Here is a 57,671-nt window from a genome sequence, read left to right as displayed (position 1 = left end):
TCCGCGCAGGCCTGTCGCTTCGATCGGCGGCGGCGCTGCGGGCTGCGGCGGCTGGGCTGCGACCGGCTGGGCGGGACGCGGGGCCGGCTGCACCTGGGCAAGCGTGCGGGCAACGGGCTCGGAGATCTCGAGCTGCTGGCTGGAGCGGCCGACGAGCTGGGAGATATCCTGTAGCGCCTTGATCTGCTCGGCGACGGCCCGGCGCATGGCCGAGGCGCTTTCCTTGGCTTCCTCGGGAAGATCGAAGGCGCCGCGCTTCAATTCGGCGCGGGTGGCGTCGAGCTCGCTGCGGATGTCGGCGGCGGAGCGGCGGATATCCTCGGTGGCGCCGGAGAAGCGGCCGACGGCATCATCGATTGCCTCGCGCAGCGCTTCCCGCATGTTCTGGGCGGCACCGTCGGAGGCGCGGCCGGCTTCGCCGAGCATGCGCTCGACTTCCGACAGCGAGGCGGTGAGCCCGCCGCGAATGCGATTGGAGAGATCGCCAGAGCGGCGCTCGACATTGGCGAAGGTGCCGTCGATCGTCGTGTTGGCCTCGTCGCCGGCGCGGGTGATCGCCTCGCGCATCGTCTCTGCCGCTTCCTGGGCGCGCTTCTCGGTTTCGGTGAGAATGCGGCCGATATCGGCGAAGGAGGATTGCACGCCCTGGCGCAAATTGCCGGTGACCTGGTTGGAGCGCTGCTCTGCCCGCTCGAACACGGTCTCGATCATGCTGCCGAGGCCTTGCATGGTCTTTTCGATCTCTGCGGAGCGCGAGACGAGGCCGACCGAGAGCGTCTGCAGAGCGCTCTCGCGCTCTTCGAGCGTCGAGGCGAGGTTGGACTGGGCGGCGCCGAGAAGCTGCGAGGCCTGGGTCAGAACCTTGGAGTGTTCGTCGAAGCGGCCGATGATGCCGCCGACCTGTGCCAGAGTCTGGCCCGAAATGTCGGAGAGGCGGTCGACCTTGCCTTCGAGAAGCCTGGTCGAGGCGGAGACCATTTCAGCGGCCTTGGTGGCGGAGTCGGCAAAGCGCGTGGTGGTATCGCCGAGACGGCCGTCGACGCTGGCCAGTTGCTCGGCGGCGCGGTTCATCATCATCGCCATCGCGGCGCTGCTTTCCGACATGCGCTCGACGAGGCCATTGACGTTGCCAACCAGGCTGTTCTCGATGGCGCTGACGGCATTGGCGACATTCTCGGTGCGGGCGGCAACGGCGCTGGCGAGCGCTTCGTTTTCGGCGCGCAGGCGGTCGGCGCTGAGGTTGGCCGCGGCGGTGATGCGGGCGGCGGCCTGCTCACCGGCATCGGTGTAGCGGTCGATGATCGGGCGGGCCGTTTCGTCGAGGATGCGCGTCAATTCGACCGAACGGCCTGATAGCATCAAGTTGAGGTCGCGGGTGCGCTCCTCGAGCGTCGAGCGGATCGAGTTGCCGCGCGCTTCGAGCGCCCGGTCGATTTCCGAGAACGTCGTATCGATCTCGCGGGCGCGCTCCTCGAGATTGGAGCGGATGGCGCTGCTGCGGGCTTCGAGTGCCCGGTCGACATCCGCCATGGTGGCGGAAATCTCGCTGCCGGCGCCCGACAGCGTCGAACGGATGGCATTGCCGCGTGTTTCCAGAGACTGACCGGCATCCGACAGCGCCTTGGAGATGGCATTGACCTGCGTGCCGACGATGGTCTCGGCCTCGGCGACCTTGTTGACGATGGCGTTGCCGGCTTCCGAGAAGGTCTGGGCGACGGCAGCGGCCTGGCTAGCCAGCCGGTTCTGCGCTTCGGCGACCCGGGTGACGATCTGCGACGAGCGCTCATCCATGGTACGGGTGAATTCGTCGCTTTTCGAATTGAGATCCTCGGCGAATTGCTGACCGGTCTTGCCAAGCAGTTCGGTGGTTCTCGTCGCTTCGCCTTCCATTCCCTGAGCCGCGTCGGCAACCGCGCTGCGCAGCGTCGAGGCAAGACCGGCGGCCTTGCCTTCGATGGTGCGGTTGACGGCATCGAGGCCGACAGTCAACGCACGGTCCATGGTGGAGAGGCGTTCCTCGATGCGTTCACTGCCGCGGTCGAGGGTTTCGCCGAGGCTCGCGGTGCGGCCGTCGATGGCGCCCGTCAGACTGGTGGCGCGGCTGTCCAGCGTCTCGGCCAGATTGGCGGTGCGGCTGTCGATCGCCTGAGTGAGATTTGCGGCACTGCCTTCGAGCGTCGCAGAGATGCGATGCGTGGCGTCGTCGCTGAGCGCGCCGATACGGGAGACGCCGTCGGCAAGCACGCCGGACAACTGACCGCTGGCCGCTTCGACCCTTTCGGCAACGCCACCGACGCCGTCGCGGATGCGGGTCTCGATCGCCGCAAGACCGGCTTCCACACGCGATCCGGTTTCTTCAAAACGGCCCGTCAGGCTTTCGACCGACCGATCGAGATTAGCGGAGAAATCCTGGGTGGAACTTGAAATCGCGTTTGCCGCCTCCTGGAAGCGGCCGGCGATCTGGCCGGCGCCGGCATGCATGCGATCTTCCAATGTCTGGGCGCCGGCATCGATCGCCTGGCGGATCGCGGCTTCACGGTGCTCCAGCGACAATTCGAGCATGCCGACGCTCGTCGCCACCGAGGTGCCGATGCTGGTCGCCTGTTCGGCCAGCGTATCGCTGATCAGCGCATGGGCCTGGTTCAGCGATAGGTCGATGGCGTTGGCGCGATCTTCGAGCGTCGTGCGGATGCGCTCATGGGCAGAGGCGAGCCCGCCCTCGATGCGCGCCGCGGCCTCGTCGGCGAGGCCTCCGAGCCGTGTATGTGCATCGGTCAGACGGCCTTCGATGCGGCCGGTCAAGCCGCCGACGAGATCCTCGAAGCGGTTGCCGCCGGCATCGAGAACGCCCGAGAGGGCGGCGCTATGTTCGGAAAGCGCATTTTCGAGCCGCTGCTGATTGTCGGTATAAGCGGTGCGGATCGCATCGGTCTTGTCGGAGAAGGCGCCGGCGACTCGTGCCTCGGCACCGGAGACGGCCTCCATGATGGCGTTGCTGCGGGCTTCGAGCACACTGTCGAAGCGGCTCTGGTTATCGTCGAGCGAAATGGCGAGCGCCATGGTCTTTTCGTCGAGCGTATCGGTGAGCCGGTCGTGGGTTGCCGTCACGGCGCCGATGATCGCGGCGGTGCGATGGCCCAAGGCTTCCTCGAGGCGGGCCTGGCCTTCGCTCAGCGAGGCGGCGAGGGTGGCGGCCTTCTGGTCGAGTACACCGTTCAGGCCGTCATGCGTTCCGGAGACCGCACTGGTGATCGCATCGGCGCCGCTCGTCAACGTCTCTTCGAGACGGCTCTGGCTCTCGTTCAGCGAGATGGCAAGCGCCATCGCACGATCGTCGAGTGTCTCGGACAGGCGGTCGTGGGTGGCGGAGACCGCATTCAGGAAGGATTCCGAGCGGCTCTCCAACGTATCCTGCAGGCGGCTCTGACCCTCGTTCAGGGAGGCGGCGATCGCCGTCGCCTTTTCGTCGAGCGTCTCCGAGAGACGGTCGTGCGTGCCGGACACGGCCTTGAGGAAGGCTTCGGAGCGTGCTTCCAGCGTGTCTTCGATCCGCGACTGGCTCTCATTGAGCGAGATGGCGAGCGTCATCGCTTTCTCGTCAAGCGTCTCGGACAGACGGTCATGGGTACCGGAGACGGCATTCAGCAGGGCGGCCGAGCGGGTTTCCAGCGTGTCCTCGATACGCGTCTGGGTTTCGTTGAGCGAGATGGCGAGTGCCATCGCCTTTTCGTCCAGCGTCTCGGAGAGGCGATCATGGGTGCCGGAGACGGCGTTCAGCAGGGCGGCGGAGCGGGTTTCGAGCGTATTCTCGATACGGGCCTGGCCTTCGCTCAGCGAGGTGGCAAAAGCTGCCGCCTTGCCGTCCAGGGTCTCTGACAGACGATCATGGGTGCCGGAGACCGCGTTCAGCAGGGCGGCGGAACGGGTTTCCAGCGTATCCTCGATGCGGGCCTGGCTCTCGTTCAAGGAAATGGCGAGCGCCATCGCCTTTTCGTCGAGCGTCTCGGCAAGACGGTCGCGCGTGCCGGCTACGGTGTTCAGCAGTGCCTCGGCGCGCGTTCCAAGCGCATCCTCGATGCGGGCATGGCGCTCGTCGAGCGAGGTCGTAAGGGCCGTCGCCTTGCTGTCCAGCGTTTCCGACAGGCGATCATGCGTGCCAGACACGGCGTTGAGGAAGGCTTCGGAGCGCGTCTCGAGCGTGTCCTCGATGCGGGCCTGGCTCTCGTTCAGAGAGATGGCAAGCGCCATCGCCTTTTCGTCGAGCGTCTCGGCAAGACGGTCATGAGTGCCGGAGACGGCATTGATGATGGCATCGGAGCGGGTCGTCAGCGCTTCCTCGAAGCGGCCGTGATGGCTGGTCAGCGCCTCGAGCAATGCGCCGCCGCGCTCTGCCATGACGCTGTCGATACGGCCGTGGGCCGTGCCGAGCGCCTCGCTGATTTCGGCCGCACGGGCGGTAAGCACGCCGCTCAGCTCCTCGGCGCGACCGCCGAAGGCAGAGGTGACCTGCTCGGTGCCGGCGGCAACGGCGGTGGTCAGATCGGTGGTGGTGGTGCGCAGCGTATCGCGGAATTCGGCCGAGCGTGTCTGAAGGTTGTTCTGCAGCTCGGAAGTGCCGGTCGCAAGCGTCAGCGCGATTTCCGAGGTAGCGCTCTGCAGCGCCGAGGTCAGCTCGCCGGTGCGGCTGGTGAGTGCTGTGGTGATTTCGTCCGCCCGGCTGCCGAGCGTGCTTTCCAGCACTTCGTGGCCGGTGGCGAGCGCGGTGGCAAGCGCCAGCGACTGGTCGGTCATCGACGAACCAAGGCGGTCGATGCCAGAACTCAGGATGCCGTCGATCGAATCCGAGCCGCCGGTCAGCGTCTCGTTGATGCGGGCGAGGCTCTCCATCAGCTTGGTGTCGAGCGAGCCGGTGCGTTTGTCGAAGGCGCTGGTGAATTCGGAGACGCGTTCGTCGAAGGCGGTCGACAGCTGGGCGACGGTCGTCTGCAGCCGCTCCTCGAAGAAGCCGGAGCGCACGTCGAGATCCATGACGGCGTCGTCGGCGGTGGTCTGCAGGCTCTGGCGGAAGCTTGCGCCCTTTTCGTCGAGCGCGCTGTTCAGCTTCGACAACACGTCGTCGAGCGTGCCGCCGATGGTGCGTTCGCCTGACGTCAGGCTCTCATTGATCTCGCGGGTGCGGGCGATCAGGATCTCGTTGAGCTGGTGCGTACGCTCATTCAGCGCCGCATTCAGCTTTTCGGTGCTGCTGTCCATGGTGGAGGCGCGCGTCTCGAACTGGCTGAGCAGCCTTTCGCCATGATCGTTGAGATTGACGGAGAGGGCTTCGAGGCGGTTGTCGAATTCGGTGGCCAGCGCAAAGCCCGACGCGTTCAGGGTCTGCAGCAGGGTATCGGTCTTGGCTGCGAGCAGGCTGCCCATCGACTGCAGGGCGCTGTCCGATTTTTCCAGGATCGTCGCGGCGCGCGTATCGATCAGCGAGGCGAAAGCTTCGCCCGATGTGGCAAGCCGCACCGCGATCTCTTCGGTCGCAAGCGACAGCTCTTCCTTCAACTGGTCGTGGACGCTGCCGATCGAGGTGCGGATACGGTCGGCATGGTTGACGATCGCCTCGCGCTCGGAGCCGAGTTCGTGGACGAGGCCGCGAACGCGCAACTCGTTGTCGGCATAAGAACGTTCAAGCGCATTGACTTCGGAATGGACGAGCGTTTCCAGCTCGGAGGCGCGCGCGATGGTGCGCTCGATGCCTTCATTCATGGCCGAGACCTCACGGCGCACGGCCTGGCCGACGGTCATGATGCGCTCGGAGGCGATGGTTTCCGGCTCTGCCAGGCGCAATGCCACCTCTGCCATGGAGCGGGCGGCGTTGCGCATGTCCTGGGCGCGGGAGATCATGATGGCGAAGGCATAGAACATCATCACGGGAATGATGATGCCGACGAGGCCGGCGATGACGCCAGGCAGGGCGACGAGATCGGCGAGCGAACGGATCTGCCAGATCTGCGGAGCATAAAGCAGCGACATCAGGCCGAGGCCGGCCATGACCCAAAGCACGGAAAACAGAGTGGCGGTGCGCACTGCCGAGCGGCTGGAGGCGCCGTCAAAGGATTTCAGGATCGAGGCGGGCGTATTGCGGCTGGCATCATTGGCGGGCGCGAAGGCCGGACCCCTGGAAGTCTGCTCGCCAGCGGCACCGCGGCGGCTGCGGCGCTGCGCTTCTTCCTGGGCCTGCTGATTACGCGCATTTACTGGATCAGACACATTAGCCTCCGGGGCCTGGGGCGCGTCGCCGCGGCGAGACGGTACGTTATCCTTGCTGAAGTCGATCTGGAGCGCCTCGTCCAATGCCTTGAACGCCTTGTCCTCAATTGACTCGTTATATTTGTTGTTCGCCATTCGGTTATGCCTCGTTACTGTCAGCCAGTCCGACAGCGCATCCTGGGCTTCCGCCTCACCCGGGAACAACTTTGCCGTTCCAGCCTTCCATCCCAACGAAGGACGGATAAGCATGTCATTTCAGAGTAGATAGCCGCTTTTTCAAACGGAAGGTATCAAAACACTACCATTATCCACTCGCTCGGCAAAGGCGCGTACCATAAACCCGCTCCACCAGTATCGTAGTGACACATCTGGGCTCTTCACACAATTAATGAAGGCTTGAGATTCATGGCACGTTAACCCGTTGTTAACACCTTTGAATCCCAGGCGCGGCTTAAAAGCCAATAGTTTAGGGATATTTAACGGATGTTAACCATATGGCGAGATTTCCGCCCTGACTGTGCCGGAATTTAACGTGATGGCCACCCTCCTGTCGCAGAACTGTTGCAACTGCGGACGACAGAGACGGGAGAATTGGCAATGGCAGCCCAGATGGCAGCATTGAACATCGTATTCGAGGCGCCTGATAATGCAAAGGGACCGTGTCCCTCAAAGGTCCGGCCGATCGATCTGGTCCATCTCGCAAAGCAGACGATGGGCGACAAGACGCTGGAACTCGAAGTCCTTCAGATGTTTGCGCGCCAGGCCCGCGCATGCCTTCAGGATATTGCCAGCGGCGAAACCATCCGGATCGGCGCAGCCGCGCATCGGCTGAAGGGTGCGGCAAGCTCGGTCGGCGCGTTCCGCGTGTCGCAGACGGCGGAAGCCGTCGAGGAAAACGGTGGCGATGCCGGCGCGACGGCAGCGCTCGGTGCCGCCGTCATCGACGCCGAGAATTTCATCCTGAAGCTCTGCCGCGGCTGATCTCCACGTTTTTTCGTTGTCCCAAAACCGCTGCGTACTTTTGGGCGAAGTGCATAAGATACCGTTCGAACGAGGCCCGTTGTTCCATTGCGGAACCGCGGGTCTTTTTGCGACGTCCCTGATGACGCTTTGAAGACGGCGGGCTAAGTCCCGATCTGCGAGGCTACGGCGGATTTCCCCAATATTGACTGATGCGTCGAATTGTCGGAAGAAAATCCGCCCACCCACTTGAAGACCGGAAATAGTCCTGATGCCCAAACTTACCATCGTCGCCTTCGACGGCACGCGCTTCGACCTCGACGTCGACCAAGGCTCCACCGTAATGGAGAATGCCGTGCGCAATTCGGTGCCCGGCATCGAGGCCGAATGCGGCGGCGCCTGCGCCTGCGCGACCTGTCATGTCTATGTCGACGAGGAGTGGACGGAGAAGGTCGGCCAGCCGGAAGCGATGGAAGAGGACATGCTCGACTTCGCCTTCGATGTGCGCCCGACCTCGCGGCTGTCCTGTCAGATCCGGATGAAGGCTGTCTATGACGGGCTCGTGGTGCACGTGCCGGAACGGCAAGCCTGAAGCACACTGCTTCAACCGTCGTCGAAAAATTCGATACAAAAAAAGACGCCTCGCGCGCTAGAGCGAGCGAGGCGAGGCGGGCGCATTACCTACGGATGAGGGAGGAACATCCGCGGCTTCGGAACGCGCCAGGAGAACCCAGCGATGAAAGTGCAGATGCCGTACCTGAACTTTCGAATGTGTTCATATTAACGCGTTCCGGTTGAGTCTGCCAGGATGAAAAATGACCATTCAATCGCTGGGGAGGGTGCAAGTTTCGCACAAGTTTCGTTATGCAGCTAAGGTTTTCCGCTCGCAACCAGACTGAAAAAGCCCTATTTTGCGCCGGCTCGACCATTGATTCGATTGTTCAGCAATCTCAGCATGCGCTTCTGGAAATTGACCGCCTCGACCCGGTCGAATCGCGCCTGCTGCCGGTCGTGCTCCTCTATACCGCGAGCTGATTCGTTGGAGACGAGTTCCTGCATGGCTTCGCAGCTGCGCTGCTGCGGCAGCGCCCGGATGGCGCGCTCCATGGCGCGAGCCTGGTCGCGGGCGATCTCGGCATGGCGCTCCTCGTGGCGCTTGATATCGCTCGACAGCGCGTCCCAGATCATCGACAGCTCCTTGCTGGCGCCCTTGCGGCTGCTCCAGCGCGGCAGGATGATCTGGGTGTGGACCGTGACCTTGACGTTGCCGACGCGGCAGCGCCCGCTGTTCTGAATATAGGTTGCCTCGCCGCCGAAGCGGATCTTCGTAGCGCCGGGATGGCGTGCCGAGGAACCGCTCGCTGTCGGGCCGCGCCGGCTGAGTTCGCGGTCGAGCTCATCCGCGGTTTTGCCGCGAATGTCGAAATAGGAATAGCTCTTCGATGCGATCACTTCGGCTGCCGACGGGCTGCAGAGGGAAAGAGCAATGGAAAAGGCGATAGGAACGACCATATAACGCACTGCAAGCGGCATTCTGAACGCAACCCGTGTTGAAATCGACAGGAGCTTGGGGCATAGCCACCCCAAGCGCAATATCAGATGGCGCTTTTTTCGTCATCAATGGGATAAGTCTGGTGACAGGGCTCGAAGGCAGCATATGGCGTGTCGGCCATGGCCGGGAGATCGAACTCGGCCGTCGTTCGGTGATCATGGCGATCATCAACGTGACGCCGGACTCCTTTTCCGACGGCGGACGCTTTGAAACTGTCGATGCGGCGGTCGAACAGGCGTTGCGGGCCGTCAGCGAGGGGGCTGGCATTATCGATATCGGCGGCGAATCCACCCGGCCGAACGCAGCAACCGTAAGCCCTTCCGAGGAGCAGGCGCGCGTGCTGCCCGTCATCGAGGCGCTGCGCGGCCGCACCCAGGCGCTGATCTCGATCGACACTTATCGCGCCGAGACGGCGCGGCTTGCGATCAGTGCCGGCGCCCATATCGTCAACGACGTCTTCGGGCTGCAGAAGGAGCCCGATATCGCTGATATTTCTGCGGTGACCGGAGCCGGACTCTGCATCATGCATACCGGCCGCGACAGAGTAAAACTTGTCGATGTGATTGCCGACCAGGTGCATTTCCTCGAACGGTCGCTTGATATCGCCGCTGCATCAGGCGTCAATCGCGACCGCATCGTGCTCGATCCGGGCTTCGGCTTCGCCAAGGAGACGGCGGAGGAGAACCTGGAGCTGATGGCGCGGTTTTCCGAACTTTCCCGCTTCGGCCTGCCGCTGCTTGCCGGCACCTCGCGCAAACGCTTCCTCGGCACGGTAACGGGGCGTGAGGCGCAGGGGCGGGATGCGGCGACGGCTGCGACCAGCGCGCTGCTCAGACTTCAAGGGGCTGCGGTTTTCCGGGTGCACAATGTCGCAATCAACAGGGATGCGCTCGATATCGCCGATGCTATGCTCAATGCGCGCCAGGAATTCGAGAGGAAGCGGCCGACATGACCACCTACACGATCACGCTGCAGAACTGCGCCTTCTTCGCGCGCCATGGCGTGCATGACGAGGAGGAATTCCTCGGCCAGCGCTTCTTCGTCGATGCCGAGCTCGATGTCGTCGCCGGCGAGGCGCTGGAAAGCGATTCGATCAACGATACCGTCAATTACGGCATCGCCTTCACCGTGATCGAGCAGATCGTCACCGGCAAGCGGCGCTACCTGATCGAGTCCCTGGCGCTCGATATCGCCAAGGGGCTCTGCGAGACATTCCCGCAGATTCTGCGGGCGAAGATCACGGTGCGCAAGCCGAACGCGCCGGTGCCCGGCGTGCTCGATTTCGTGCAGGTGAGCGTTGAACACTTTGCCTGAGGCCGCACTGCAATCCGCCACACTCGGCCTCGGCGGCAATATCGGCGACCCCGTGAAGGCGATGGCTGCGGCACTGCACAGGCTCAACGGACGGGACGACTGCCGGGTTACGGCGGTCTCGCGGCTCTATCGCACGCCGCCCTGGGGCAAGACCGACCAATCGTTCTTCTTCAATGCCTGCGCTGCTGTTGAAACCAAGCTGGAGCCCGAGGCTTTGCTCGATGTCTGCCTGTCGATCGAACGGGAGATGAAACGCGAGCGCATCGAGCGCTGGGGTCCGCGCACGCTCGATATCGACGTGCTGACTTATGGCGACGTGATCCAGGACGCGCCGCGGCTGGAACTGCCGCATCCGCGCATGACCGATCGCGGTTTCGTGCTGATGCCGCTTGCCGATATCGCGCCGGGTCTTCTGGTCAGGGGCAGGGCGGTCAGTGACTGGCTTGATGATGCCGAGGTGGCCGGTATCGAGGTTGCCGACGACAGCCACGACTGGTGGCTGAGCGCCTGAAGCACGGAAGCTGAAACGGAAAACGGCGGGAAACCCGCCGCTTCAGGAAAATCCGCTATGCGACTTGTCTACTGGATGGAACCGACGGCCATCTCGTCGACCTGGCGGGTCAGCGTCAGGCCGATGACCGGGATCATCTGGCTTTCGACCTTGACCGAAACGGTGACGTTCATCGTCTTGTCGTCGCGCACGCGGGCGATCATCGCGCCGTTCAGCTTGGCGCGGTTGATGCCGACGACGACGGTATCCTCGCTGACGGCGCCGGAGACGACGTCAAGGCCCTTGCCGGCGGCGCCGTCGAGGAATTTGCCCTTATAGCTCGAGCCCGACTGAGAAATGACGGCGGTCATCGGCTGCTTGAAGACACCGACGCGGCAGGTGCCGTCGAGCTTGATGCCGGCGCTGCTATCGCCGGTGGGCTCACCGATCAGGTTGCAGGTGAATTTCGTGCCCTTGTACTTGCCGGCGACGATTTCACCGGGGCCCTTCCAGGAGCCGGCGACGGAATCGAAGAAGGCCTTGTCACGGGTTGCAGCGGTGGCTGCCGGTGCGACATCTGCGACGGGAGACAATGCCGCGGCGGCCAAGCCGCATACGATGAGAAACTTGCGCGAATACATGGATTTTCCTTGGCAAACACCACTCACGAACTGGCTGCAAGTTTTGCCGAAGAATGGTTAATCCTTCCTTTCGATTGTGCCGAAATGCAAGGCAATACACGGCTTTTGCGCGGCATAGATTTTAGATCATCGTCGCTAGAGCCTTGAATCTGCTGAAATTTTGTCAGTATTACGCTAGGGCAGGCGAAATCTGCTTATTCGCTGCTTCGTTCAAGGATTGTTGCCGCGCGGCGACATGGAGGGGGTGAGATCGCCGATGAAATCACCGATTCCCGGCCGCTTCAGGGCGCGGAAGGCGAGCGGGCGGCAGAGATCCATCGCCGCGATTCCAATGCGGGCGGTCATCAGGCCGTTGATGACGCCTTCGCCCAGTCGCGCCGAGAGCTTCGAGGCCAGCCCGTGGCCGAGCACCTGCTGGACCAGGCTGTCGCCGACGGCGATCGAGCCCGTGACGGCCAGATGCGCCAGCACGTCCCGCAACAGACGGAGCATGCCGAGCGTGCCGGGACGGCCGCCGTAAAGCTCGGCCATGGCGCGGATGAGGCGCACGGCCTCGTAGAGCACGTAGAGCAGGTCGACCACGGCGCGAGGGCTGACGGCAGTAACGATCGAGACACGCTTCGAGGCGTTGACGATCAGGGCGCGGGCCTTGCGGTCGAGCGGAGCGAGCAGTTCCCGTTCGGCGAGCGCGATCAGATGCGGGGGATCGATGACCTCGCCCTCGGTCGCCTTCAGCGTCGCGCGGCCCTTCGCCGTCTCCGGATTGGCGGAAAGGAGCGTGGTAAGGCGTGCGACCACAGCGCGCGCCTTGACTGGTCGGGTTTCGAGCATCGCCGCGTCTGCCTCGGCCTTGATCGTCTGGACGGCGGCAAGGCGCATCATGCCTGATGTTTCGCGGATGACGAGGGCAAGCACGGCAAGGATGCCGACCGCCAGCACGGCAAGGGCTGCATAACCCAGCCAGTCGGCGCGGGTGAAGAGATCGCGGATCAGGCTATCGGTCCAGAGGCCAATGGCGAGCGACAGCAGGATTCCGAAGGCGCCGGCGGCGATCTTGCCGAAAGAGGTCCGCCGCCTGCGCGGCGCTGCAACGGGGACCGCGCTCAGATCCTTGTCGGGATTGAGGAAGGGATCGTCCTCATCAGGAGTCACGACGATATTCGCGGAGAAGCTTTCCGGCTTGCGCCGCTCACCTCCTTGCCGGCCGTTGTCACGCCGCTCGGTCGCTTCGTCCTCATAGATGAAAGCGGCGGGCGTGCGGCGCGGCGGATCGGACGGGGGCTTGCTCATGCGAGGCGGTCTCCGAACAGGAACTGCATGGCGCGGTCGAGGCGGATATGCGGCACCGACAGCTTGATGCCGCCACCGGTTTCCTCGAGATGCGGCGGGCGGAACCTGACGACGTTGACATCGGGCAGATGCAGGCCGGTCTCGCCCGCGGCGATGCGGTCGAACAGGCTTTCCGGATCCTCCGGCAGGTCACCGGGGAAAATTGCGGTCTTTCTCTCACCGTCGAAACGCTCGCCGGCGATGGTTTCGCCCTCCATCGGCGTGCCGACGATGACCGGCAATTCATGGCCGTTCTGCTTGACTGTCGCCTCGCGGGTGGCGCGCACGGATGCAAGCGCCATGACGTCGATTCCGGCGCCGGCCATGCCGATGCGGTCGATGGCGCGATCCACCAGGCGGCGGGTCAGCGCATCGAGCCGGTCGTGGCTTTCATGATGGAGATGATCGGCCTTGGTGGCGGCGACCAGCACGCGGTCGATGCGGCGCCCGAGCAGGGAGGAGAGCAGCGAATTGGTGCCGGGGCGGAAACAGGCGAGCACGTCGGTCAGCGCGCGTTCCAGATCCTGCACGGCTTCGGGGCCGCGGTTCATTGCCTGCAGCGCATCGACCAGGACGATCTGGCGGTCGAGCCGGGCGAAATGCTCGCGGAAGAAAGGTTTGACGACGACCGATTTGTAAGCCTCGTAGCGCCGCTCCATCATCGTCCAGAGCGAGCCGCGGCCGGGACGTCCGTCCGGCGGCAGAGCCAGCGGCGCGAAGGTCAATGCCGGCGAGCCGTCGAGATCGCCGGGCAGGAGCAGACGGCCGGGCGGCAGGGTGGAAAGCGAGCGTTCGTCGGCTTTGCAGGCTTTGAGATAATCGGCAAAAGCGGTGGCGAGGTCGCGGGCGACCATCTCGTCGGCGCCGGCATGGATATCGGCGGCGCGCGTCAGCGCCAACCATTGGCGCGACAGCTCGGCGCGGACGCCGGTTTCGGCAAGCGCGATCGTCTCCTCGCTGAACGTGCGATAGTCCTTGCCGAGCAGCGGCAGGTCGAGCAGCCATTCGCCGGGATAATCGACGATATCGATCGACAGGCGGCCGGGCGAAAACAACCGGTTCCAGCCGCTGGCGCTCTGATAATCCAGCGTGATGCGCAGTTCTGATATGGCGCGGGTCGAATCCGGCCAGATACGGTCCTTCACCAGCGCGCGGATATGGTCCTCGTACTGGAAGCGCGGCACGGCATCATCCGGCTGCGGTTCCAGCCGCACCGCCGAGACGCGGCCGGATTGGACCGGCTCGAACAGCGGCAGCCGGCCGCCATGTAGCAGATTGTGGACCAGCGAGGAGATGAAGACCGTCTTGCCGGAGCGGGAGAGGCCGGTGACGCCGAGCCGCACGGTCGGATTGACGAGGCCGCTCGCCCGGTCGGCGAGATTGTCGAAGGCGATGCGGGCGTCATCGGCAAAAGATGTCAGGCGTGGCGGCAAGGCGCGATTCCGGTTGGTGACTGCCCCGCAATATAGGGAGGGCGCGCCGCCCGCAAAAGAAGCGGCGTTAGAGCATTTCCGTTTTTCTTCGAATCACGGAAATGCTCTATTTCCTTGCTTTCACGCAATTCCCGGCAAAAGCGCTTCGCGCTTTGCCTGGCAAACCGCGGCACACTTTTGCTGGAATTGCTCTGAAGCCTTCAGACGACCACGAAATCGGTGAGGCGCCAGGCGGTGGCGGAAGCATCGTAATCGACAACGGCAAGGCCTGCCGTCGGGAAACCGCCGGGAAGGGCACTTACCATCGCCTCATGGCCGATCAGCGCCTCCAGTGCCTGCTCCATGGTCGGATTATGACCGACCAGCATGACAGCGGCCTCGTCCTGCGCATCGATGATCTCAAGATAGGTATCGACCGTGGCGTTGTAGAGTGCGTCGACATAACGAACCTCGAGCGTGAGGCCCATCGCCCGGTAGACCGCATCGGCGGTATCGCGGCAGCGCAGTGCAGTCGAACTGATCAGAAGATCGGGACGGTAGCCCTTGTCGGCGGCCTTGTCGGCGATGATTTCGGCATCGCCAAAGCCCTTTTCGTTCAGCGGACGGTCGAAATCGCGCTGTCCGGGTTCGGCCCAGGCGGCCTCGGCGTGGCGCAGGAGATAGATGCGGTTGGGCGGAGGCAGGGGTACGGTCATGGGCAAATCCAGGATCCAGCGGGCCTTTTCAGTAGCGGTTGCAATCGGCCGGCGTCAACCGTCCGCGTGGCTCCAGCTGCCCAAAACGCGGCTGACAACACGGCCTTTTGAAGGCCAAGCAAAAAACGCAGGCCGGAATAATGATGAGAAAATAGTCTGTTAGCCGAAAACTGTAACAGATTTAAAAATCTGTTTACCTGTCGTATTTGGCTTGAATCGCGGCTAGCGCTTGGGATATACACCCGGCCAGATGAGATGTTCTTCAGGAGAATCGCGTTGAGTGAGAAGATCGATCTTAGCAATTACGTTCCCTCGGAAGAGGAAGAATTCATGAACGTAAACCAGCGTGCGTACTTCAGGGCGAAGCTGGTTGCATGGAGAAATGATATCCTTAGAGAAGCGCGTGAGACGCTCGACCATCTGGCCGAGGAAAGCGCAAACCATCCCGACCTCGCCGACCGGGCGTCGTCGGAAACAGACCGGGCGATCGAACTTCGCGCCCGTGACAGACAGCGAAAGCTGATTTCGAAGATCGACGCGGCACTGCAGCGCATCGAAGACGGCACCTACGGCTATTGCGAGGAAACCGGCGAACCGATCGGCCTCAAGCGTCTCGACGCCCGCCCGATCGCGACATTGTCGATCGAGGCGCAGGAGCGTCACGAACGCCGCGAAAAGGTCTATCGCGACGAATGAGAGTTTTCATGCAGGCATGAGAGCAGAACGGGCGCCGCGATCCGAACGTGGCGCCTTTTATAATTACGGTGAGCTTCCGGTCGCCACAGACCTCCACCATTGCTCCCGGCCGGTCTCGGCGGTGACGTCGACTGCAACCTTGGTGCCGTTCTTAATTCGCCGCCGCAAAACGTCGGCTCGATTCGAATCCGTCCGCAGCATGCCACCATCGTGAAGAGCCTGCAGCCGGGTGCGTGAAACTTGCAACTCGGACGCCAGCAGGCGGTCGAGGCGCGTGCTTGATGGAAACGGGACCATCAGTTCGATTTCCAGTCTCGTCCAATTGGCAATTTCCTGCTGCATCTCTTTTGCGATTTCAAATTCGGCAAACTCGTCGACACGCTGCGACTTGCGCCTGAGAGCCTCGAGGTTGAACGCTTCTGCCCGGATCCAATTCGGATCGTTGGACTGCAACGCCTCGAGGACTGCGGGATCGATGTCGCGAACATTACGGCGCTCGAAGATCGGACGGTTCCACGTCTTTTCGCAGGTCGAACATTTGTAGATAAGCCAGGCATCGAGCTTGCGGCCATTGGCGTTGAGCCGGATCTTGTCACTGCATCGGAAAGCTCTGAGGCCCCCGCAGCCGCTGCATACAATCCAGGGCTGGGGCGCTGTTTTCGGCAGAATGGTCCATCGGACCCGAAGGGTATTGCACATATCGTGTTGGTCTTCCGTTCGGAAGTCCACCAGGATGATGCGTGAGAAAGCCCTTGCGGGCGCGGTGTGGCGATGTTCTGGGCGGCGGAAGAGCTGAGACAGCGGAGCTGCACATGGCACATGTCAACAATGCCAAACCGGTCTCTCGCCACCACCCGATGAACATGTTCATACGCCGTCAGCGCGTCGCTGTCCGGCAGTACGGGTGAAACTGGAGTGAGACCGGTATTTACTTAGGCAAAGTATGACCTCGATGCGCCAACGCTCTTCAACCGGAGCGATAACAAATTATTAGCACAAGATGGAGTCCCCTGACGCGTCGGGAACTGAAAGTCGCCGCATTGCGGCTTTTATGCAACTTGGTGATGAAGGAAGGTCGGACGTGCGTTTCCGCTCACTTGTCGCGCCCGGTCACTTGTCGCGCCCGATCACTTGTCGCGGTTGACGCTCATCTCGCCAAAGATGCGGGCGACTTCCTTTTGCAGATCGGTATCGGCGCCGGTGATCGGGGCCATTTCCGGATCGCGGCGCGGCAGGTTTCCGGGTTGCGGCGCTCCGGGCCGGGGCGCCTGGTTTGCCGGCGCCGGCACGATGCGTTCGGCCGTCAGATTGTTCGACATTTCCTGTTCCAGCACCCGCTGGAAATCAAGACGGCTCGCTGCAGCTGAATCGTCTTCGGCGCTACCTGGTGCGGCGCGTGCGACCGCCGGCATGTCCTTGACAGGCAGGGCGGGGACCTCCGGTTCGATGCGCTGCTGCTGCGGCAGCACGCGCTGGCGGGCGGCATCGAGGATCTCGGCGGCACTTGAGGTATCGTGGAACGGTGCGGGTTGCGCGACCGGGGGAGCGACGGGACGCTCCAGCGGACGCGGCGGGGGTGGGACGGCACGCAGAGAATTGTCGCGTTCGGCCGACAGGGGAGCTGTCACGGGCTCTGCCGGAAGAGGGCTCGTGACCACCGGCGGTGCCACGGCCGGCGGGGCCGGCGGTTGGGCCGACGGTTCTGGGCGCGGCCGCGGCGGCTCCGGCGAAACCGGCGCAGAGAAAGCGGGCTCGGCGGCCGGCTCGACACGGGCTGCGACCGGCGGGCGCGGTGGCGAGACCGGCGGTGTTTCCGGCCGCGCGATGGATGCCGGACGCTGATCGACGGATATCGGACGCTGCTCGACGGGCTGCGGGCGGATGGCGCTGTCCGGCTGCTCGGCCGCTGTGGGCAGGATACGGCTTTCGATGACGATATCGCTCGGGCCGCCGATCATGATCAGGTGCTCGATATCGTCGCGGCGCACCAGCACCAGCCGGCGACGGGCATCGACGGCTGCGGCATCCAGCACTTGCAGGCGGGGCTGGCGGTTGCGGCCGCCGCGCACGAAGGGCGAGGGCGCCCGGCTGCGGATCACCCAGAGCACGATGATGAGCAGGAGAAGCGCCAGACCGACGCCACCGGCGGCAAGCAGGAAACGGCTGCCATAAGCTCCGACAACATCATCCAACATAGTCACTCACTCCATTTCGCATTCGGCACATATTGACGACTTTTCCGTTCCTTAGGCAAGGGCCGCCGGTGCTGTCCAGTCACGGGAGAACGCGATTTCGTGTTCCGCTGCTTGGCACCCGGCGACCTTGCGCACGGGTAGCAGCGTTGGGCTTCTGGGGCAGATGGCGCTGTTGCCTGTGAATTCAAGCAGTCTTGCCGACTAGCGGTGTTTTTGCCGACGCGGCAAATTGCTAAGAAGGATAGAGTGCCTGATTCCTGCTTCGTGTTCGTGCTACGAAGCGGGAGGGCTTATGTGAGGAATACATGACGAAACCGCGTCAGGCCGACGACTATAACGCACCGCTTGTGGATCGTGGGGGGCGTTCTGGCACGGTCTTGCGCATTCTTCTGCTGGCGCTCGTGCTGATCGCAGCTGCCGGCGCCTTCGTCTTCTTCAAAAAGTCGCTCGACAACGAGGTGGTGCTTGGCGGTCTCGGCGTGCTCGCCATGGTCGGCATCTTCTTCCTGGTGTCTTCGGTCATCGGCTTCATCGAGGTGATGCCGCAGCACCAGTCCGACAGCTTGGCGCGCGCCTTCCTCAACAGCCATCCCGACGGTACGCTGATCACCGACGAAAAAGGCCGGATCATCTATGCCAATGCCGCCTATGGCGCGCTGACCGGCGCACGTAAGGCGACCGAGGTGCAGACGCTGGAAACGCTGCTGTCGCGCCATCGCGAGTCCAACGAGGCGCTCTACAGGCTGGTGAACGGCCTGCGGGAGGGCAAGGAAGGCCGCGAGGAATTCCGCTTGCTGCGCGCCGTTGGCCCCGGCAGCAACAGCTCCGGCGCGCACTGGTATCGGCTGAAGGCGCGGCTGCTGCAGCCGGAAGAAAACGGCGGCAAGCCGCTGCAGATCTGGCAGATCACCGATATCACCACCGAGCGCGACGACCAGGAGCGCTTCTTCAAGGAATTGCAGAACGCGATCGACTATCTCGACCATGCGCCTGCCGGCTTCTTTTCCGCCGGCAGGAAGGGCGAGATCTTCTATCTGAATGCGACGCTTGCCGAATGGCTGGGCCTTGATCTCACCAAGTTCGTGCCGGGCTCGATGACCATCGGCGACGTCGTGGCGGGCGAGGGACTGGCGCTGATCCAATCGGTGCAGGCCGAACCGGGCCTGAAGAAGACCGTGACGCTCGATCTCGACCTGCGCAAGAGCAACGGCCAGAGCCTGCCGGTGCAGATCATCCATAGCGTCACCTCGATGCGCGACGGCGCACCCGGCGAAAGCCGAACGATCGTGCTGGCGCGTGAAAAGAGCGATGCCGGCGGCCAGTCCGCTTCGGCCGCCGCCATGCGCTTCACACGCTTCTTCAACAATACGCCGATGGCGATCGCCTCGGTCGACGGCAACGGGCGCATCCTGCGCACCAACGCGCCGTTCCTGAAGATGTTCTCCGGCGTCGTCTCGCGCGACGATCTCGAAAAGGCGCCGCATCTTGAAACCATCGTGCAGGAGAGCGACCGGCCACAGTTGGCCGCGGCGCTGGCGGCGGCCAAGGACCGGCAGGGCGACATCGCGCCCCTCGACACCCGCACACCGACCGACGAGGCGCGCTATTTCCGCTTCTATGTCAATGCCGTCATCGACCAGAGCGACGAGGCGCCCGAGGAGGCGGCGATCGTTTATGCCGTCGAGGTGACCGAGCAGAAGGCGCTGGAAGCGCAGATGGCGCAGACCCAGAAGATGAATGCGGTCGGCACGCTCGCCGGCGGCATCGCGCATGATTTCAACAATGTGCTGACGGCGATCCTGCTTTCCTCCGACCATCTGCTGCTGCAGGCGCGGCCGGCCGATGCCAGCTTTGCCGACCTGATAGAGATCAAGCGCAACGCCAACCGCGCCGCAGTGCTGGTGCGCCAGTTGCTCGCCTTCTCGCGCAAGCAGACGATGCGGCCCTCGGTGCTGAACCTTACCGATGTCGTCGGCGACCTGCGCATGCTGGTCGACCGGCTGCTTTCCGGCACCAATGTCAAGCTCGACGTGCAATATGGCCGCGACCTCTGGCCTGTCAAAACCGACCTGTCGCAGTTCGAGCAGGTGTTGATCAATCTCTGCGTCAATGCGCGCGACGCGATGCCCGAGGGTGGTACGCTGACGCTGCGCACCCGCAATCTGACCGCCGCCGAGGTCTCGGCCTTCAACTATTCCTACATGCCGGCCGAGGACATGGTGCTGGTCGAAGTCGCCGATAACGGCACCGGTATCGCACCGGAGATCATGGACAAGATCTTCGAGCCGTTCTTCACTACCAAGGATGTCGGCAAGGGCACCGGTCTTGGCCTCGCCATGGTCTACGGCATCGTCAAACAGTCGGGCGGCTACATCCAGCCGGAGTCCGAAGTCGGCAAGGGCACGACCTTCCGCGTCTTCCTGCCGCGCCACATTCCGGAGCCGGCGGAGGCCGCCGAAGCAGGTTCGATCGACGGCGCCATCGCCGGGGCCGAAGTGGTGCCGCTGCCGGTATCGCCGCAGCAGCCGGAGGACCTGACGGGATCGGCCGTCATCCTTCTCGTCGAGGACGAGGAGGCGGTGCGTCGCGGCGGCAAGCGCATGCTGGAAACGCGCGGCTACACCGTGCACGAGGCGGGCTCGGGCGTCGAGGCACTCAGCATCTTGGAAGAACTCGACGGCAAGGTCGATATCGTCGTTTCCGACGTCGTCATGCCCGAAATGGACGGCCCGACGCTGCTGCGCGAGCTGCGTAAGACCTATCCCGACATGAAGTTTATCTTTGTTTCCGGCTATGCCGAAGATGCCTTTGCCCGCAACCTGCCTCCGGAGGCGAAATTCGGCTTTCTGCCGAAGCCTTTCTCGCTGAAGCAGCTTGCTGTTGTGGTGAAGGAGACGTTGGACGGGTGAGGGAGAGGTGGGTGTTGGAGGGCACGCTGTGCCGTGTCGCGCCCTCTGCTCTGCCGGGCATCTCCCCAACAGGTGGGGAGATCGGCTGGGCGCACTGGCTCCCTAACCAAATATCCATGCAGTTCGGCGAAACGTTGATGCGATGCGAAGGTTTTGCCGCTTGTAATCTCCCCACCTGTGGGGGAGATGCCCGGCAGGGCGGAGGGGGCCTGGAACGGCACCACCTATCTGCTAAAAATTGATACCTGCTAGCCCGTCAACCTTCATTCACTCAGCGCCACCGCAATCTCAGCAGCAAGCCGCGCGTTGTTCTCAACAAGCGCAATATTCGTCTTCAGGCTCTGGCCATCCGTCAGGTCGAAAATGGTCGACAGAAGATAGGGTGTGACCGCCTTGCCCGTGACTTCGTCGCGCTCGGCGCTGTCGAGCGCTCGCTCGATATAGATTTCCATCTCCTCGCGCGCGATCTCGTCGGCCTCGGGCACGGGGTTGGCAACGAGCATGCCGCCGTCGACGCCGAGTTGTTCGCGCACCGTCTGGAAATTGGCGATGGCGGCCGGGCTGTTCAGCGACAGCGGGCTGCGGATGCCCGAGGAGCGCGACCAGAAGGCGGGAAATTCCTCGCTCTCATAGGTGACGACAGGCACGCCGCGGGTTTCCAGCACCTCCAGTGTCTTCGGAATGTCGAGGATCGCCTTGGCGCCGGCGCAGACGACGATGACGCCAGTGCGCGCCAGTTCCTCGAGGTCGGCTGAAATGTCGAAGCTTTCCTCGGCACCGCGATGCACGCCGCCGATGCCGCCTGTGGCAAAGACGCGGATGCCGGCGCGCGCCGCCGCGATCATCGTGGCCGCGACCGTGGTGGCGCCGGTGCGGCGCTCGGCGATGGCGAAGGCGAGATCGGCGCGCGACACCTTCAACACGTCGGTTGCCTTGGCGAGTTGCTCCAGTTCCGAGGCTTCAAGACCGATATGCAGCGTGCCGTGAATGACGGCGATCGTTGCCGGCACCGCACCCTGTTCGCGGATGATCGCCTCGACGCTGCGGGCCATCTCGATATTGCCGGGATAGGGCATGCCATGGGTGATGATGGTCGATTCCAGCGCCACCAGCGGCGCGCCGCGCTGCTTGGCGCTGGCGACTTCCTTCGAATAGGCGATCGGCAGAAGAGGGGAGATGGGCTTGGTCATGGTCTTGTCCTGTGATCGACAGAGCATGATGCCGAAAAGTGTGAGCGGTTTTCGGACGACATCATGCTCAACTATTTAATAGCCGCTTCAATGCAGAATTCTGACCTTGGGAACAAGGGCAAGCGCCTCATTCAGCAGATCGGGCGTCAGATTTTCGTTGACGGCGTGCCGCGACTGCACGGTCAGTATGGCGGCCGCAGTGCCGTGGCGGACGGCTTCTTCGAGCGGCAGGCCTGATATCAATGCGGCGAGTGTGCCGGCCGCAAGAGAATCGCCGGCACCCGTAACATCGGCGACGGTGTCGGCAATCGGCGGCTGCAACGTCACGGCGCGGCCATCGCAAAGCGCGACGAGTTCGCGCCGGCCGCGGGTGACGACAGCGTTCCTGATGCCGATCTCGTTCAGCAACGGCGGCCAGCCCGCAGCCTCTTCCGGCCGCTCACCGGCAAGGACGGCAGCTTCAGCCTCATTCAGGAACAGGTAGTCGATATCCCCGATGCAGGGTTTCAGCCTGACGACCTTGGCCGGCGAGATGGCGATTGCCGCAACAGGCTTGGCGAGGGAATGCGCCTTTGCGACGATCGCCGCGATCGTCTCTTCCGGCAGGTTGGCGTCGAAGAGGATGAAATCATGGGCGGCGAAGGCCTCCCGCACCCAGCGGATGGAGAGACGCCGCGGCACGAAGAAACGGTAGAGATCCATGTCGGCAAGGGCGATCACCAGATTGCCGTCCTTCTCGATGATCGCCGTGTAGCTCGGCGTCTTGCGGTCGAGGAAGACGAAGGGCCGGTCGTCGATGCCGGCGAAATCGGCAGCTTCTCCGACCGTCTCACCCATCGGATCGCCGCCGCGCGGCGAGATCATCGTCACCTGAAAACCGAGCCTTGCGAGGTTACGCGCCGCATTGAAGCCACCACCGCCTGGCTCCTCGAACCAGGTGCCGGGATTGCTGGCGCCAGGCGCCGTCTCGTCGGAGATGTGGCCGCGCCGGTCGATATGGGCACCGCCGAGAACAAGAATCTTTTTCTTCATCTGATCCGCTCTCCCGATGCCCGAAGGACGAATCGATACGGCGCGCCCTGCCGCGGCCGAGTCGGCACTTTTGGCCTAAGCCGTTGCTTTTCATTGATAAAACAAATGCAGAACACGTGTCGTTTTACCTTTTTCTTTCAACTGTTTGATCGCCTATTGCGAGAATGGAACAAATAGGGTACAAACTCGACATTGCTTGAGCGGCTTCAATAACCTAAAGGTGGATCGGATGTCTCAGAATTCATTGCGGCTGGTAGAGGACAAATCGGTGGACAAAAGCAAGGCGCTTGAAGCGGCACTCTCACAGATAGAGCGGTCGTTCGGCAAGGGCTCGATCATGAAACTCGGCTCCAACGAGAATGTTGTCGAGATCGAGACGATCTCGACCGGCTCGCTTGGCCTCGATATTGCACTCGGCGTTGGTGGCCTGCCGAGGGGCCGCATCATCGAGATCTACGGGCCTGAAAGCTCCGGTAAGACCACGCTCGCATTGCAGACGATTGCCGAAGCGCAGAAGAAGGGCGGCATCTGCGCCTTCGTCGATGCCGAACATGCGCTCGATCCCGTCTATGCCCGCAAGCTTGGCGTCGATCTGCAGAACCTTCTGATCTCGCAGCCCGATACCGGCGAGCAGGCGCTCGAAATCACCGATACGCTGGTGCGCTCCGGCGCCGTCGACGTTCTCGTCGTCGACTCGGTCGCCGCACTGACGCCGCGTGCCGAAATCGAAGGCGAGATGGGCGATAGCCTTCCCGGTCTTCAGGCGCGCCTGATGAGCCAGGCGCTGCGCAAGCTCACCGCTTCGATCTCCAAGTCGAACACCATGGTTATCTTCATCAACCAGATCCGCATGAAGATCGGCGTTATGTTCGGTTCGCCGGAAACGACGACGGGCGGCAATGCGCTGAAGTTCTATGCCTCCGTGCGCCTCGACATCCGCCGCATCGGCGCTGTCAAGGAGCGCGAAGAGGTGATCGGCAACCAGACCCGCGTCAAGGTCGTCAAGAACAAGATGGCGCCGCCCTTCAAGCAGGTCGAGTTCGACATCATGTATGGTGAGGGTGTTTCCAAGACCGGCGAACTGGTCGATCTCGGCGTCAAGGCCGGCATCGTCGAAAAGTCGGGTGCCTGGTTCTCCTATAACAGTCAGCGTCTCGGCCAGGGCCGTGAAAACGCCAAGACCTTCCTGCGCGACAATCCGGATCTCGCCCGCGAGATCGAATTGTCGCTGCGCCAGAATGCCGGCCTGATCGCCGACCGCTTCCTGCAGAATGGCGGACCGGACCCGGATGATAGCGATGGCGATGCCACCGCGGAAATGTAGTTTTCGCGCTTAAACTCATCGGACAGTTCCAACCGGCCGCATTCCTGATGAGAATGCGGCCGGTTTTGTTTGTCTGCTGGACAGTGGCGGGGGTGAACGTTAAAAGCCGATGAATTTAATTTTACCTGCCTCCGGCAGCATTGAAGGGCATAGCATGAGCGGTGTGAACGATATCCGGTCGACCTTCCTCGACTATTTCAAGAAGAACGGCCATGAGATCGTTCCGTCGAGCCCGCTCGTGCCGCGCAACGACCCGACGCTGATGTTTACCAATGCCGGCATGGTGCAATTCAAGAACGTCTTCACCGGCCTCGAAAAACGTCCCTATTCGACGGCGACGACGTCGCAGAAATGCGTGCGCGCCGGCGGCAAGCACAACGACCTCGACAATGTCGGCTATACTGCACGCCACCTGACCTTCTTCGAAATGCTCGGCAACTTCTCCTTCGGAGACTATTTCAAGGAGAATGCGATCGAGCTTGCCTGGAAGCTCGTCACCGAGGGCTTCGACCTTCCGAAGAACCGCCTGCTGGTGACCGTCTATTCCGAGGATGAGGAAGCTGCGACGCTGTGGAAGAAGATCGCCGGTTTTTCCGACGACAAGATCATCCGCATCCCAACCTCTGACAATTTCTGGCAGATGGGCGATACCGGCCCCTGCGGCCCGTGCTCGGAAATCTTCATCGACCAGGGTGAAAATGTTTGGGGTGGCCCTCCGGGCTCCCCGGAGGAGGATGGTGACCGGTTCCTGGAATTCTGGAACCTCGTCTTCATGCAGTTCGAGCAGACCGAACCTGGCGTTCGCAACCCGCTGCCCCGCCCGTCGATCGATACCGGCATGGGCCTGGAGCGCATGGCCGCCGTTCTGCAGGGCGTTCAGAGCGTATTCGACACCGATCTCTTCCGCACGCTGATCGGGACCATCGAGGATACGATGGGCGTCAAGGCGGAAGGCAGCGCCAGCCACCGCGTCATCGCCGACCATTTGCGCTCCTCGGCCTTCCTGATCGCCGATGGCGTGCTTCCGTCGAATGAGGGCCGCGGTTATGTGCTGCGCCGCATCATGCGCCGCGCCATGCGCCATGCACAGCTGCTTGGCGCCAAGGAACCGCTGGTCTACAAGCTGCTGCCGACGCTGGTGCAGCAGATGGGCCGCGCCTATCCGGAACTGGTGCGCGCCGAGGCGCTGATCTCGGAAACGCTGAAGCTGGAGGAAAACCGCTTCCGCAAGACGCTGGAACGCGGCCTGTCGCTTCTGTCGGACGCGACGACGGATCTTTCCAAGGGCGATATGCTGGATGGTGAGACCGCCTTCAAGCTCTACGACACCTACGGCTTCCCGCTCGATCTGACGCAGGATGCATTGCGTGCCCGTGAGATCGGCGTCGACATCTCCGGCTTCACCGATGCGATGCAGCGCCAGAAGGCCGAAGCCCGCTCGCACTGGGCCGGTTCCGGCGAGAAGGCGACGGAAACCGTCTGGTTCGAGCTTAAGGAAAAACACGGTGCGACCGAATTCCTGGGCTACGACACCGAAACGGCTGAAGGCGTCGTGCAGGCGATCGTCAAGGAGGGCGCGGTTTCCACCGAGGCCAAGGCCGGCGACAAGGTGCAGATCGTGGTTAGCCAGACACCGTTCTATGGCGAATCCGGTGGCCAGATGGGCGATACCGGCGTGATCTCGTCCGACCACGGCAAGATGGAGATTTCGGATACGCAGAAGAGGGGCGAGGGCCTGTTCGTGCATCAGGGCACCGTCATCGACGGCGTCGTCAAGGACGGCGATGCGGTCGTGCTGACGGTCGATCATGCCCGCCGTTCGCGGCTGCGTGCCAACCACTCTGCGACCCACCTGTTGCACGAGGCTTTGCGCGAAGTGCTCGGTACCCATGTGGCGCAAAAGGGTTCGCTGGTCGCGCCCGAGCGCTTGCGTTTCGACGTCTCGCATCCGAAGCCGATGTCGGCTGAGGAACTGAAGATCGTCGAGGATATGGCAAACGAGATCGTGCTGCAGAATTCGCCGGTTACCACGAGGCTGATGAGCGTCGACGATGCGATCGCCGAAGGCGCGATGGCGCTGTTCGGTGAGAAATACGGCGATGAAGTCCGGGTCGTGGCGATGGGCGAGGGCGTGCGTGGCGCCAAGGCCAACAAGCCTTATTCGATCGAACTCTGCGGCGGCACGCATGTCGGAGCCACTGGCCAGATCGGCCTGATCCGCGTTCTCGGCGAAAGCGCCGTCGGCGCTGGCGTTCGCCGTATCGAGGCCGTCACCGGCGAATCGGCGCGCGAATATCTCGCCGAACAGGACGAACGCGTGAAGACGCTTGCCGCCTCGCTGAAGGTGCAGCCGGGCGAAGTGCTGTCGCGTGTCGAAGCGCTGATGGACGAGCGCCGTAAGCTCGAAAAAGAACTGGCTGACGCCAAGCGCAAACTCGCCATGGGCGGCGGGCAGGGCGGCTCGGTCGATGCCGTGCGCGAAGTTGCCGGCGTCAAGTTCCTCGGCAAGGCGATTTCGGGCGTCGATCCCAAGGATTTGAAGGGGCTTGCCGATGACGGCAAGACCAGCATCGGCTCCGGCGTCGTTGCTCTCGTCGGCGTGTCCGATGACGGCAAGGCAAGTGCTGTCGTGGCGGTGACGCCGGATCTCGTGGAGCGCTACAGTGCCGTCGATCTCGTCCGCATCGCATCTGCCGCCCTCGGCGGCAAGGGCGGCGGCGGCCGCCCCGACATGGCGCAGGCCGGCGGCCCGGACGGATCGAAGGCCGATGAAGCGATCGAGGCGGTTGCCATAGCACTCGCCGGCTGAACTGCGGCCTGACAACAGTTTGAAATTCAAACCGGCTGCGAGATCATGGATTTCGCAGCCGGTTTTGTTTTCAACGACGGTGGTCACTCGATGTTCAGTTTCGCGGCTGCAACGCCAGGCGGCAGGCGAGCCCGGTGAAGACCGTTGCCAGGATATATTGCGGCAATTTCGGAAAACGGCTCGCCGATTGAAGTCTCGAACGGATCGTGCTTCCGAGGAAAATCACGGCGCCATTCACGACGAGGCCGATACCGTTCAGGACGCTTGCAAGTATCAGCATCTGCATCGTCAACGATCCTGATGACGCATTCACGAATTGTGGAAAGAGCGCCATGACGAAGAGCGCCATCTTCGGATTGAGCAGATTGGTGGCAAGGCCCGCAAAGAAGATACGCCGGCCCGGCAGCCGCTTCAGCGTCGATGCCGGCTGAAAGGCGGCGCCTTCCGAGCGGACCGTCTTGTAGGCGAGATAGAGAAGATAGCAACAGCCGGCCCAGCGCACTGTTTCATAGGCGGCCGGCACGGTCATGAAGAGCTGTGACAGCCCAAAGGCTGCGGCAAGGGCGTGGCAATAGGTGCCGAGCGCGATGCCGGCATATGTCAGGAAGCCGGCAGCGCGTCCCTGGCTGATGCTGCGGGAGGCGATCAGCAGCATGTCGGGACCCGGCGTGGCTGTCAGCACCAGCGCCGCGGCGGCAAAGAGTACCAATGTTGAAAAATCCGGCATCTATCATCCTCTTGGGTTCGAGCCGGAATTCCGGTTTACGCAGGATTCGCCGAAGGTTCAAGTCCGCAGGATTTGTCAAATCGGGTTATGGTTCTCTCAAGCCGATCGATTTGCACGAGGTTCCCAAATGAATGGCGAAACGGCATGGGCACTTTATGAAAACCGTCTGAGACGGGTTTCGGCCTATATTCACGACCACTTGGACGAGGAGCTGGATATGGAGCGCCTTGCCGAAATCGCCTGCATGTCGAGCTATCACTGGCACAGGATCTACCGGGCGATTTACGGCGAGACGCTGGCGGCAACCGTCAAGCGGCTCAGGCTGCATCACGCGGCGGGCGAGATCGTCCGCACGGACCTTGCCGTCAGTGAAATTGCGAAGCGATCAGGCTATCCCAATCTCCAATCCTTCAATCGTATTTTCAAGTCGGTCTACGGCATGCCGCCGGCCCGCTACCGGAAAGAGGGAAGCCACACAGCCTATGAGCCCTCACCTAACGGAAAGACCAAAGTCATGTTAGACGTTACCATACGTGAGATCGCGCCGATCGAGCTGATCGGCGTTGCCCATACCGGTTCCTACATGCAGATCGACAAGGCCTTCGAGACGCTGTTCGGCACGCTTTACGCCCGCGGCCTCGCCAAGCCCGACATGCGGATGATCGGCGTCTATCTCGACGATCCCGATCTTGTGCCGGAGGAAAAGCTGCGCTCGATTGCCTGCGTCACCGGCGCCGCCGACGTGCCTGTTGATGCGCCGTTCGAGCGGCGCACCATCGAGGGCGGCGATTATGCGGTGTTGCGCCACAAGGGTCCCTATGCCGACATGCCCAGGTCCTATCAGTGGCTCTTTGCCGAATGGCTACCGAAATCCGGTCGGCAGCTGAAGGACAGGGTCATGTTCGAGGAATATCTCAACAATCCGCGCGAGGTATCGCCGACCGAGCTTCTAACGGACATTCACATGCCGCTCGCCTGATGCCGTCGATCGGGGCGCGGCGGATCCGCCGCGCCTTTGAGACTCAGGCGGCCTGCATGGTCTTGACGGCTTCGTCATCAAGGGCGTTGGCCCGCTTGTAGGCCTCACGCTGGCTGATGCGGCCGACATAGTCGAGGAAGGCCTGGCGTCTTTCGATGCCGCCAAATCCGATGCCCCAGCCGATATGGGAGCCGACATAGACGTCGGCGGCGGTGAAGCGCTCGCCGGCGATGTAGGTCGAAGCGGAGACGGCTTTCTCCAATGTATCCATGACGTCGTTGAAACCGCCGCAGCCGGCCATACGCAGGCGTTCCTTCGGAATTTCGAAGCCGAGAGTCTTCATCGTCACCGCCGATTCGAGAGGACCGGCGGCAAAGAACATCCAGCGGTAATAGCGCGCACGCTCTTCCGGTCTCGGCGCCAGCGCTTTCTCAGGGAAGGTTTCGGCGAGATAGGCGCAGATCGCCGCGCATTCGGTGACGATCGTATCGCCATGGCGGATCGCCGGCACCTTGCCCATCGGATTGACCGCGAGATATTTGGGCGCTTTCATCGTCTCGCCGAAGGTCAGGTATTCGGTGCGGTAGGGCTGGCCGATCTCCTCCAGCATCCAGCGCGCGATGCGGCCGCGCGACATTGGGTTCGTATAGAATACCAGTTCCTCGGTCATGAAATCCTCCTCGTGTTCCCGTTATTCCATCCCACGGAATCAATAGGGCAGCGATGTCTGCCTGCAAGCCCCAGTCGTCAGAGCGGCTTGCGATACTGGATGAAGCCGGAGCGCTCGGCGATCCTGTCGTAGAGCCGGCGGGCCGTTGCATTCGTTTCGTGGGTCATCCAATAGAGCCTGCCTGCACCGTTTGCGCGCGCGAGATCGGCGACCGCCTCGATCAGAGCTGCACCGGCGCCGAGCCCGCGCTGGCTGTTGTCGACATAGAGATCCTGCAAATAGCAGGTCCATTGCGGCAGCCAGCAGGAGCGGTGAAAGACGGCATGGACGATGCCGACGAGGCGGCCGTCTTCGTCAAAGGCGCCGAGTGCATGCATGGGCTCGTCAGGATCGAGAAAGCGAGCCCAGGTGAGATCCGTGGTTTCAGGCGGGATGACCACTTCGTAGAAGCGCTGATAGGCCGCCCATAAGGGTTCCCAGCCGGCGCGGTCAAAGGGTTCCAGCGGGCGCACGGTTGCCGTCATCGGGTCATCCTCGCAAATGAAAACGGCGGGGAAATCCCCGCCGTTTCAATGCTATACCGAAAAGACCGGCTTAAGCCATTGCCTTCTGCAGGTTCTCGTCGATCTTGTCGAGGAAAGCTGTGGTGGAGAGCCACGGCTGATCGGGTCCGATGAGCAGGGCGAGATCCTTGGTCATGAAGCCGGATTCGACGGTGTCGACGCAGACCTTTTCCAGCGTGGTGGAAAACTTTGCCAGTTCGGCATTGTCGTCGAGCTTGGCGCGGTGGGCGAGACCACGGGTCCAGGCGAAGATCGAGGCGATCGAGTTCGTCGATGTTTCCTGGCCCTTCTGATGCTGGCGGTAGTGGCGGGTCACCGTGCCGTGGGCGGCTTCGGCTTCGACCGTCTTGCCATCCGGCGTCAAGAGAACCGAGGTCATCAGGCCGAGCGAGCCGAAGCCCTGGGCGACCGTGTCGGACTGGACGTCGCCGTCGTAGTTCTTGCAGGCCCACACATAACCGCCCGACCACTTCAGCGCCGAGGCGACCATGTCGTCGATCAGGCGGTGTTCGTAGGTGATGCCGACTTCCTTGAACTGATCCTTGAATTCGGTCTGGTAGATCTCTTCGAAGATATCCTTGAAGCGACCGTCATAGGCCTTGAGAATGGTGTTCTTGGTCGACAGGTAAACCGGCCATTTGCGCATCAGGCCGTACATCATCGAGGCGCGGGCGAATTCGCGGATCGACTCGTCGAGATTGTACATGGCCATGGCAACGCCCGAGCCGGGGGCGTCGAAGACGTCCTTCTCGATAACCGTGCCGTCTTCGCCGACGAACTTGATCGTCAGTTTGCCCTTGCCGGGGAAGCGGAAGTCGGTGGCACGGTACTGGTCGCCGAAGGCATGGCGGCCGACAACGATCGGCTTGGTCCAACCGGGAACCAGGCGCGGCACGTTCTGGCAAATGATCGGCTCGCGGAAGATGACGCCGCCGAGAATGTTGCGGATTGTGCCGTTCGGGCTCTTCCACATCTGCTTGAGATTGAATTCCTTGACGCGGTCTTCGTCCGGCGTGATCGTCGCGCACTTGATGCCGACGCCATACTTCTTGATGGCATTGGCGGCGTCGACGGTGACCTGGTCGTTGGTGGCGTCGCGGTTTTCGACGGACAGGTCGAAATAGTCGATGTCGAGGTCGAGATACGGATGGATCAGCTTGTCCTTGATAAGCTGCCAAATGATGCGCGTCATTTCATCGCCGTCGAGATCGGCGACGGGATTGGCGACCTTGATCTTGTTCATGTATCTGCCTCGTTCGAGCTTCAATGGGGACCGGCGTCCCGGGTGGGTGATATGATGAGGAGCGCTATAGCATTGTGATCAGGGAACGCAAAGCTGCAAGGGGCTCGACAATGCGTTTTTGCCGCCATTGCCAAGTGCTGGAATTTGGCTAGTGTCCGCCTCGATCTGCCGCTCCGGACATTCGACCATGAAGACAATCGCCGTTGTTATCGCAAGCCTTATCGCCTTTTCCGGCATCGGCCACGCCGCCGATATCACCGCTCCCGTGAAGGAGATCATGGACGCGACCAGGAGCAACTGGGCCGACAATAACAGCGACTGGACCGACATCTTCGACGCGAGCCGGCTCGACCGTCTCTACAGCCGCGATTTCGTCGCGAAATACCAGGCGGCGGCGCAATTTCCCGCCATTGACGACGACGGCATTTCGCCCTTCGACTACGACGTCATCGTCAACGGTCAGGATGCTTGCCCGCTGGAGGATCTGACGATGGCGGCAGCGCCTGTGGTCGACGGCGTGGCCGAGGTGACCGTGCGCTTCAAGAAATCCGCCTGCTCGGATGCGCCCGATGCCAAGGACTATACGACCGTTCGTTTCGAGGTGGTCGAGGAGGGCGGCAAGCCCGTCATCGACGATATCGTCACCGAGAATATCGAAACGCAGGCGCGCGATTCCATGAAGACAACGATGGCGCTGATTGCCAAGGGCCAATAGGCGCGCGACATTCAAGAGCATCGAGATTCGATCTCGGGCGGTTTGATTTCCGCTCTTGCGGCGGTATCTGTTGATCCCTGGGCGGCATGAGGGCTCTTGCATTTGTTTTCCGGTTTTCAGTTCCGCGACTGGCTGCTTGCCAACGATCCGGCGCTTTCGCGCCTACGCATGGCTTCGCGGGTAACGCTGACGATCGTCCTCTCCTTTGCCATCCTGTTCGCCATCCAGATGTTGATCGTGCCGCTGCCGACGGCGGCCTTCGGTCTCGGCATCGTGCTGTCGATCGAGGGCGGGGTGGCGGTGCGCGACAAGGGCAATTCGCGCCAGCTGGTGACGCGGCTTTTCGGCTGTGCCGCGAGCCTTGCCGTCGTCGGCATTGCGGCGGAGCTCGAGGATCGCCGCTTTCTCTCGGATCTCGTCTTCCTGGTGGTGATCGCGCTCGCATCGGCCGGGCGGGTGTTCGGGCCGCGCGGCTTTGCGATCGGCATGTTCGCCTTCACCTCCTATTTCATGGGGTCTTATTTCCGGCCTTCCCTTGCCGAACTGCCTGATGTGGCGATCGGCCCCGTCGTATCGGTGTTCGTCGGCCATCTGGTGAGGGCGGTGCTTCTGCCCGACGATTGGCGGCGCGACCTGCTGCGCTCGCTCGAAAGCGTCAGGGGGCGCATCAACCAGATCCTCTTCAAGCTCGCCACCCTTGCCGGCAGCGGTCATATCGGCGAGGCCGACCGGCAGGAGCTGCGCCAGCTGGAAGACCGGCTGAAGGAAGTGGTGCTGATGGCCGAGACCTTCATTCCACGTCCGCCGGCCGGCGTCTTCGATGGTGCTTCGGATCCCGCCGCGGAACTGGCGATTCGGCTCTTCGACGCGCATCTCGCTGCCGAAAGCGCGATCGTGGTGAGCTTCCAGAGCTTGCCGCCCTTTGCACTCGTCCATGCCGTGATCGAGGCCGACAAGGCTGAGCTCGCCATCTATGAGGGGATGGCGGAAGCCATCAAGGACGAGCCGCAAGGCGAAACCGTGCGGGCGCTGCTCTGGCTCGGCGAGGCGCGGCAGCAATTGACGCAGGCGATTGGCGAGGGGCAGGCTTCCGGCTTTGCCGGCATCGATGCCGTCAAGGACATGGCGCAGCCTGAGAAGATCGACTTTTCATTCGCCAATCCGCTGCTGCGCTCGGCGCTGCAGATCACGCTCGCCTCGGCGCTCGCCATGGGCTTCGGCCTGCTCTTGTCGCGCGAGCGCTGGTTCTGGGCAGTGCTCGCCTCCTTCCTCGTCTTCACCAATACCAATTCGCGCGGCGACACGGCGATGAAAGCGCTGTCGCGCTCGCTCGGCACGGTATTCGGCATTGCGATCGGTCTCGTGTTGGCGACACTGATTTCGGGCGAGCCTTATATCGCCATTCCGGTCGCCGCCGTCTGCATCTTCCTCGCCTTCTATTTCCTGCAGGTTTCCTATGCGACAATGACCTTCTTCATCTCGATCGTGCTCTGCCTGGTCTACGGCATGACCGGGGTGCTGACGCTTGATCTCCTGCAACTGCGCATCGGCGAGACCGTGATCGGCGCGGTGGCCGGGACGGCGGTTGCCTTCCTGGTCTTTCCCGCACGCACGCGCGGCGCGCTGGATGCGGCACTCGCCCGCTGGTTTCAGGCGCTGGACGAGTTGTTGAGCGCGATCGGCGAAGGCAAGAGCGGTTTTGCGCTGATTGCGCTGTCACAGAAGATCGATGCCTGCTACCGCGACGTAACGGTGGCGGCGCGGCCGCTCGGCTCGTCCTGGTCGGTGGTGACCCGGCCTGGCCAGATCCGCCAGACGCTGGCGATCTTCCTCTCCTGCACCTATTGGGCGCGGATCCTGGCGAAGAGTTACGCAGCGCGGGCCGATGCCGACGAGCTGAAAAGGCTGATCGCTTCGGATCTGGCGCTGATGAAGGATGCGGCCCCGCGCGGCTCGACCTGTTTCTTCATCGAACGCAAGGCGTCGCGGACGACAGGGCGGCACCTGCCGCTGTCGCGCGAAGGCGCCAGACTCGGGCTCGAAATGATCGGTTCGGCGCTTGAAAGGCTCTATCCTAGCGCAGACGTCTTGCCGTTTGCACCGGGCGAGGCTATTGCGCGCTCGAAACAGGGATAGAACCATGGCAGGCACGAACAGCGAGCGTCAACTTCTGGCCGAAGGCCCGGCCATTATTCTGGTCGAGCCGCAGATGGGCGAGAATATCGGCATGGTGGCGCGCGCCATGGCGAATTTCGGCCTTGCTGAACTGCGCCTGGTCAATCCGCGCGACGGCTGGCCGAACGAGAAAGCCCTGGCGACTGCCTCCAAGGCCGATCACGTCATCGAGGCGACCAAGGTCTACGACACGCTGGAACAGGCGGTCGCCGATCTTAATTTTGTCTATGCGACGACGGCGCGCGAGCGCGACGGCTATAAGCCGGTGCGCTCTCCGGTCATCGCCGCCGAAACGCTTCGGGCGAGGTTCCGTGCCGGCGAGGGTACCGGCATCCTCTTCGGGCGCGAGCGCTGGGGGCTGACCAACGAGGAGGTGGCGCTTGCCGACGAGATCGTCACTTTCCCCGTCAATCCGGCCTTCGCTTCGCTGAACATCGCCCAGGCGGTGCTGCTGATGTCGTATGAATGGATGAAATCCGGCATGGAGGATCTCGGCGCCGTGCCTTTTCAGGCGATGGGGCAGACGCCTTCGACCAAGGACCAGCTGTTCGGTCTGTTCGACCAGCTGGAAGATGCGCTCGATGCGCGCGGTTATTTCCATCCTGCCGGGAAAAAGCCGAAAATGATCGACAATCTGCGCGCTGTTCTATCCCGCCGGGCCTTCACGGAACAGGAAATCAGCGTGTTGCGCGGCGTCATCTCCTCCCTCGACCGCTTCTCGCGCAAGAGCCCGCGCGGCGGCCGGTTCCCGACCGCGGCCAAGGAAACACCGCCAGATGACAGCGCCGACGCATGAGTTGAAACCCGTCCTCGTCTTCGATTCCGGCATTGGCGGGCTGACCGTCTTGCGCGAGGCGCGCGTGCTGATGCCGGAACGCGGCTTCATCTATGTCGCCGACGATGCCGGCTTTCCCTATGGCGGCTGGGAGGAGCAGGCGCTGAAGGAGAGGGTGATCGGCCTCTTCGGCCGGCTGCTCGAGGAGCACGATCCCGAAGTCTGCATCATCGCCTGCAACACCGCCTTTACGCTGGTTGGTGCCGATCTGCGCGCCGCCTTTCCTCAGATGACCTTCGTCGGCACCGTGCCGGCGATCAAACCGGCGGCGGAGCGCACGCGCTCCGGCTTGGTCTCGGTGCTCGCCACGCCGGGCACGGTCAAGCGCGCCTATACGCGCGATCTCATCCAGTCCTTCGCCCAGCAATGCCATGTCCGCCTCGTCGGCTCGGAGAACCTGGCGCGCATGGCGGAGGCCTATATTCGCGGTGATGCCGTCTCCGACGACGCCGTGCTTGCCGAAATCGACCAATGCTTCGTTGAGAAGGACAGTCAGAGGACCGATATCGTCGTGCTCGCCTGCACGCATTATCCCTTCATGGCCAATCTTTTCCGCCGGCTTGCGCCTTGGCCGGTGGACTGGCTGGATCCGGCAGAAGCCATTGCCCGGCGGGCGCGCACACTCGTTCCGCAGATCGCCGATGCCGTTCACCCCGATAATTTCGACTTTGCCGTCTTTACATCCGGCAATCCCGACTTTGCGACGCGCCGACTGATGCAGGGTTTTGGTCTCAGCACGCGATAAGGCACTGCGCGCTTTATTTCACCGATGTCATCGCGCAAGATCTCCGCGGGGAATCGCGGGCGGGTGTTTACCGTTCAAGACATAAAGGGATGCGCCGTGCCGCTGCAAAGACTTGTCATGCTGATCTTCTTTCTGCAGCCGATAGCCTTTGGCGCCTGGTTACCGCGCATTCCTGATATCCAGGCGAAGCTTGAACTCGGCACCGCCGATCTCGCCGTCGCACTTCTGGGATTGCCGATCGGCACGCTGATCACCCTGCCGTTTGCGGGCCGCCTCGTCTCGCGCATCGGCGGGCGCATGGCGATCATCTATGGTTTCATTTTCTTTCTTGCCGTGGTTTCGCTTCCAGCCTTCGCGCCCAGCGCCATGCTTCTATTCTTCGCCTTGATTGTCGTTGGGGTCGCGCTTTCGACGGTGGAACTCGGCATGAATGTCGAGGCCGATGTGACGGAGAAGGCGACGGGGCTGATCATCATGAGCCGCTGCCACGGCTTCTGGAGCTTCGGCATCATGGCCGGCAGCCTGATCGGCGTTGGTGCGATAGCCATCGGGCTTTCGCCGCACTGGTCGATTCTGATCACGGCGCCCGTCGTCCTGCCGGCTGCGCTGATTGCCAGCCTGCGCCTGCCGAAATTGCCGGAAAGTCACCATGCGGAGAATTCGCAGGCAATGACCGGCTTCAAGCTGCCCAGTCTTGCTCTGCTCGGGATCTGCGCCTTTGTCTTCGGCGTGACGATGACCGAAGGTGCGATGGCCGATTGGTCGGCGGTTTACCTCCGCGATGTCATGAATGCAGAAGGCGCGCAAACCGGCCTCGGTTATTCGGTTTTCGCTTTCATGGTTGCGGCGGGGCGCTTCAGCGGTGATTACATGAAAGGCCGTTTCGGCGCGGTTGCCATTGCCCGTGGCTGCGGCATCGCCTCGCTTGCCGGCATGCTCGTCGTTCTCCTTGCACCGGCGACGCCGCTTGCGCTACTCGGCTTTGCCGCAGTTGGTGTCGGTGTCTCGGTCGGGTTTCCGCTTGCGGTGACGGCCGTTGCTTCGCTGACTGACCGCCCGCCCGCTTCAAGCGTTGCGACGCTCTCCTTCGCAGCCCTGACCGGTTTTCTCATCGGGCCGCCGATCATCGGCTTTCTCGGCGAACTCCTGGGCTTGCGCGCCGGGCTTGCGGTCTTGCTGGTGCCGCTTTTCGTCAGCCTGCTCTGCACACGTTTGCTGAGTCCGACGCAGAAGGACATGGCAGGCGACCTCGTCGAGCGCGAGGCGGTGTGAAACCCTATCTCCCAGGACTGGCTTTCCTGTGGGTTCTTGAAGGTTTGACGACAACAGCGTCTGCGAATCTGCTAGAGCATGATGCCGAAAAGTGCGCGCGGTTTTCGGACGACATCATGCTCTATTTCTTTGATGTAGATCAGGATTCAGATTTTAGGCCGATCAGGCCTAAAATCATCCTGATCTAGAGACGGGCCGGGAATTTGTAAGGGGAATTGGACGTGCAGGTTGGCATCGATATGGGACTGGCGTCCGGCGCTCCGGCGACGCTCGATATCGAGGAGCTGCTGGCGACACGTCTGCTCGTTCAGGGCAATTCCGGCTCCGGCAAATCGCATCTTCTCCGCCGTCTGCTGGAACAATCCGCTCAATGGGTGCAGCAGGTCATCATTGATCCCGAAGGTGATTTCGTCACGCTCTCAGACCGGTACGGCCATGTCGTCGTCGACGGCGAGCGCACCGAAGCCGAGCTTGCCGGCATTGCCAACCGTATCCGCCAGCATCGCGTATCCTGCGTGCTGACGCTGGAAGGGCTTGATATCGAGCAGCAGATGCGGGCGGCAGCCGCCTTCCTCAACGGCATGTTCGATGCCGATCGTGAATACTGGTATCCTGTTCTCGTCGTGGTCGACGAAGCGCAGATGTTTGCGCCGTCGGTCGGCGGCGATGTCTCCGAAGATGCTCGCAAGATGTCGCTCGGCGCGATGACCAACCTGATGTGCCGGGGGCGTAAACGCGGCCTTGCCGGCGTGATCGCGACGCAGCGTCTTGCCAAGCTTGCAAAGAACGTGGCGGCCGAAGCCTCGAACTTCCTGATGGGCCGCACCTTCCTCGATATCGACATGGCGCGTGCCGCAGACCTGCTCGGCATGGACCGCCGCCAGGCGGAAATGTTCCGAGATCTCAAGCGCGGCCATTTCGTAGCGCTCGGCCCGGCATTGTCGCGCCGGCCGCTGCCGATCCAGATCGGCGCGGTGGAGACTTCGGCGCGCTCTTCCAGCCCGAAGCTGATGCCGCTGCCGGATGCGCCTCAGGATGTCGAAGACCTGATCTTCACGCCCGATCCGGAGGAGTTCCAGCGCCCGCTGGTGCGCCGCGCCCCGCCGGCGCCGCGGCCGACGACCGATATTCTGGCCGAACTCTCGCGCTCGACGCCGGCTGCATCGGCAGCACCTGCCGAGCCGAGGGCGAGCCATGTGGAGGTTTCCCCCGAGGAGCGGGAGGAGCGCCTAGCCGGTGTCCTTGCCGAAATACTCGACGATCCCACTTCCGCCTTCCGCACCGATTCGGTGCTGTACCAGGATTTTCTGGTACGGCTGCGTATGCGCCGCGTACCGGGACCGCCAATTGCGCTGCCGGATTTCCGCCGGCGGGTGGCGATCTCACGTTCCGGCGTCGACACCAAGACAGCTGCGACCGATGCCTGGGCGACTGCGCTGTCGCTGTCATCGGGTGTCACCGACGATCTGCAGGGCGTCTTCCTGATGCTCGCCAAGGCCGCCGTCTGCGGCGAGCCGTGCCCGTCGGATGCGCGGATCGCCCGCGCCTACGGCACCCATTCCGCCCGCCGCGCCCGGCGCCTGCTTGGCTATTTCGAGGAGCAAGGCACCATCGTCGTGCATGCCGATTTTTCCGGCAAGCGTATCGTCGCTTTCCCTGATATGGACTGCCAGACGGCGCCGGGCGACGCCAACGCCCCCGACACGGGCGACCAGCCGCTGGCGGCGGAATAGTGGCGCTTTCGGGGTTTGCCGCTGTTGACATTTTCATGACGGCCCTCTAAAGACCGCCGCAAGCACCGGGCAGCAATGTCCGGTGTTTCATTTGACATGTCCCGTGGATCGTTCCTGTTCGCTAACCGGAACATCCTGTCAGGTCTCGGAAGAGACCAGAGGAGGGCGTGTTTCCTTCGTGCGGTTTGGCAACAAACCGTCATAAACCTTTGAAAGGAAATACGATGAGCAAGCGCGAATCGTCCAAGTACAAAATTGACCGCCGTATGGGCGAAAACATCTGGGGCCGTCCGAAGTCCCCGGTGAACCGCCGCGAATACGGCCCGGGCCAGCACGGCCAGCGCCGCAAGGGCAAGCTTTCGGACTTCGGTGTGCAGCTGCGCGCCAAGCAGAAGCTCAAGGGCTACTACGGTGACCTGCGCGAAAAGCAGTTCCGCGCTATCTTCGCCGAAGCCGACCGCCGCAAGGGCGACACCTCTGAAAACCTGATCGGCCTGCTGGAGTCGCGCCTCGACGCGATCGTCTATCGCGCCAAGTTCGTTCCGACGGTCTTTGCTGCCCGCCAGTTCGTCAACCATGGCCACGTCACCGTCAACGGCGTTCGCGTCAACATCGGTTCCTACCGTTGCAAGGCTGGCGACGTGATCGAAGTTCGCGAGAAGTCGAAGCAGCTGGTGATCGTTCTGGAAGCAGTCAGCCTCGCAGAGCGCGACGTTCCCGACTATATCGAAGTCGATCACAACAAGATGGTCGCAACCTTCGGCCGCGTTCCGACGCTCAGCGACGTTCCGTTCCCGGTCGTCATGGAACCGCACCTGGTCGTCGAATTCTATTCGCGTTAATGCATTCGTCTCGCAGTCGAAACCGATTGCGAGACAACAGCATGCGCCGATATACGGAAAGCCGCTCTTTCGAGCGGCTTTTTTGCGATCTGGAGAGAAGCAATGGCAGATTTGCAGGCGACCCTCGATAGCATCTACGCCGATATCCAGCCGCGGATCGGCGAGGGCAAGGTCGCGGACTATATTCCCGAACTCGCCAAGGTCGACCCGAAGCAGTTCGGCATGGCGATCGTCACCGTCGACGGCAAAGTCTATCGCGTCGGCGATGCCGACATCGCCTTCTCGATCCAGAGCATATCGAAGGTCTTCATGCTGACGCTGGCGCTCGGCAAGGTCGGCGAGGGGCTGTGGAAGCGCGTCGGGCGCGAACCCTCCGGATCGGCTTTCAACTCGATCGTCCAGCTCGAGCATGAGGGTGGCATCCCCCGCAACCCCTTCATCAATGCCGGCGCGATCGCCGTCAGCGACGTCGTCATGGCTGGCCATGCCCCGCGCGAGGCAATCGGCGAGCTGTTGCGCTTCGTTCGTTATCTCGCCGATGACGAGTCGATCACCATTGACGACAAGGTGGCGCGCTCGGAAACGCAGACGGGATACCGCAATTTCGCGCTTGCCAATTTCATGCGTGCCTACCGCAATCTCGACCATCCCGTCGACCATGTGCTCGGCGTTTATTTCCATCAATGCGCCTTGTCGATGAGCTGCGAGCAGCTCGCCCGCGCCGGACTGTTCCTTGCCGCGCGCGGGAGCAATCCGACGACCGGCCATTCGGTGGTCTCGCCGAAGCGGGCGCGGCGCATCAATGCGCTGATGCTGACCTGCGGCCATTACGACGGTTCGGGCGATTTCGCCTATCATGTCGGCCTGCCCGGCAAGAGCGGCGTCGGCGGCGGCATCTTCGCCGTGGCGCCGGGCATTGCCTCGATCGCGGTTTGGTCGCCGGGACTGAACAAGGTCGGCAATTCGCAGCTCGGCGCCGCGGCGCTGGAAATGCTCGCAGCGCGCACCGGCTGGTCGGTTTTCGGCGATTGACGCTGTGTTGCGAGGCGCGTTTCTGCTAGAGCAAGTTTGGAATTTCTGTAGGACGAAGCAATGAATATCGCAGCCAATATCGCCGACGAGTTGGAGAGTAGCGAAGCCGACACCGGCGGCCATGCGCTGTTTGCCGATGCGCCGCGTTCCGTCTCCTTCAACAAGCTGCGCAAACGGCTGCTGCGGCAGGTGCGCCAGGCCTTCGACGATTTCGACATGCTGAAGGGCCAGAAGCGTTGGTTGGTCGGCCTTTCCGGCGGCAAGGATTCCTACGGGCTGCTGGCGCTGCTGCTCGATCTCAAATGGCGCGGCCTGCTGCCGGTCGAACTGATCGCCTGCAATCTCGACCAGGGCCAGCCGAACTTCCCCAAGCACGTGCTGCCGGATTATCTCACCAAGATCGGCGTTCAGCACCGGATCGAGTATCGGGATACCTATTCGATCGTGAAGGAGAAGGTGCCTGAAGGCGCCACCTATTGTTCGCTCTGTTCGCGGCTGCGCCGCGGCAATCTCTACCGCGTCGCGCGGGAAGAGGGTTGCGATGCGCTGGTGCTCGGCCACCACCGCGAGGACATTCTCGAAACCTTCTTCATGAATTTCTTCCATGGCGGCCGGCTCGCCTCGATGCCGGCGAAGCTTCTTAACGATGAGGGCGACCTGATGGTGCTGCGGCCGCTCGCCTATGCCGCCGAAGACGACCTCGCGAAATTCGCCGCCGCCATGCAGTTTCCGATCATCCCCTGCGACCTCTGCGGCTCGCAGGACGGGCTGCAGCGCAATGCGATGAAGGACATGCTCGCTGATATCGAGCGGCGGATGCCGGGCCGCAAGGATACGATGCTGCGGGCGCTTTCTCATGTGAACCCGTCGCATCTGCTCGACCCGAAACTCTTCGACTTTTCCACCCTCGGTGTCACCGATCCTTCATGAAAGGCCGGCTACTGCATAATTCCTTACATCGGAATCGATTTAAGGAATTATGCAGCAATTTGAGGTGTTCCAGCGTCCTTTGGGCGTCTAAAAGACGCGCGGCGCTGTGGGCAGGCTGGCTATTGCATCAAGGCAGGATTTCGCATGACTATTTCAGACCAGGATATTCTCTTTCTCGGCGACTGCGTCAGGGAGGCGGCGCGCGCCGAGATCATGCCGCGTTTTCGCAATCTCGGCGCTACCGATGTTTCGGAGAAGACTTCGGCAATCGATTTGGTGACGCAGGCGGACGTGCTTGCCGAACACCGGATCACCGCGGCGCTGAGAGAGCGCTTTCCCACTGCACTCGTCGTCGGCGAGGAGGCTTATGATGCCGACCGGTCGGTCGTGCCGGCCCTTGCCGATGCCGAGCTCGCCTTCGTCATCGACCCTGTCGACGGGACGTTCAATTTCGCTGCCGGGCTTCCCGTTTTCGGGACGATGTTGGCAGTGACGATCAGGGGCGAGACGGTCGCCGGCATCATTCACGATCCCGTTCTCGGCGACACAGTGACCGCGATCAGGGGCGCAGGCGCCTTTCTGACGCGTCAGGACGGGCAGTCGACCAAGCTGAAGGTCGCTGAGCCTGCTAACCTGAACCAGATGGTCGGTGGCCTGTCATGGAGCCACATGGACGAACCGGATCGCGCGCGTATCTGCGCCAACATGGCAAAGATCCGGATGACCTTCGCCTTCAATTGCTCTGCCTACGAATATTGGATGGTCGCCTCCGGCAAGATGCATTTCATCGGCCATGCGAAGCTGATGCCCTGGGATCACTTGGCCGGCGTGCTCGCGCATCAGGAGGCCGGCGGTCATACGGCGAAATTCGACGGCACGCCCTATCGCCCGGGCGAGACGACGGGTGGCATCATCTCCGCGCCCGACAAGGAGAGCTGGCAGCTCATCCGGCGCGAGATTGTCGGCATCTGATTCAAGTTTCTCCGGAGAGACCCAAGCGTGAGGATTTGACATGACTTCGACTGTTGACGTGACCGTTCTTGCCGATCTGCTGCGCCGTGCAGCGAAGGCGGAAATCCTGCCGCGCTTTCGCCGGCTCGGCCAGGACGACGTACGCGCCAAGAGTGAGGCGACCGATCTCGTCACCGAGGCCGATGAGCAGGCGGAACGGATGATCAAGGCGGAAGCTGCGCAACTCTGGCCGAGCGCACTGTTCCTCGGCGAAGAATCGGTCGCGGCCGATCCTGATTTGCTCGGCAGCCTCGAACATGCCGATCTCGCTATCGTCGTCGATCCGGTCGACGGCACGTTCAATTTTGCTGCCGGCATCCCGGCCTTCGGCGTCATGGCGTCCGTTATCTCCGGCGGCGAGACGGTTGCCGGCATCATCTACGATCCGATGGGCGACGACTGGGTGATGGCGGAAAAGGGCGGCGGCGCATGGCTGCGGCGGCCGGATGGCGGCGCTGAGCGGCTCGCGGTGGCAGCTCCCGTGGGACTGGAGCATATGGTCGGCATGGCCTCGACCGGCTACCTGCCGAAGGAGAAGCGCGCCGAAGTGCTCGGCAATCTCGCCAAGGTGCGCTTCCTCACCAATTACCGCTGCGCGGCCCACGAATACCGCACCTTTGCCGGCGGCCATGTGCATTACCTCATGTACAACAAGCTGATGCCCTGGGATCACCTTGCCGGCACGCTGATCTCGCAGGAGGCAGGCGCCTATGCGGCGCGCTTTGACGGCTCGGCCTATCTGCCGCATCATCTCGATGGCGGGCTGCTGATTACCCCCGACAAGGCCTCCTGGGAGGTACTGCGGCGTGAGGTGTTCACGGTCTGAGCCTTTACTGCTGCCCTCACGCTATAGGACAGCGAGAATATGTTCCCATGCGAGTCGTCCCAATTTGGCGTCGGCCTCGTCGCTTCCACCATGAGCGCGCAGCGATGATCGAGGAGTCGTTTCGCCCGGCAGCAGAATGCGATGGCCCGCATCTTCTCCCAAGACAAGCTGGGTGGACAAACCAAAACCTGCGTGCCTCCGAACAAGTGATACGGCAAATTTGTCTGATGGCCAGAGCGCGTCATCGCATCCTGCTACGAGCAGAATTTCGGCATTCGTTCTCTCCAAAGGGATAGCTGCTGCGTCGATCTCTGACTCGTGCACCCGAAGGCATCGTTCGAACAGGCCGCGATAGGCGACCAGCTCGTCTCTGTATTCCGGTACCCATTCTGGGTCCGACGAAACAAAAGGAAGCGGTGTGCCTCGCAACGTCCACGACGAGCGTTCCGGCCAGTTGATGCCATCAAGCCCTGGACCGATATTTCCCCAGACGACTGACGAAGGGCTGATCGCGACGACCGCGCTGATGCGCGGATCGTATACGGCCGTGAGCAGTGCAGCTTCGGCGCCTTTCGATGTTCCCACCAGGACGATGCGTTTGCAGCCGAGTTCGATCAAATAATCAGTGGCAGCGAAGAAGGTTTCCAGCGGCACCTCGCAAATGCCTGGCACCTGGCCTTCGCCGCCGAACCAGCGAGGCGCTATGACTGTTGCCCCCTGGCTCGCAAACAATCTGGCGCGGGCCACATCGACCCGGCCACTGGAGCCGCCGAGTACCACAACGCCAGTGCCGGTATCTGGTTTGCCTTGAACTATCTCGCCCTGCAATGGCGGGGGGAGACGTTGATATCCTGCATCCAAAACCAGGCTCCTTCTTCCAGGGGCATCCAGATTTAGGAACGTCCCGAGTTGCCATCTAATGCAATGCCGCCGGGGATCAATCGCTCCGGCAGATTTCCTGTTTCAGAAGTGGGCCGCTCCCGGATCGAGCTGCGGGCTGTCGCCGGGGTGGGTGAAGAGCTTGCCGTTTTCGGCCCAGAGGGTGGCTGCGATCGTCACCGCGCCGAAGAGCGCGAAGCCGCCGAAGAGCGGCTGCACCGTGCCATTGAACATCTGGCCGACCAGCCCGCCGAGGATGGCGCCGGCCGTCGTCGAGACGAAGCCGGTGATGGCGGTCGCCGTGCCGGCGAGATTGCCCATCGGCTCGAGGCTGATGGCGGTGAAATTGGTGGCGATCAGGGCAAACATCATCAGTACGATGGTGAAGATGCCGTAAGCGATGGCGAAATCCGGCTTGCCGGCCAGCGAATAGAAAAAGCCGGCGGCCGACAGCGCCGTAAAGATCAGCAGGGCGGCGTGCGAGATGCGGCGCATGCCGAATTTGCGGACGAAGAAGCCGTTGGCGAAATTGGCGACGGCGATGCCGCCAGCGGTGGCCGCAAAGGCGATCGGCAGCCAGTCGCCAAGGCCATAGACCTCGCCGAAGACCTGCTGCACCGAGATCACATAGGCACTGATGACGCCGGTGAACATGGTGAGGCCGATCATGTAGCCGCAGGTGATGCGGTTGGTGAGCACGGTCTTGAAACCATCCACGACAGAGCCGACCGACAGCGGCAGCCGTTCTTCCGGCGGCAGCGATTCCTTCAACCGGAGGAAAGCCCAAACGAACAGGATGGTAGCGATGATGCCCAGCAAGATGAAGATCCAGTGCCAGTTGGCATAGAGGATGATGAGCTGGCCGACGGAGGGGGCAACGATCGGCACGATCATGAAGACGATCATCACATAGGACATTACACGGGCCATTTCGCGGCCACCGAAGCAGTCGCGGACCATGGCCATGGTGGTGATGCGCACCGCAGCACCGCCCACACCCTGAACGAAACGCATGACGAGCAGCATTTCGAAGCTGCCGGTCGCCGCAGCGGCAAACATTCCGACAATATAGCAGGCCAAGCCGCCGAGCAGGATGTTGCGGCGGCCGAACGTATCCGAAAGGCTGCCGAAGAATATCTGCGAGACGCCGAATCCTAAGAAGAACACGCCGATGATCAACTGCGCGTCGTTGGTATTGGTGACGCCGAGGGAATGGCCGATATTGGGCAATGCCGGCAGCATGCTGTCGATCGCCATGGCGACGCTGGCGGTCATGATGGCAATGGTAACGACGAATTCGCCAAAGCCCATGCCGATGCGGCGGGAGCCCTGGTTTTCTTGGTGCGGTTTATGCGGCGGCGTCATGTGATTGAAAATCCCGAATGCGGAGGAGGGCGGCCGTTCAGACGGCTGGGTTCTGCGATTGGAAGAGGCGGCCCTTTTCGGCGATCAGCACGAAGACGAGCCCGATGATCGACACGGTGAAATAGCCGGCGACCATCGGCAGTGCAGTGCCGTCGAAGGCCTGGCCGATGCCGGCGCCGATGATGGCGCCGCCGACCGTGCTCATGAAGCCGAGGACGGATGAGGCGGTGCCGGCGACGTGGCCGAGCGGCTCCATGGCGAGCGAATTGAAGTTCGAGCCGATCCAACCGAACTGGAACATGGAAAGGCCGAAGAAGGAGATGAACAGAGCGAAGGGCATCGGCTCGGTGCTGGCCATCTGGACAATCAGCCAGATGGTGTTGATGGCGATGAAGCCGATGAGCGAGCCATGCGACAGGCGGCGCATGCCGAGCTTGCCGACAAAGCGCGAATTGAAGAAGGACGACAGCGACATGAAGATCGCCACGCCGGCAAAGGCGAAGGGGAAATAGACGCCGAGGTCGTAAATGCCGACATAGACCTGCTGGGCCGAATTGATGAAGCCGAACAACGCGCCGAAGATGAAGGTGCTGGCGATGGTGTAACAGAGCGCGACGCGATTGGTCAGCACCAGCTTGAAGGCGCCGAAGATCGAGCGGGCGGTGAAGGGCCTGACATTGGCGGGATTCAGGGTTTCTGGCAGGCGTAGATAGGCCCAGACGGCAATCGCCGTCGCCATGGTGGCGATGAAGAGGAAGATCAGGTGCCAGTTGCCGAAGAACATGACGATCTGGCCGGTGCCGGGCGCAATAACCGGCACGATCATGAAGACCATCATGATCAGCGACATGACTTCGGCCATCTGCCGTCCGCCATAGATATCGCGGACGATGGAGATGGTGATGACGCGGGTGGCCGCCGAGCCGATGCCCTGGACGAAGCGCAGCACCAGCAGGCCGGCGAAGGAGGGAACGAAGACGATGCCGATGGCCGAAACGATATAGACGACGAGGCCGAACAACAGCGGCGTGCGGCGGCCGAAGCGATCGGAAAGCGGTCCGTAGAAAAGCTGGGCGCAGCCGAAGCCGAGCAGATAGGAGGAGACGACGAACTGTCGGTGATTCTCGCTCTCGACGCCGAGGCTCGCGCCGATCTGCTGCAAGGCCGGAAGCATGATGTCGATTGCCAGCGAGTTGATGGCCATCAGGAAGGCTGCAAGCGCGATGAATTCACGCTTGCCCATGGGCAGGCGGCCCGCGGACACGGCTTGTGATGAATCTGTCACAATGAAATTCCCATAAACAGGTCAAGGCGCTGCTGGCCGCAGCGCCTCGAACTCAAGAAACAGATTTGGAAACCGGGCGGACGTCCGGTGACCGGTCAGGAGGCGGCGCGGACCGCGATGCCATTTTCCTGGAGATGCTGCTGCAGCTCACCAGCCTGGAACATTTCCCGGACGATGTCACAGCCGCCGACAAACTCGCCTTTTATGTAAAGCTGCGGGATTGTCGGCCAGTTGGAATATTCCTTGATGCCCTGGCGGATTTCCGAATCGGCGAGCACGTTGACGCTCTTGTAGTCGACACCAATGTAATCAAGAATTTGCACGACCTGCCCGGAGAAGCCGCATTGCGGAAACTGCGGCGTGCCCTTCATGAAGAGGACGACGTCGTTGGTCTTGATTTCGTTGCCGATGAATTCGTGAATGCCGCTCATGGGACCTAATCCTTTCAACAGGCGGGTTAAAGGCCCACCGTTTCAATCGTTGCCTTTAGATAGCATGCAACAGCAGGAATTCCAGCCGCCCGAACCAAAAAAAAGACCAATTCGGGCAGGCCGTTGCCGGCATTGTTGCCGCTGCGTTACGCTCAATGGGCGAGATAGGTCTGAAATCTGAAATGGCTGAAGTCTGAGACAGATCGCGACGACCGCCGCGAGAATGATCGTCACAATGCGCATCGTCGGTTCAGGACCTCAATGACGTTGTGGAGACGACATAGGCGGAGCGCTGCAGAATTTGTCCGAAAACACTCACATTTCATCGTGCCTCAGTTGCGTCGCTGACGGCTGCGGCCGGCGGCGGTGCGGCGTTTGCTGACCTGTTTACGGGCGGGCTTGGGCTTGGCCGGGGTCGCCTTGCGCGCAGCCGTCGTCGTCGCGGCGGGGCGTGTCTTACGCCTGCTGCGCTTCGTCGTGGCGCGGCCGGTGGTTTTCTTCAGGATCTCCTTCAGCACGGTGTCGACGATGCCTGATATCAATTCTTTGACTAGGTCGGCCACAAAACCCCTCCGTTCGTGATGGAAACGACATGGCTGCTATTGAATTCCGGAAGAGTTCGGTTAGCAAGACGGCTTCGAGACCATGGCTGCTTTTTGCCCATATCAGTGGCGCAGCAGCCGGATCGCACCAACATGCCGGCCATTCGTCCGGCCGGAAGAGTGGAATGAAACTGATCGAGAAGCGGGTCGTCCTGCATTTCCCGGGCTTCGAGCCGCTCGACGGCGTTGCCCACAGGGCACGCTACGAGCGTTCGGCCAGGCAGAGTGCCGCCGTCTGGGGCTATTCGGTTGAAACGGGGGCGCCGGAAGCGGGAAGTGATCCCCTCAGTTTCGAGGTCACAACGGGCGAATGGGCAGCCGAAGTAGCGCCCGTGGCAGCCGAAGTGGCGCCCGTGGCAGCCGACAAAGCGGCGGCCGGGGAAGGGACCGGTTCTCCTGGTTGGCAGACGAAGAGCCGGATCCACATGGTCGATCATGACTCGCTGGTAAGCAGGCTGCGCGACGGCAACACCCTGAGCCAGATCATGGTAGGCTTCCGAAGCTGCGCCGAGATCATGCTCGAAGGCGGCATGCGGGGATATTTCCGCCACGCCTGGCGTTTCGGCCTGTTCTTCCTCTTCCCGTTCCTGCTGACGGCGCTGGCGATCGCGCTGACGGCCCAGATCGCCATCATGCCCTTTGCTCTTGGCTTTTCCCCGTGGCACATGCTCTGGAGCGGACCGCTGGCGCTCTGTTTCTTCACCTTCGCCTTCCTGCCGTTTTCCGAACGCTTCCACACGCTGCACCTCTTCGCCGATTGGGCAATGGCCGTGGCGCTCGGCCGCATGGACCGGACAGATTTCAACAACTGGCTGGAAGACCGGGCCGCTGTCGTGCGCAAGGCGCTTGAAGAGGAGGCGGACGAATATGTGATCTCCTCACACAGCATGGGATCGAGCGTCGCAGCCCATGTCATCGGCATATTGCTGGAAAGGGAGCCGGAGATCTTCAAGGACAAGCGTGTGGTGTTTGCCACACTCGGCAGCGCCATCCTGCAATGTGCGCTCATGTCATCGGCAACACTGCTTCGCGCCCGTGTCGGGCTGATCGCCCGCTGTCCCGAGATTTCCTGGCTCGATGTGCAGTGCCTGACGGATTCGATCAATTTCTATAAGGTGCCGGTCGTTGCCGTCTCCGGCCATACGGATGCGCCTGAGGCGAAGATGATCCTGATCCGCGTCAAGCAAATGCTGACGCGCGAGCACTACCGCAAGATCCGCAAGGACCAGCTTCGCGTCCACCGGCAATATGTGCTTGGCCCGGATCTAAAGGCGTCGTTTGATTTCACGCTGATGACTGCGGGGCCGATGCCTGCCTCGGTCTTTGCCAGTCCCGATGAAAAGAGAATGCCCGGCTGAGGGCCGGGCATCGTTATCGGGATTGCGTCGGGCTCTATTCCGGCGCGGAGGTCTGCAGCGCCAGCGCATGCAGTATGCCGCCCATATTGCCCTTCAGCGCCTCGTAGACCATCTGGTGCTGTTGCACGCGGCTCTTGCCGCGAAAGGCTTCGGCGACGACTTCGGCGGCGTAGTGATCGCCGTCGCCCGCCAGATCGCGGATCGTCACCTTGGCACCGGGAATCCCAGCCTTGATCATGTCTTCGATATCGCCGGGTTTCATGGCCATGATCGTTACTCCTTGCGCATCATTCCGCAGCAAGCTCGCCGCGGCCTTCCATGAAATCAGGGAACCATGATTCATGGGCATCGCGCAATTGCTGAATCGGCAGCGAGATGAGATCGCCGACGACGAGCGCCGTTCCTCCGACCGTGCCGAGACGGCGGAAGGGAACGCCGCCACCTTCTGCATTGGCGCAGACGAAATCGGCGACATCGGCAGGCAACGTCAACACGTAGCGCGCCTGATCCTCCCCGAAGAGCAGCGCATGCGGCGCGCCCTTGCCTTCGCCTAGATCAATCGTCAGGCCTTTGCCCGAGGCCATCGCCATTTCGGCGAGCGCCACGGCAAGGCCGCCCGAGGAAATGTCGTGGCAGGCGGTCGCCTGGCCGTTGCGGATGACGGAGCGAACGAAATCGCCATTGCGCCGTTCGGCGAACAGATCCACCTCCGGCGCTGGACCTTCGCGGCTGGAAAGTACATCGCGGAGATAGACGGACTGGCCGAGATGGCTGCCGTCGACACCGATCATGATGACCTTATCGCCATCGTTGGCCGCGCCGATGCGGGCCATCTGGCGCCAGTCCGGCAGCAGGCCGACGCCTGCGATCGTCGGGGTCGGCAGGATGGCGACGCCGTTGGTCTCGTTGTAGAGCGAGACGTTGCCGGAGACGATCGGGAAGTCGAGCGCGCGGCAGGCCTCGCCGATGCCCTTCACCGCCTGCACGAACTGACCCATGATCTCGGGCTTTTCGGGATTGCCGAAGTTGAGGTTGTCGGTGGCGGCGAGCGGTTCAGCGCCTGTCGCAGTGATGTTGCGCCAGCATTCGGCGACCGCCTGCTTGCCGCCTTCGAAGGGGTCTGCCTCGACATAACGTGGAGTGACGTCGGAAGAGAAGGCGAGCGCCTTGGATGGATGGCCGTCGACGCGCACGACGCCGGCATCGCCGCCTGGAAGCTGCAGCGAATTGCCCTGGATCAGCGTGTCGTATTGCTCATAGACCCAGCGGCGGCTCGACTGGTTTGCGGAGCCGACGAGTTGTAGCAGCGCCTGGCCGTAATCCTCGGGTGCGGCGACGAGATTGGCTGGCAGGGGGCCATGCTTGCCGGATTCGCGCCAGGGGCGGTCATATTCCGGCGCCTGGTCGCCGAGATCCTTGATCGGCAGGTTGGCGACTTCCTCGCCCTGATGCATGACGCGGAAGCGCAGATCGTCGGTCGTCTTGCCGACGATGGCGAAATCGAGGCCCCATTTGACGAAGATCGCCTTGGCTTCCTCTTCCTTCTCCGGCTGCAGCACCATGAGCATGCGCTCCTGGCTTTCCGACAGCATCATTTCGTAGGCCGTCATTCTCTCTTCGCGCACCGGCACCTTGTCGAGCTCGAGCAGGATGCCGAGATCGCCCTTGGCGCCCATTTCGACGGCCGAGCAGGTGAGGCCGGCTGCACCCATATCCTGGATGGCGATGACGGCGCCGGTCTTCATCAGCTCGAGGCAGGCTTCCAGCAGGCATTTTTCGGTGAAGGGGTCGCCGACCTGAACGGTCGGGCGCTTCTCCTCGATCGATTCGTCGAATTCGGCCGATGCCATCGTCGCGCCGCCGACGCCGTCGCGGCCGGTCTTGGCGCCGAGATAGACGACCGGAAGACCGACGCCCTTGGCTTCGGACAGGAAGATGGCGTTGGACTTGGCAATACCGGCGGCAAAGGCGTTGACGAGGATGTTGCCGTTGTAGCGAGCGTCGAATTCGACTTCGCCGCCGACCGTCGGCACGCCGAAGGAATTGCCGTAGCCGCCGACGCCGGAGACGACGCCGGAGACGAGATGGCGGGTCTTCGGATGATCCGGCTCGCCGAAGCGCAGGGCGTTCATCGCGGCGATCGGGCGCGCACCCATGGTGAAGACGTCGCGCAGGATGCCGCCGACGCCGGTCGCAGCACCTTGATAAGGCTCGATATAGGAGGGGTGGTTGTGGCTCTCCATCTTGAAGACGACGCAATCGCCGTCATCGATGTCGACCACGCCGGCATTTTCACCCGGGCCCTGGATGACGCGCGGACCCTTGGTCGGCAACGTGCGCAACCATTTCTTCGAGGATTTGTAGGAGCAGTGCTCGTTCCACATGGCCGAGAAGATGCCGAGCTCGGTGAAGGTCGGTTCGCGGCCGATCAGATCCAGAATACGCTGGTACTCGTCGGGCTTCAGGCCATGACCCGCGATGAGTTCCGGCGTGATCGGGATGGTGTTTGGAATGGTCATGAGCTCTCGAAATTCCCTGCCTTAGAGCAATCCAGCAAAAGTGCGCAGCGGTTTTGCGTCCGGATTGCGTGAAAAGAAAGAGATAGAGCATGTCCGTGATTCCAGGAAAAACGGACATGCTCTAGCGCGTTTTCCGCTCTTTAGCCTATGTAGGGACGGCGCGCGACAGGAAAATGCCCGCCGTCAACAGCGGGCGGGCGACTTCTTCGGCCCGGTACGGGCGGCCGCTTCTCAGAGTCTGTTTGACAACTTGCTTTTGATTCTCGATCGATAGCAATGGGGCAAGGCTCCGGCCTCAGCTTTTGTGTGCCGCTGATGTTTCCTATAAGGAAGCTTTTCTTCTTTGTTGATGGTATCGAGATACAATGCCGGACATACAACAACAGGCAGACGAAAAGGTGTTTGCCGGGCGCGCGCTTGTGGCTGGCTTCGCTACAGGGTCGATCGTATTCAGCGACACGGCGCTCAGCTTCTGGGGCGGCGTCGACTCCCGAACCGGAGAAGTCATCGACCGCCACCATCCCCTGTCGACACAGGTCCTGACAGGAAAGATTCTCGCCATCCCCGGCGGACGCGGCTCATGTACGGGCAGCAGTGTGCTCATGGAGCTGATCATGAACGGGCACGCTCCCGCCGGCATCGTGGTCTCGCGCCAGGAGGAAATACTATCGCTTGGAGTGATCGTCGCTGACGAAGTGTTCGGCCGATCGATCCCCGTTGTCCAGCTCTCCGAAGACGACTTCGCCGAGCTGCACTCCATCCCTGAAGTCACACTCATCGGCGATAAGATCATCGCGAGCCGGATCGAAACCGCCCCAGGTTTCGATGCCGCCGATCGCACCTATGGAAATTCGATAGCGCTGACATCGAGGGATTGGTCCGCTTTGAACGGGGAAATGGGCAAGGCCGTGCAGGTGGCAATGAGGGCCACGACGCGCATGGCTGAAATTCAGGGAGCGACGGAACTTATCGATATCTCCCAGGTCCATATCGATGGCTGCATCTACACCGGGCCGACCAGCCTGGAATTCGCGAAACGCATGCGGGACTGGGAGGGTAGGGTTGTCGTACCAACGACCCTGAACTCGATCTCGGTGGACCAGATGCGTTGGCGGGAGCAGGGCGTGTCTCCCGACGTCGCCGGACCCGCATCCGAACTGGGTGAGGCCTACGCCTCCATGGGAGCGCGAAAGACGTTCACCTGCGCGCCCTACCAGCTGTCGTCCGCACCCAGGCAAGGTGAGCAGGTGGCCTGGGCGGAGTCGAACGCCGTCGTATTCGCCAACAGCGTTTTGGGCGCTCGCACGGCCAAGTATCCTGATTACCTCGACCTCTGCATCGCTCTCACCGGGCGCGCGCCGCTGACCGGGCCGCATATCGCCGACAACAGGCGCGCCAGCCTCGTGGTCAATGTGTCGGGCTTCGTGTCGCGGGATGACATGGTCTACCCCATTCTCGGCTACCACATCGGCAAGCTTGTCGGAGATGAAATTCCGGTCGTGATCGGCCTCGAGACGTGGAAGCCGAATCTGGACGACCTAAAGGCGTTCGGGGCGGGTTTTGCGACGACATCAGGCTCTCCGATGTTCCATATCGTCGGTGTCACGCCGGAGGCCGACAGCCTTGAGAGCATTGTCGGAAGCAAGATCAAGGCGAGCTACGAAATCTGTCCCAAGGACATCGTTGCGGACTGGAGGAAACTCAACGGCAGCTCTGTGGATGCCATCGAGTTCGTCGCGCTGGGCAATCCCCATTTCTCTTTCGACGAATGCGAGCGGCTGGCCGCGCTCTGCGAAGGCCTGGCGAAACATCCTGACGTCAAGGTTCTGGTTACCTGCAACCGTGCGACGTTTGATAGGGCTTCCGCTGCGAATCTCGTCGGCAGATTGTCGGACTTCGGCGTAGAATTCGTAACCGATGCGTGCTGGTGCACACTTGCGGAGCCTGTCATCCCAAAATCGGTCGATACAATTATCACCAATTCGGCGAAGTTCGCTCACTACGGTCCGGGATTGACGGGCAAGGCGCTTCGGTTTGGCAGCCTGGCGGACTGCGTCGCGGCGGCTTGTCAGGGCGAGTTGAAGCCTGTTTGTCCGACATGGGACTGAACGGTTCCCGCCTGCCGATGGCGGTTCAGACGGCGGTAATGAGCAGTTCAATCATCCGTCGGCCAACCCGCTGAAATTGTCGAACGGACTCTCAGAACTTGTAGCCGACCTGCAAGCCGGCGCGCGTCATGCCGTCGTTCGGCCCATCGCAGAGATTGGCGTGCGAGGAGTGGGCGATCTGGGCCATGACATTCCAGTGGGCGTTGAAACGATAGCCGGCGCCCAGATATTCGTGGAAGAGGACGCGACAGCCGAGTTCCGGGCCGTCATCATCGCCCTCAAGATCGCCGGTATGAATGACGCCGCCGAAGCCGGCTTCGGCAAAAAGCTTCTCGTTGAAATCGACCGTCCAGGTGAAGCCGGTGAAGAACTGGGTGGCTTCGCCCGACGTGCCGATCGAGGTTCCGAGATGCACACGAGGGTGCAGCAGCTGTTGCTGCCAGCCGACTGCTGTATCGTAGCCGAAGGGATCGAAGAGAGCGGTAATCTCCGGAAAGACACCGTCTTCCCTGGTATGGCCCGATTGTACCGAGGTCGAGACGCCAAACCGCAATTCATCGAATATCTGTTCGCCCGCAGTTGCAGAGCCCGCAACCGAGATGGCGGCTGCCACTGCCACTGATGCAATACTCAAAAAACACAACGCGATCCTTCCGAAGTCGACCCTCATTTGCTGTCCTTTGATTCGCGTCAGACGGGAACAACAAAGAGGTAACATGGAGGTTGAGTCGGTGAAGCGCTCCGAATGGGCTCCGGCGTTTTTTCCGATTTATGACGTGTATTTGCAACATGTCATATTTCGCCGTCATAGGCGGAGCCGCCATTTTCCAACAGCCGGCGCAGGATCATCAGCCCCGAGGTCAGTTCCTGTCCCGTCTTCGGCGAGGACAAACCGATGCGAACGCGGTGATAGGCTTTCTCGCCGCGGGCCGCCTTGAACTCGTCCTCATCGTCGACGAGCACACCGTCGCGGTAGGCGGCATTCTTGAACGTGCCTGACATCCAGGGCTCCGGCAGTTTCAGCCAGAGGAAGGGCGCGTGGAGGTGGGATTCGAAATCGAAACCCTGCAACTGCTCGCGGGCGAGCTGGACGCGCCTGGAAAGTTCTTTGACGCTCGCTTTGCGGATCTCGTGCGCTGTGCCGCTTTCGACGAGGCGCGCACAGGTCTCCGCCAGGATGAAGGGCAGGCCGCCGGTGATCATCTTGTGCGTCACCCTGATGCGCTGGGCAAAATGCGGCGGGCAGGCGACCCAGCCGCCGCGCACGCCGGCGGCAACCGATTTCGACAGGCCGTTGACGAGGAAGGTGCGGTCGGGCGCGATCGAGGCCAGCAGCGGCGTGTCGTCGTCGGCCATACCGCCGTAGAGGTCGTCCTCGATCAGCCAGACACTGTGTTTCCTGGCGATTGCGGCGATGGCCGTGCGCCGTTCATAGGGCATGATCGCCAACGTCGGATTGTGGACGGTCGGCATCAGGAAGGCGATCTTCGGATGCTGCTGCTGGCAGAGCCGCTCGAAATCCTCGGGGATCATGCCAAACTTGTCGGAATCGACCGTCAGTGTGCGGCGGCCGAGAAGGCGGACGCTGCGGCTGACCTGGGTATAGGTAAGATCCTCAAAGACGATCTTGTCACCCGGCGCCGAGACGGCGGCGATAACTGATATCGCCGCCGCATGGGCGCCGAGCGTCGGTACGATGTTTTCGACCTCCGGCGTCCAGCCGCTGCGGGCAAGCCAGAGGCGACCGGCCTCAAACCAGTTGCGCGGGAAACTCCGGGAATAAGAGGAGATTTCGGAAAGATGCTGTTCGCCGATCTCGGCGAGGATACCCGCTATGACCTTACCTTGGCCGAGATCGGGCGCGGCTGTCGTGTCGAAACGGATCTTGTTCGCCGGCGCATCCTGGACGCGGGTGCCGCCGAGCGAGACGGTCAGCGGATCGATCTGTTCGCCGGGCGCCGTCTCCGAGCGGTTCAGCACATAGGTGCCGCGCCCCACTTCGCCGGCAACCAGGCCGCGCTCATGCACCAGTGCATAGGCGCGGCCGATCGTGCCGATCGTCACGCCGATATCGTAGGCAAGGTTGCGCTGCGGCGGCAGCTTGCTGCCGGCGGGCAGGGCGCCGCTTGCTATGGCGGATTCGATGCTATCGGCAAGCCGGAGATAGACCGGCCCAGAACCGCGGGAAATATCGGGAAGCCAATTTGTCATGGTGACAATTGTATATATTGGCACATTGTACCCGTCAAGCGTATGAGTCAATTCCAATGGCAAGCCGAGAGGATTCCTGGAATGTCTGCCTTACCTGAGATCAAAATGCCGATTGTACCGATTGCCTCTTACGAAGACAGGAGGCAGATCATCCTCCCCGCCGCACCTGCTGAGGTGACGACGCGCCTGGGCCGGATCTGGGCCGCGATTCTTCTCTGGCATCAGAAGCGGGAAGGTCGGCGCGCGCTGAGAGGCCTGACGGCGACCGAGCTCAAGGATATCGGCGTGTCGCAGTCCGAAGCAGCGCGCGAAGTCGGCAAGTCGTTTTTCTGGGACTGATCATGCTTTCGAGCAGATCATTCTTTCAGGGCCGATTGGACGATCAGCTGCAGGCCTTGTTGCCTGCCGACCAGCGATTGACGTCAGTGGTGATGCGGCCAGCGACCGGCTCCTGCATCATCGGCCCGAAGGCCTGCAGGCGCGACGGGCTTCCCTCGGCCTGCACGACGAGTAGCGGCCGGCTTTCCGGGCTGCCCTTGTGGACAAGCAGGATGCGTGGCCGGCCGGAGAACGAATTAAGTTCCGGCGCCAGCTTATAAGCAGCAAAAGCCGGATCGCCCGATTTGAACCAGCAGGCATTGGCGCCGAGCGCCACGCGTTCCATCGTCGGCAGTGCGGCGCGGTTCGGGCCTGTCGTCGGCGCCGACGTCTGGCAGGCTGCGACCATGGCTGCGACAGCGGTCAACAGGGCGGCGTTTGCGAGGCGAGGGCGCATCGATCTTGCTCCAGATCCGGATGAGAGGATTTTGCGTGCCGAGGTCAGGCGGCGATGACATCGAGCGCCGAGGCGAAGAGGCCGCGGCCGTCCGAGCCGCCATGAGCGGCCTCGATCAGGTTCTCGGGATGCGGCATCATTCCGAGCACGTTGCCCTTTTCATTCATGACGGCGGCGATATCGTTGATCGAGCCATTCGGATTGGTGCCCTCAGCATAACGGAAGACCACCTGGCCATTGCCTTCGATCGCAGCCAGCGTCGCATCGTCGGCGAAATAATTGCCGTCATGATGGGCGACCGGGCAGCGGATGACCTGACCCTGCGCATAGGCGCGGGTGAAATCCGTCTCGGCATTGACGACTTCGAGCTTGATCTCGCGGCAGACGAATTTCAGCGAGGAATTGCGCATCAGCGCGCCGGGCAGCAGGCCGGCCTCGACGAGGATCTGGAAGCCGTTGCAGACGCCGAGCACCTTCACGCCCTTTGCAGCCTTGTCGATGATCGCCTGCATGACCGGCATGCGGGCGGCGATCGCGCCGCAGCGCAGGTAATCGCCATAAGAGAAGCCACCTGGGATGACGATCAGGTCGACATCGGGGATCTCGGTTTCCGTCTGCCAGATCGTCACCGGTGGCTGGCCGGAGATCTTGGTCAAGGCGGCGATCATGTCGCGGTCGCGGTTGAGGCCCGGAAGTTGAACGACGGCTGATTTCATGGGGTCCCTGCGTTTCGCGAAAGATATTGAACTGGAACGCTTTCGGCGAGCCATACTCCATTGTCGGAGACAAAGAAAGAATGACCCTCTGAAAACATGCGGGCCGCGTCCACACGTAGGATGAGATGTTCACCCTTGCGGCGCATTGCAACGATTTTCGCCGTTTCGACATCTGCCGACAGATGAACGTGGTGCCGTTGCATCTTCTTCAAGCCTTCGCGCTCGATCGACTGCCAGCTCGTCAAAGCCGTGCCGTGAAAAAGAGCAGCCAGCGGTTCAACCTGGTTCAAGGCGAGA

General features: G+C 62.1%; 50 protein-coding genes (2 of these 50 running past the window's edge). 24 read left to right on the top strand and 26 right to left on the bottom strand.

What is annotated here, in order from left to right:
• Window positions 1-6,393, bottom strand: the 5' portion of a protein-coding gene (locus tag A6U98_RS04575) for a hypothetical protein (RefSeq protein WP_064648259.1). Its footprint begins 600 nt before the window's first position; only the first 6,393 of its 6,993 coding nucleotides appear in the window; the start codon lies at window positions 6,391-6,393; its stop codon lies beyond the left edge, outside the window.
• A gap of 462 nt (window positions 6,394-6,855) precedes the next feature.
• On the opposite strand from A6U98_RS04575, the gene A6U98_RS04570 reads away from it, so the two are divergent.
• Window positions 6,856-7,239 carry an Hpt domain-containing protein gene (locus tag A6U98_RS04570; RefSeq protein WP_003540152.1) on the top strand — a complete coding sequence of 128 codons (384 nt, stop codon included), beginning with the start codon at window positions 6,856-6,858 and terminating at the stop codon, window positions 7,237-7,239.
• Window positions 7,240-7,489: 250 nt separating this feature from the next.
• Window positions 7,490-7,810 (top strand): 2Fe-2S iron-sulfur cluster-binding protein, encoded by a 321-nt coding sequence (locus tag A6U98_RS04565; RefSeq protein WP_003540151.1) that lies wholly within the window; start codon window positions 7,490-7,492, stop codon window positions 7,808-7,810.
• A 314-nt stretch (window positions 7,811-8,124) separates the two neighbouring features.
• Here A6U98_RS04565 and A6U98_RS04560 read toward each other — a convergent pair whose 3' ends face one another.
• Window positions 8,125-8,751 carry a DUF922 domain-containing protein gene (locus A6U98_RS04560; protein WP_064648258.1) on the bottom strand — a complete coding sequence of 209 codons (627 nt, stop codon included), beginning with the start codon at window positions 8,749-8,751 and terminating at the stop codon, window positions 8,125-8,127.
• Between the two features lie 101 nt (window positions 8,752-8,852).
• Here A6U98_RS04560 and folP point away from each other — a divergent pair, with 101 nt between their 5' ends.
• From folP to folK, 3 genes are read left to right on the top strand one after another with little or no spacing between them, the layout of a single operon-like run.
• Window positions 8,853-9,722 (top strand): dihydropteroate synthase, encoded by an 870-nt coding sequence (gene folP / locus A6U98_RS04555; protein ID WP_064648257.1) that lies wholly within the window; start codon window positions 8,853-8,855, stop codon window positions 9,720-9,722.
• Window positions 9,719-10,084, top strand: a complete 366-nt coding sequence (gene folB, locus A6U98_RS04550; protein ID WP_064648256.1) for a dihydroneopterin aldolase — start codon at window positions 9,719-9,721, stop codon at window positions 10,082-10,084. Before folP ends, folB begins: the two co-directional genes overlap by 4 nt.
• Entirely contained in the window at window positions 10,077-10,595 is a 519-nt protein-coding gene (folK, locus tag A6U98_RS04545; RefSeq protein WP_197496345.1) for a 2-amino-4-hydroxy-6-hydroxymethyldihydropteridine diphosphokinase, read from the top strand. The genes folB and folK overlap by 8 nt, the downstream gene beginning before the upstream one ends.
• 68 nt (window positions 10,596-10,663) lie before the next feature.
• On the opposite strand, the gene A6U98_RS04540 is transcribed toward folK, so the two are convergent.
• From A6U98_RS04540 to A6U98_RS04525, 4 genes are all read right to left on the bottom strand, one after another.
• Window positions 10,664-11,215 (bottom strand): hypothetical protein, encoded by a 552-nt coding sequence (locus A6U98_RS04540; RefSeq protein ID WP_003540146.1) that lies wholly within the window; start codon window positions 11,213-11,215, stop codon window positions 10,664-10,666.
• Between the two features lie 210 nt (window positions 11,216-11,425).
• Window positions 11,426-12,505 carry a TIGR01620 family protein gene (locus A6U98_RS04535; protein ID WP_064648255.1) on the bottom strand — a complete coding sequence of 360 codons (1,080 nt, stop codon included), beginning with the start codon at window positions 12,503-12,505 and terminating at the stop codon, window positions 11,426-11,428.
• Complete coding sequence (locus tag A6U98_RS04530; protein WP_064648254.1) at window positions 12,502-13,977, bottom strand: YcjX family protein; 1,476 nt, start codon at window positions 13,975-13,977, stop codon at window positions 12,502-12,504. Before A6U98_RS04530 ends, A6U98_RS04535 begins: the two co-directional genes overlap by 4 nt.
• Before the next feature lie 200 nt (window positions 13,978-14,177).
• Complete coding sequence (locus A6U98_RS04525) at window positions 14,178-14,672, bottom strand: histidine phosphatase family protein (RefSeq protein WP_003540143.1); 495 nt, start codon at window positions 14,670-14,672, stop codon at window positions 14,178-14,180.
• A gap of 276 nt (window positions 14,673-14,948) precedes the next feature.
• Here A6U98_RS04525 and dksA point away from each other — a divergent pair, with 276 nt between their 5' ends.
• On the top strand, window positions 14,949-15,368 hold the full coding sequence (gene dksA, locus A6U98_RS04520; protein ID WP_017964517.1) for an RNA polymerase-binding protein DksA: 420 nt from the start codon (window positions 14,949-14,951) through the stop codon (window positions 15,366-15,368).
• A gap of 63 nt (window positions 15,369-15,431) precedes the next feature.
• Here dksA and A6U98_RS04515 read toward each other — a convergent pair whose 3' ends face one another.
• Entirely contained in the window at window positions 15,432-16,067 is a 636-nt protein-coding gene (locus A6U98_RS04515; RefSeq protein ID WP_064648253.1) for a DUF1062 domain-containing protein, read from the bottom strand.
• A gap of 428 nt (window positions 16,068-16,495) precedes the next feature.
• The gene (locus A6U98_RS04510; RefSeq protein WP_064648252.1) at window positions 16,496-17,569 is read right to left on the bottom strand and encodes a flagellar biosynthetic protein FliO; all 1,074 of its coding nucleotides are present in this window, start codon (window positions 17,567-17,569) and stop codon (window positions 16,496-16,498) included.
• 299 nt (window positions 17,570-17,868) lie between these two features.
• Between A6U98_RS04510 and A6U98_RS04505 the strand changes: the two genes are divergently transcribed.
• Window positions 17,869-20,472: a PAS domain-containing sensor histidine kinase gene (locus tag A6U98_RS04505; protein WP_064648251.1), complete on the top strand. Its 2,604-nt coding sequence runs from the start codon at window positions 17,869-17,871 to the stop codon at window positions 20,470-20,472.
• Window positions 20,473-20,735: 263 nt separating this feature from the next.
• Here A6U98_RS04505 and A6U98_RS04500 read toward each other — a convergent pair whose 3' ends face one another.
• Both A6U98_RS04500 and A6U98_RS04495 read right to left on the bottom strand, forming a co-directional pair.
• Window positions 20,736-21,662 (bottom strand): pseudouridine-5'-phosphate glycosidase, encoded by a 927-nt coding sequence (locus A6U98_RS04500; protein ID WP_064648250.1) that lies wholly within the window; start codon window positions 21,660-21,662, stop codon window positions 20,736-20,738.
• 87 nt (window positions 21,663-21,749) lie between these two features.
• A complete protein-coding gene (locus tag A6U98_RS04495; protein ID WP_064648249.1) occupies window positions 21,750-22,694 on the bottom strand; it encodes a carbohydrate kinase family protein in 945 nt (314 codons plus the stop codon).
• A 229-nt stretch (window positions 22,695-22,923) separates the two neighbouring features.
• Here A6U98_RS04495 and recA point away from each other — a divergent pair, with 229 nt between their 5' ends.
• Together recA and alaS are read left to right on the top strand one after the other, a co-directional pair.
• Window positions 22,924-24,018, top strand: coding sequence for a recombinase RecA (gene recA / locus A6U98_RS04490; protein WP_064648314.1), 1,095 nt, complete (start codon window positions 22,924-22,926; stop codon window positions 24,016-24,018).
• A 154-nt stretch (window positions 24,019-24,172) separates the two neighbouring features.
• The gene (gene alaS / locus A6U98_RS04485; RefSeq protein WP_064648248.1) at window positions 24,173-26,827 is read left to right on the top strand and encodes an alanine--tRNA ligase; all 2,655 of its coding nucleotides are present in this window, start codon (window positions 24,173-24,175) and stop codon (window positions 26,825-26,827) included.
• Between the two features lie 94 nt (window positions 26,828-26,921).
• On the opposite strand, the gene A6U98_RS04480 is transcribed toward alaS, so the two are convergent.
• Window positions 26,922-27,554: a LysE family translocator gene (locus A6U98_RS04480; protein ID WP_064648247.1), complete on the bottom strand. Its 633-nt coding sequence runs from the start codon at window positions 27,552-27,554 to the stop codon at window positions 26,922-26,924.
• A 127-nt stretch (window positions 27,555-27,681) separates the two neighbouring features.
• Between A6U98_RS04480 and A6U98_RS04475 the strand changes: the two genes are divergently transcribed.
• A complete protein-coding gene (locus A6U98_RS04475; protein WP_064648246.1) occupies window positions 27,682-28,533 on the top strand; it encodes an AraC family transcriptional regulator in 852 nt (283 codons plus the stop codon).
• A 43-nt stretch (window positions 28,534-28,576) separates the two neighbouring features.
• On the opposite strand, the gene A6U98_RS04470 is transcribed toward A6U98_RS04475, so the two are convergent.
• From A6U98_RS04470 to A6U98_RS04460, 3 genes are all read right to left on the bottom strand, one after another.
• On the bottom strand, window positions 28,577-29,203 hold the full coding sequence (locus A6U98_RS04470; protein ID WP_064648245.1) for a glutathione S-transferase family protein: 627 nt from the start codon (window positions 29,201-29,203) through the stop codon (window positions 28,577-28,579).
• A 77-nt stretch (window positions 29,204-29,280) separates the two neighbouring features.
• Window positions 29,281-29,727 carry a GNAT family N-acetyltransferase gene (locus A6U98_RS04465; RefSeq protein WP_064648244.1) on the bottom strand — a complete coding sequence of 149 codons (447 nt, stop codon included), beginning with the start codon at window positions 29,725-29,727 and terminating at the stop codon, window positions 29,281-29,283.
• A 70-nt stretch (window positions 29,728-29,797) separates the two neighbouring features.
• Window positions 29,798-31,009 (bottom strand): NADP-dependent isocitrate dehydrogenase, encoded by a 1,212-nt coding sequence (locus A6U98_RS04460; protein ID WP_064648243.1) that lies wholly within the window; start codon window positions 31,007-31,009, stop codon window positions 29,798-29,800.
• A gap of 187 nt (window positions 31,010-31,196) precedes the next feature.
• Here A6U98_RS04460 and A6U98_RS04455 point away from each other — a divergent pair, with 187 nt between their 5' ends.
• The 11 genes from A6U98_RS04455 to A6U98_RS04400 all read left to right on the top strand — a co-directional run bounded on the left by A6U98_RS04455 (window position 31,197) and on the right by A6U98_RS04400 (window position 43,125).
• Window positions 31,197-31,724: a hypothetical protein gene (locus A6U98_RS04455; RefSeq protein WP_064648313.1), complete on the top strand. Its 528-nt coding sequence runs from the start codon at window positions 31,197-31,199 to the stop codon at window positions 31,722-31,724.
• Between the two features lie 96 nt (window positions 31,725-31,820).
• Window positions 31,821-33,860 (top strand): FUSC family protein, encoded by a 2,040-nt coding sequence (locus A6U98_RS04450; protein ID WP_064648242.1) that lies wholly within the window; start codon window positions 31,821-31,823, stop codon window positions 33,858-33,860.
• Window positions 33,861-33,864: 4 nt separating this feature from the next.
• Entirely contained in the window at window positions 33,865-34,695 is an 831-nt protein-coding gene (locus A6U98_RS04445) for an RNA methyltransferase (RefSeq protein ID WP_064648241.1), read from the top strand.
• A complete protein-coding gene (gene murI, locus A6U98_RS04440; RefSeq protein ID WP_027684519.1) occupies window positions 34,676-35,479 on the top strand; it encodes a glutamate racemase in 804 nt (267 codons plus the stop codon). Before A6U98_RS04445 ends, murI begins: the two co-directional genes overlap by 20 nt.
• Window positions 35,480-35,503: 24 nt before the next feature.
• On the top strand, window positions 35,504-36,751 hold the full coding sequence (locus A6U98_RS04435; RefSeq protein ID WP_197496341.1) for an MFS transporter: 1,248 nt from the start codon (window positions 35,504-35,506) through the stop codon (window positions 36,749-36,751).
• A 221-nt stretch (window positions 36,752-36,972) separates the two neighbouring features.
• Window positions 36,973-38,484 (top strand): ATP-binding protein, encoded by a 1,512-nt coding sequence (locus A6U98_RS04425; RefSeq protein WP_064648312.1) that lies wholly within the window; start codon window positions 36,973-36,975, stop codon window positions 38,482-38,484.
• Between the two features lie 224 nt (window positions 38,485-38,708).
• Window positions 38,709-39,326, top strand: a complete 618-nt coding sequence (gene rpsD / locus A6U98_RS04420; RefSeq protein WP_003586216.1) for a 30S ribosomal protein S4 — start codon at window positions 38,709-38,711, stop codon at window positions 39,324-39,326.
• Window positions 39,327-39,428: 102 nt separating this feature from the next.
• The gene (locus A6U98_RS04415) at window positions 39,429-40,358 is read left to right on the top strand and encodes a glutaminase (RefSeq protein WP_064648238.1); all 930 of its coding nucleotides are present in this window, start codon (window positions 39,429-39,431) and stop codon (window positions 40,356-40,358) included.
• A 60-nt stretch (window positions 40,359-40,418) separates the two neighbouring features.
• The gene (gene ttcA / locus A6U98_RS04410) at window positions 40,419-41,288 is read left to right on the top strand and encodes a tRNA 2-thiocytidine(32) synthetase TtcA (protein WP_064648237.1); all 870 of its coding nucleotides are present in this window, start codon (window positions 40,419-40,421) and stop codon (window positions 41,286-41,288) included.
• Window positions 41,289-41,432: 144 nt separating this feature from the next.
• Window positions 41,433-42,260, top strand: a complete 828-nt coding sequence (locus A6U98_RS04405) for an inositol monophosphatase (RefSeq protein WP_064648236.1) — start codon at window positions 41,433-41,435, stop codon at window positions 42,258-42,260.
• A 40-nt stretch (window positions 42,261-42,300) separates the two neighbouring features.
• The gene (locus tag A6U98_RS04400) at window positions 42,301-43,125 is read left to right on the top strand and encodes an inositol monophosphatase family protein (protein WP_064648235.1); all 825 of its coding nucleotides are present in this window, start codon (window positions 42,301-42,303) and stop codon (window positions 43,123-43,125) included.
• 21 nt (window positions 43,126-43,146) lie between these two features.
• Here A6U98_RS04400 and A6U98_RS04395 read toward each other — a convergent pair whose 3' ends face one another.
• The 5 genes from A6U98_RS04395 to A6U98_RS04375 all read right to left on the bottom strand — a co-directional run bounded on the left by A6U98_RS04395 (window position 43,147) and on the right by A6U98_RS04375 (window position 47,648).
• On the bottom strand, window positions 43,147-43,986 hold the full coding sequence (locus A6U98_RS04395; protein ID WP_064648234.1) for an acyl-CoA thioester hydrolase/BAAT C-terminal domain-containing protein: 840 nt from the start codon (window positions 43,984-43,986) through the stop codon (window positions 43,147-43,149).
• A 102-nt stretch (window positions 43,987-44,088) separates the two neighbouring features.
• The gene (locus tag A6U98_RS04390; RefSeq protein ID WP_064648233.1) at window positions 44,089-45,369 is read right to left on the bottom strand and encodes a multidrug effflux MFS transporter; all 1,281 of its coding nucleotides are present in this window, start codon (window positions 45,367-45,369) and stop codon (window positions 44,089-44,091) included.
• Window positions 45,370-45,406: 37 nt separating this feature from the next.
• Window positions 45,407-46,612 (bottom strand): multidrug effflux MFS transporter, encoded by a 1,206-nt coding sequence (locus A6U98_RS04385; protein ID WP_064648311.1) that lies wholly within the window; start codon window positions 46,610-46,612, stop codon window positions 45,407-45,409.
• Window positions 46,613-46,749: 137 nt separating this feature from the next.
• Complete coding sequence (gene grxD / locus A6U98_RS04380) at window positions 46,750-47,085, bottom strand: Grx4 family monothiol glutaredoxin (RefSeq protein ID WP_027684529.1); 336 nt, start codon at window positions 47,083-47,085, stop codon at window positions 46,750-46,752.
• A gap of 332 nt (window positions 47,086-47,417) precedes the next feature.
• On the bottom strand, window positions 47,418-47,648 hold the full coding sequence (locus tag A6U98_RS04375) for a hypothetical protein (protein WP_064648232.1): 231 nt from the start codon (window positions 47,646-47,648) through the stop codon (window positions 47,418-47,420).
• Between the two features lie 164 nt (window positions 47,649-47,812).
• Here A6U98_RS04375 and A6U98_RS04370 point away from each other — a divergent pair, with 164 nt between their 5' ends.
• Window positions 47,813-49,045 carry a hypothetical protein gene (locus A6U98_RS04370; protein WP_064648231.1) on the top strand — a complete coding sequence of 411 codons (1,233 nt, stop codon included), beginning with the start codon at window positions 47,813-47,815 and terminating at the stop codon, window positions 49,043-49,045.
• Window positions 49,046-49,079: 34 nt separating this feature from the next.
• Here the strand turns inward: A6U98_RS04370 and A6U98_RS04365 are convergent, their stop codons facing one another.
• Both A6U98_RS04365 and purL read right to left on the bottom strand, forming a co-directional pair.
• Window positions 49,080-49,313 (bottom strand): BolA family transcriptional regulator, encoded by a 234-nt coding sequence (locus A6U98_RS04365; RefSeq protein ID WP_003579540.1) that lies wholly within the window; start codon window positions 49,311-49,313, stop codon window positions 49,080-49,082.
• Window positions 49,314-49,332: 19 nt separating this feature from the next.
• Window positions 49,333-51,564: a phosphoribosylformylglycinamidine synthase subunit PurL gene (gene purL, locus A6U98_RS04360; protein ID WP_064648230.1), complete on the bottom strand. Its 2,232-nt coding sequence runs from the start codon at window positions 51,562-51,564 to the stop codon at window positions 49,333-49,335.
• Between the two features lie 365 nt (window positions 51,565-51,929).
• Between purL and A6U98_RS04355 the strand changes: the two genes are divergently transcribed.
• Complete coding sequence (locus A6U98_RS04355; RefSeq protein WP_064648229.1) at window positions 51,930-53,672, top strand: aconitase family protein; 1,743 nt, start codon at window positions 51,930-51,932, stop codon at window positions 53,670-53,672.
• 91 nt (window positions 53,673-53,763) lie between these two features.
• Here A6U98_RS04355 and A6U98_RS04350 read toward each other — a convergent pair whose 3' ends face one another.
• Entirely contained in the window at window positions 53,764-54,342 is a 579-nt protein-coding gene (locus tag A6U98_RS04350) for an acyloxyacyl hydrolase (protein WP_064648228.1), read from the bottom strand.
• 122 nt (window positions 54,343-54,464) lie between these two features.
• A complete protein-coding gene (locus tag A6U98_RS04345; RefSeq protein WP_064648227.1) occupies window positions 54,465-55,883 on the bottom strand; it encodes a PLP-dependent aminotransferase family protein in 1,419 nt (472 codons plus the stop codon).
• 81 nt (window positions 55,884-55,964) lie between these two features.
• Here A6U98_RS04345 and A6U98_RS04340 point away from each other — a divergent pair, with 81 nt between their 5' ends.
• Entirely contained in the window at window positions 55,965-56,222 is a 258-nt protein-coding gene (locus A6U98_RS04340; protein ID WP_064648226.1) for a DUF1127 domain-containing protein, read from the top strand.
• Between the two features lie 43 nt (window positions 56,223-56,265).
• Here the strand turns inward: A6U98_RS04340 and A6U98_RS04335 are convergent, their stop codons facing one another.
• The 3 genes in view from A6U98_RS04335 to A6U98_RS04325 are tightly spaced (at most 44 nt apart) and all read right to left on the bottom strand, a layout consistent with a single transcriptional unit that may run on beyond the window.
• Window positions 56,266-56,658 carry a hypothetical protein gene (locus tag A6U98_RS04335; RefSeq protein ID WP_064648225.1) on the bottom strand — a complete coding sequence of 131 codons (393 nt, stop codon included), beginning with the start codon at window positions 56,656-56,658 and terminating at the stop codon, window positions 56,266-56,268.
• Window positions 56,659-56,702: 44 nt separating this feature from the next.
• The gene (gene purQ / locus A6U98_RS04330) at window positions 56,703-57,374 is read right to left on the bottom strand and encodes a phosphoribosylformylglycinamidine synthase subunit PurQ (protein WP_064648224.1); all 672 of its coding nucleotides are present in this window, start codon (window positions 57,372-57,374) and stop codon (window positions 56,703-56,705) included.
• Window positions 57,371-57,671: the 3' portion of an RNA 2'-phosphotransferase gene (locus A6U98_RS04325; protein ID WP_064648223.1), read on the bottom strand. 254 nt of this gene lie beyond the right edge of the window; the window shows 301 of its 555 coding nt (coding positions 255-555); its start codon lies beyond the right edge, outside the window; the stop codon is at window positions 57,371-57,373. Before A6U98_RS04325 ends, purQ begins: the two co-directional genes overlap by 4 nt.

The sequence above is a fragment of the Rhizobium sp. WYCCWR10014 genome (assembly GCF_001657485.1).
Lineage (GTDB): Bacteria > Pseudomonadota > Alphaproteobacteria > Rhizobiales > Rhizobiaceae > Rhizobium.
Note: the sequence above shows the minus strand (reverse complement) of the source record. Positions and strands in the feature narration are given on the sequence as shown.

Bases quoted from the DNA above. Each gene is read 5' to 3' on its own strand.
- A6U98_RS04415 (WP_064648238.1), top strand. From the start codon at position 39,429: ATGGCAGATTTGCAGGCGACCCTCGATAGCATCTACGCCGATATCCAG.
- murI (WP_027684519.1), top strand. From the start codon at position 34,676: ATGACAGCGCCGACGCATGAGTTGAAACCCGTCCTCGTCTTCGATTCC.
- A6U98_RS04370 (WP_064648231.1), top strand. From the start codon at position 47,813: ATGAAACTGATCGAGAAGCGGGTCGTCCTGCATTTCCCGGGCTTCGAG.
- A6U98_RS04560 (WP_064648258.1), bottom strand. From the start codon at position 8,751: ATGCCGCTTGCAGTGCGTTATATGGTCGTTCCTATCGCCTTTTCCATT.
- rpsD (WP_003586216.1), top strand. From the start codon at position 38,709: ATGAGCAAGCGCGAATCGTCCAAGTACAAAATTGACCGCCGTATGGGC.
- A6U98_RS04540 (WP_003540146.1), bottom strand. From the start codon at position 11,215: ATGTATTCGCGCAAGTTTCTCATCGTATGCGGCTTGGCCGCCGCGGCA.
- recA (WP_064648314.1), top strand. From the start codon at position 22,924: ATGTCTCAGAATTCATTGCGGCTGGTAGAGGACAAATCGGTGGACAAA.
- A6U98_RS04515 (WP_064648253.1), bottom strand. From the start codon at position 16,067: ATGTGCAATACCCTTCGGGTCCGATGGACCATTCTGCCGAAAACAGCG.
- A6U98_RS04535 (WP_064648255.1), bottom strand. From the start codon at position 12,505: ATGAGCAAGCCCCCGTCCGATCCGCCGCGCCGCACGCCCGCCGCTTTC.
- purQ (WP_064648224.1), bottom strand. From the start codon at position 57,374: ATGAAATCAGCCGTCGTTCAACTTCCGGGCCTCAACCGCGACCGCGAC.
- A6U98_RS04475 (WP_064648246.1), top strand. From the start codon at position 27,682: ATGAATGGCGAAACGGCATGGGCACTTTATGAAAACCGTCTGAGACGG.
- A6U98_RS04505 (WP_064648251.1), top strand. From the start codon at position 17,869: ATGACGAAACCGCGTCAGGCCGACGACTATAACGCACCGCTTGTGGAT.
- A6U98_RS04345 (WP_064648227.1), bottom strand. From the start codon at position 55,883: ATGACAAATTGGCTTCCCGATATTTCCCGCGGTTCTGGGCCGGTCTAT.
- A6U98_RS04460 (WP_064648243.1), bottom strand. From the start codon at position 31,009: ATGAACAAGATCAAGGTCGCCAATCCCGTCGCCGATCTCGACGGCGAT.
- A6U98_RS04570 (WP_003540152.1), top strand. From the start codon at position 6,856: ATGGCAGCCCAGATGGCAGCATTGAACATCGTATTCGAGGCGCCTGAT.
- A6U98_RS04405 (WP_064648236.1), top strand. From the start codon at position 41,433: ATGACTATTTCAGACCAGGATATTCTCTTTCTCGGCGACTGCGTCAGG.
- A6U98_RS04390 (WP_064648233.1), bottom strand. From the start codon at position 45,369: ATGACGCCGCCGCATAAACCGCACCAAGAAAACCAGGGCTCCCGCCGC.
- A6U98_RS04355 (WP_064648229.1), top strand. From the start codon at position 51,930: ATGCCGGACATACAACAACAGGCAGACGAAAAGGTGTTTGCCGGGCGC.
- purL (WP_064648230.1), bottom strand. From the start codon at position 51,564: ATGACCATTCCAAACACCATCCCGATCACGCCGGAACTCATCGCGGGT.
- A6U98_RS04385 (WP_064648311.1), bottom strand. From the start codon at position 46,612: ATGGGCAAGCGTGAATTCATCGCGCTTGCAGCCTTCCTGATGGCCATC.
- A6U98_RS04470 (WP_064648245.1), bottom strand. From the start codon at position 29,203: ATGACCGAGGAACTGGTATTCTATACGAACCCAATGTCGCGCGGCCGC.
- A6U98_RS04365 (WP_003579540.1), bottom strand. From the start codon at position 49,313: ATGGCCATGAAACCCGGCGATATCGAAGACATGATCAAGGCTGGGATT.
- alaS (WP_064648248.1), top strand. From the start codon at position 24,173: ATGAGCGGTGTGAACGATATCCGGTCGACCTTCCTCGACTATTTCAAG.
- A6U98_RS04500 (WP_064648250.1), bottom strand. From the start codon at position 21,662: ATGACCAAGCCCATCTCCCCTCTTCTGCCGATCGCCTATTCGAAGGAA.
- A6U98_RS04340 (WP_064648226.1), top strand. From the start codon at position 55,965: ATGTCTGCCTTACCTGAGATCAAAATGCCGATTGTACCGATTGCCTCT.
- folB (WP_064648256.1), top strand. From the start codon at position 9,719: ATGACCACCTACACGATCACGCTGCAGAACTGCGCCTTCTTCGCGCGC.
- A6U98_RS04565 (WP_003540151.1), top strand. From the start codon at position 7,490: ATGCCCAAACTTACCATCGTCGCCTTCGACGGCACGCGCTTCGACCTC.
- grxD (WP_027684529.1), bottom strand. From the start codon at position 47,085: ATGAGCGGCATTCACGAATTCATCGGCAACGAAATCAAGACCAACGAC.
- ttcA (WP_064648237.1), top strand. From the start codon at position 40,419: ATGAATATCGCAGCCAATATCGCCGACGAGTTGGAGAGTAGCGAAGCC.
- A6U98_RS04350 (WP_064648228.1), bottom strand. From the start codon at position 54,342: ATGAGGGTCGACTTCGGAAGGATCGCGTTGTGTTTTTTGAGTATTGCA.
- A6U98_RS04455 (WP_064648313.1), top strand. From the start codon at position 31,197: ATGAAGACAATCGCCGTTGTTATCGCAAGCCTTATCGCCTTTTCCGGC.
- A6U98_RS04400 (WP_064648235.1), top strand. From the start codon at position 42,301: ATGACTTCGACTGTTGACGTGACCGTTCTTGCCGATCTGCTGCGCCGT.
- A6U98_RS04465 (WP_064648244.1), bottom strand. From the start codon at position 29,727: ATGACGGCAACCGTGCGCCCGCTGGAACCCTTTGACCGCGCCGGCTGG.
- A6U98_RS04495 (WP_064648249.1), bottom strand. From the start codon at position 22,694: ATGAAGAAAAAGATTCTTGTTCTCGGCGGTGCCCATATCGACCGGCGC.
- A6U98_RS04525 (WP_003540143.1), bottom strand. From the start codon at position 14,672: ATGACCGTACCCCTGCCTCCGCCCAACCGCATCTATCTCCTGCGCCAC.
- A6U98_RS04480 (WP_064648247.1), bottom strand. From the start codon at position 27,554: ATGCCGGATTTTTCAACATTGGTACTCTTTGCCGCCGCGGCGCTGGTG.
- A6U98_RS04335 (WP_064648225.1), bottom strand. From the start codon at position 56,658: ATGCGCCCTCGCCTCGCAAACGCCGCCCTGTTGACCGCTGTCGCAGCC.
- A6U98_RS04445 (WP_064648241.1), top strand. From the start codon at position 33,865: ATGGCAGGCACGAACAGCGAGCGTCAACTTCTGGCCGAAGGCCCGGCC.
- A6U98_RS04435 (WP_197496341.1), top strand. From the start codon at position 35,504: ATGTCATCGCGCAAGATCTCCGCGGGGAATCGCGGGCGGGTGTTTACC.